This is a genomic window from Kribbella sp. NPDC050820 (assembly GCF_040653975.1).
GTDB lineage: Bacteria > Actinomycetota > Actinomycetes > Propionibacteriales > Kribbellaceae > Kribbella.
In genome coordinates this window covers 1-57210 of record NZ_JBFAHB010000046.1, presented here as the reverse complement: position 1 = coordinate 57210, position 57210 = coordinate 1, and the positions used below count along the sequence as shown (strand labels likewise).

Here is a 57210-nt window from a genome sequence, read left to right as displayed (position 1 = left end):
TAGACGAAGTACACGCCGGAGATGAACTGCAGCAGCAGGACGACCGGCGTCACGACCGCCGACGCGGCCTTGCCCGACTTCGGCACGACGGAGAACGCGATCCCGAGCACCGACCCGGACGCCGTACCGAGGACGAAGATCCAGAGGAAGTGCAGCCACTTCACCGGCTCGGTCGGAATGTCGACACCGAGCAGCAGGCCGGCGATCACGAGCAGCAGGCCGAACTGCAGGATCGAGGTGACCAGGACCAGCCCGATCTTGCCGATGAAGTACGACTGCGGCGACATCGGTGTGCCGCGAAGGCGCTTCAGCAGGTCCTCGTCGCGCTCCATCGCGATCGTGATGGACAGCGACTGGAAGCTGGTCAGGAAGATGCCGGAGGCAATCATCCCGGGCGTGAAGTAGGTGGCGGCGTCGACCCCGCCGGAGAAGTCGGTGCCGCTGAACACGGCGGAGAAGATGCCGAGGAAGATGATCGGGAAGAAGAAGGTGAAGATCAGCTGCTCGCGTTCGCGGAAGAACTGCTTCACCTCCAGCCCGGTCCGGGACAGCCCGACCTTCATCGGCGACGGCAACGGCCTGCTCACCGTGCGACTCCGTTCGACGACGCTCACTGCACTGCTCCTTCCAGCACCGGAGCGGCCGCGACCGCTCCGATCAGGTCCAGGTAGATGTCTTCAAGGCTCGGCCGCCGTACCTCCAGCTCGGGCACCTCGCCGCCGTACTCCGCCAGCAGCCGGGCGACCTCGGCGGTCGGCTGGTCGGTGCGGACCTCGCGCATCCCGTCCGCGGACAGCCAGGAGACCCGCGCGGTCCGGGCGCCGCGCCCGCCGAGGGTCTCCGGCGTCGCGACCTCGACCATCCGGCCGTCGGCGATCACGCCGACCCGGTCGGCCAGGTGCTCGGCCTCGTCCAGGTAGTGGGTGGTCAGCAGGATCGTGGTGCCCGCGGTCCGCAGGTTCTCGATCAGGGTCCAGAACTGCCGGCGTGCTTCGGGATCGAAACCGGTAGTCGGCTCGTCCAGGAACAGCAGCTCGGGGTTGCCGATCACGCCGAGTGCGACGTCGAGGCGGCGGCGCTGGCCGCCGGACAGCTTCCGGGTCCGCGTACGGCGCTTCTCCTCGAGACCGACCGCGGCAATCACCTCGTCGGGGTCCCGGGGGTCCGGGTAGTAGCCGGCGTAGTGGTTCACGAGCTCGGCGACGGACAGTTCGGCCTCGTCGCGAGACGTCTGGGTGACGATCCCGAGCCGCGCCCGCCAGTCCCGGTCAGCGCGCGCCGGGTCGGCGCCGAGCACGCTGACCTCGCCGGCGTCGGCGTGGCGATACCCCTCCAGGATCTCCACGGTCGTCGTCTTGCCGGCGCCGTTCGGGCCGAGCAGCGCGAACACCTCACCGCGGTGGATGTCCAGGTCCACCCCGTCCACCGCCACCTTGTCCGGGTACCGCTTCACCAGCCCCCGCACCCTCACAGCCGTATCTGTCTCCATGCCTCCAACCCTCCCGTGCAGGGGGCCGCCCGCGGGAGCACCACCCGGATGACGCTCTGTCCCCCGACCGGTGGACAAGCTGCGCCACGCCCGGGAGGGCTGACGGGGTGGGGTGGTTGCGGCTAGCGTCGGGGCCATGGCTCAGACGGTGCGTGGTGTGGTGGCGGCGGGTAAGGGTCAACCGGTCTCGATCGAGGAGATCACGATCCCGGATCCCGGACCGGGCGAGGCCGTGGTGAAGGTGCAGGCGTGCGGCGTGTGCCATACCGACCTGCACTACCGCGAGGGCGGCATCAACGACGACTTCCCGTTCCTGCTCGGCCACGAGGCGGCAGGCATCGTGGAGTCGGTCGGCGCCGGCGTGACCGACGTGCAGCCGGGCGACTTCGTCGTACTGAACTGGCGGGCGGTCTGCGGCAACTGCCGCGCCTGCCTGCGCGGCCGCCCGTGGTACTGCTTCAGCACGTACAACGCCGAGCAGAAGATGACCCTTGCCGACGGCACCGAACTCTCACCGGCGCTCGGCATCGGCGCGTTCGCCGAGAAGACCCTGGTCGCGGCCGGCCAGTGCACCAAGGTCGACCCGGCCGCCAAGCCGGAGGTGGCCGGCCTGCTCGGCTGCGGCGTGATGGCCGGCCTCGGCGCCGCCATCAACACCGGCAACGTCGGCCGCGGTGACTCGGTCGCCGTGATCGGCTGTGGCGGCGTCGGTACGGCGGCCGTCGTCGGCGCCCGCCTGGCCGGCGCGGCGAAGGTCATCGCGGTCGACATCGACGAGCGCAAGCTCAAGGTCGCCCAGGAGCTCGGCGCCACCCACACCGTCAACTCCAAGGACCTGGACCACGACGGCGTGGTCACGCAGGTCCAGGAGCTGACCGGTGGCTTCGGCGCGGACGTGGTGATCGACGCGGTCGGCCGCCCGGAGACGTGGAAGCAGGCCTTCTACGCCCGGGACCTGGCCGGCACCGTCGTCCTGGTCGGCGTGCCGACGCCCGAGATGACCCTGGAGATGCCGCTGCTCGACTTCTTCGGCCGGGGCGGTTCGCTCAAGTCCAGCTGGTACGGCGACTGCCTGCCGACCCGCGACTTCCCGCTGCTGATCGACCTGCACCTGCAGGGCCGGCTGCCGCTGGACCGTTTCGTCTCGGAGACGATCGCGCTGGACGAGGTCGAGGCCGCGTTCACCAAGATGCACCACGGCGACGTCCTGCGCTCGGTGGTCCTGTTCTAGAAGGAGATCCACACGTCCGGCGGCGTGCTCGGATCACCCGGGACCGGCCGCTTCTCCTCCGACCACGCCTCCCCGGACACCGCCGCCGCGACCCGTCGCCAGAAGTGCACCGCCGTCGCGTTGCTCTCCTGGAACGCCACCTCCCACGGCCCGGGATGGTGTGCGACGACTTCCTGTACGGCGCGCAGCCCAACCCCATGCCGTCGCATCGGCCGCACGATGAAGAACGCGTTGAGCACCCGCACCGGCTGCGTCAACGCCCGGACGAAGGCGAACCCCACCGGATTCTCGCCCGCGTGGAACAGGTACCCGGCCCAGTTCGGATCGCCGTCCAGCACCGACTCGAGCCACTCACTCCGGTAGCTCCCATCGGGGCGCGGCAGCTGCCCCTGGAACTCGGACAGGTCGTGCCGGAACATCAGCCACAACCGCTCCAGCGCAACCTGATCGCCGTAGCCGGCGCGCCGTACGACAAGGTCAGACATCGGACTCCTCACACTCAACCTGCATCAGAACGCACGAAAGCCTCCCGCGGGAAGCGGGAGGCCTTGATGCGAAGCAGTTTATCAGCCGAGCGGTGCGGTGCTCCGGTCGACCCAGGTCATGTCCGGGTACCGCGTGCCCACCGGCGTCAGCTTGGACAGCGACGCCAGATCGTCGCCGGACAACGTGAGCTCCAATGCTCGCGCGTTCTCCTCCAGGTACTTGCGCCGCTTCGTCCCCGGGATCGGCGCCACGTCGTTGCCCTGCGCAAGCACCCAGGCGAGCGCGACCTGGCCGGGCGTTGCGTCGTACCGCGCGGCGACCGTCTTGATCTCCTCCACCAGGGCCGCGTTCGCCTCGAAGTTCTCGTCGGAGAACCGCGGTAGCGTCCGCCGGTAGTCGTCGGCCGCGAGGTCGGCCTTCCGCGGCAGTGTGCCGGTCAGCATGCCGCGGCCGAGCGGCGAGTACGGCACGATCCCGATGCCGAGTTCACGGCAGGTCGGCAGCACCGACTCCTCGATGTCCCGGCTGAACAGCGACCACTCGGTCTGCACCGCGGTGATCGGGTGGACGGCGTGCGCCCGGCGGATCGTCTCCGCCGACGCCTCGGACAGCCCGAGGTACCGGACCTTGCCCGCCTCGACCAGCGACGCCATGACCGCGACTGTCTCCTCGATCGGTACGGCGGGATCGGCGCGGTGCTGGTAGTACAGGTCGACGTGGTCGACACCCAGCCGCCCGAGCGACGCGTCGATCGCGGACCGGACGTACGACGGTGACCCGTCGGCGCCCTGCTGTCCAGGGATCGTCGGATTGCCGACAATCCCGAACTTGGTCGCCAGGAACACCTCGTCCCGGCGCTCCTTGATGGCCCGGCCGACCAGTTCCTCGTTCTTGCCGAAGCCGTAGATGTCGGCCGTGTCCAGGAACGTGATGCCCAGGTCGAGCGCGCGGTGCAGGGTCGCGACCGACTCGGTGTCGTCGGTCGCGCCGTACGCGTAGCTCATTCCCATGCAGCCCAGTCCCAGCCGGCTGACCTCGGCTCCGGTGCTTCCCAGTCTCATCGTCGATCTCCTCGAAGAAGGGATAGCTCCGCCAGGCAGACCGTCAGGCCCGCCAAGGCACGGAGAGATTCGGTCAGGGTTCGGCGTGACCGCCGTACGTGGTGATCTTGTAGTCGGTCACCGCCAGCGCCGCCTGCAGCTCACGCAGCCGCCGCTGAATCGTCGCCCGGTGCTCCTCCATCAGGGCGAGCCGCTGCGGTGCGGTCTCCTCGCCCTGCGCGACCAGCTCCAGGTAGTGGCTGATCGTGCTGATCGGCATGTCCGACAGCCGCAGCCGGGTGATGAACACGATCCGCGCCAGCGCCAGCCGGTCGTAGCTCCGGTAGCGGGCGCCGTCGCGGCCGACGCGGATCAGCCCGATCCGCTCGTAGTACCGCAGCGTGTGGGCGGTGAGTCCGGTGACCTCGGCCGCCTCCGCGATGCTCAGCTGCTCCGGGAGGCCGTCCGGGAGGTCCAGGAGCTTGAGCAGCTCGGGGTCGAGCGGGGACGGCGGCGGCACCTCGTAGCGGTCGACGAAGGCCTGTCGCCGTTCGGGAGTGGTGAGGACACCGGTCGTGTTCATGGCTTCGACCGTACGCCTTCGAGTGCGCTCAAAGGCAAAGGTGACCTAGGCCACAAACTCGGCCACAGTCAGGACTTCTGGCAGTCCTGGCAGGTGCCGAAGATCTCCAGGGTGTGGCTGATGTCGGCGTACCCGTGCTCGGCCGCGACCTTGTCCGCCCAGCGCTCCACGGCCGGGCCCTCGACCTCGACCGTGCGGCCGCAGTTGCGGCAGACCAGGTGGTGATGATGTCCCTTGGAGCAACGCCGGTACGCCGTCTCGCCGTCGGCGGTGCGCAGTACGTCGACCTCGCGCGAGTCGGCGAGCGCCTGCAGGGTCCGGTAGACGGTGGTGAGGCCGACGGCTTCACCGGCGGACCGGAGCTCCTGGTGGATCTCCTGGGCGGTCCGGAAGTCGTCGAGATTGTCGAGCGCGGACGCGACCGCAGCGCGCTGACGGGTCGAGCGTGTTCCGATGGCCACCGTTCCTCCTGTCACTCCGTCACCGTGATTTCCCCGGTAACCCCGCCAATTCTCTCAGAAGTCAACAAGTGCTAATGCTCATCCCAGTGATCGCCATGCGCTGCGTGCAGGTGTCCGTCGTGCACGTAGTCGACGTGATCGCCGTGGTCGACCTTCCTGTGACCGCACTGCGCATCGTGCGTGTGCGGGTGCCCTGCGCTCACCACATGCGGCTCGGGCTCGGGTACGCCGATCTCCGGCTCCTCGTCGACGAGCGGTGCGACCCGCCCCTGCCGCCGCCGGATCAGAGTCCCAACTGTGGCCGCCACCACGAACCCAGCCAGCGCCAGTACGACGATCGTCGCGCCAGGAGCCACGTCCGCGTTGTACGACGTGACGATGCCGGCCAGGCACGCGAGCACACCGATCACACAGGCGGTGACGAACGTACTGCGGAACGACCGGGTGATCTGCTGCGCAGTTGCCACCGGCACCACCATCAGCGCACTGACCAGGAGCAACCCGACTGTCCGCATGGCCACCGTCACCGTGACAGCGGCCATCACAGCGATCAGCAGGTTCAGCAACTGCACGCGAAGTCCGGTGACCCGAGCAAACTCCTCGTCCTGGCACACGGCGAACAGCTGCGGCCCAAGACCGATCGCGATGACCAGTACGGCGACAGCCAGCCCGACGACGACGTACAGGTCACTGGGGGAGACCGTGGTCAGTGAGCCGAACAGATAGGTGTTCAGCGTGGCTGCACCCTGTCCCGCCAGGCCTACGAGCAGCACGCCGCCCGCAATACCGCCGTAGAAGAGAAGTGCGAGTGCGACATCGCCGCTGGCCTTGCCGCGAGCGCGGACGAGCTCGATCGCAGTGGCGCCCGCGATGGAGACGATGATGGCCGTGAGGACCGGTGCACTACCGGTGAGCAGGCCCAGAGCGACACCGGTGATCGCGATGTGGCCGATGCCGTCGCCCATCAGCGACAGCCGGCGCTGGACCAGATAGGTCCCGATCGCAGGAGCGGAGAGCCCGGTCAGCAGCCCGGCAATCAGCGCCCGCTGCATGAACTCGAGCTGGAACAGGGTCATCACGACAGCCACCCGGGTTCGTCGCCACCGTGTGAGTGGTGGACGTGTGCATGCGTCTGCGAGGCGTGGGGCGGTCCGTCGTACACGATCCGGCCGCGGCGCATGACGACGGAGCGGTCGATCAGCGCGTCCATCGGGCCGAGGTCGTGGCTGACCATCACCACTGTCGTGCCGCGGGCGACCCGCTCCCGGATCGCGTCCGCGAAAATCTGCTGGCTGGCCAGGTCGACACCGGCCGTCGGCTCGTCGAGGATCAACAGCTCCGGATCGGACACCAGCGCCCGTGCGATCAGTACCCGCTGCTGCTGCCCACCGGACAGCTCGGCGACCGCGTCCTTGCGCCGGTCGCCCATGTCCACGACCTGCAACGCCTCGTCGATCGCCTGCTTCTGCGCCGCGCGCAGCGGAGTGAACAGCCGCCGCTTCGACAGCAGCCCGGACGACACCACCTCGTACACAGTCGCCGGTACGCCGCCGGCCGCGGTGATGCGCTGCGGGACGTAACCGACCCGTCGCCAGTCGCGGAAGCGCGGAACCGGCGTACCGAAGAGGCGGACGTCACCGCGGGCCGCGGGCAGCAGGCCGACCACGGTCCGGATCAGGGTGGACTTGCCGGAGCCGTTGGTGCCGAGGACGGCGACCACCTCGCCCTGGCGGATCTGGAGATCGACGCCCCGCAACACCAGGCGACCGCCCAGGTCGACCGAGAGATCGGCGACCTGGACGGCCTTGGCAGCGTCTTGTTGAGGTGTCACGCGCAGCTGTTCGCCTTCCGGAGCTCTTGCAGGTTCTCCCGCATCAGCGTCAGGTAGGTCTCCTGGGAGTTGGCGTCCGACAGGCCCTCGATCGGGCTCAGTACGGCGGTCTTGACGCCGACGTCCCGGGCGATCGTCTCGGCCACCTTCGGGCTGACCAGCTCCTCGTAGAAGATCGTGGTCACGTGCTGGGCCTTCACGATGTCCTGGACCTCCTTGATCCGGGCCGGGGTCGGCTCCGCGTCCGGGGTGACCCCGGCGATGCCGACCATCGTCAGACCGTACCGCTTCGCGAGGTAGGCGAAGGCCTCATGACTCGTCACGAAGGTTTTGAGTTTGCAGTTGGCCAGGCCCGTCTTGAAGTCGGAATCGAGCTTTCCGACCTCGTCGAGCAGGGTCTTGGCCCGGGCCTTGTAGCCGTCGGCGTTGGCGCTGTCGGTCGCGACCAGCTTGTCGGTGACCGCCTGGACGACGTCGGCGTAGCGGACCGGGTCCAGCCAGAAGTGCGGGTCCAGGGGCTCGTCGAAGTGCGCGGCCGGCGTGGCGGTGCTGCCGCTCTCCTCCGGGTGCGACTCGCCTTCCTCGTGCTCCTCGAAGTCGGCGCCGGTGTTCTCCAGCTTGGCGGCCGCTGCGACGTCGAAACCGGCGTCCTTCGCGTTCTGCGCGACAGCCTCGTCCACGGCGGGCTGCAGGCCCTTCTCGTAGACGACCAGCTTCGCCTCGGTGATCTCGCCGACCTGCTTGGGAGTGAGCTCGAGGTCGTGCGGCTCGACGCCGGGTGCGGTCAGGGTCGTAACGTTCACTGCGTCGCCCCCCACTGTCCGGGCGATGAACTCGAGCGGGTAGAACGAAGCGACGACATCGAGCTTGCCGCCACCGGAGCCGGCGGGCGAGTCGCCGCCGCATCCGGCCAGGGTGAGGGCGGCGGCCAAGGCGGTGGCGCCGGCGACGACAGCACGAAGACTAGATCTCATGACAATCATTTTCATTTAATTGGAACTGGTTGTCAAAACAGGGAGTTGACCCATGGCCAGCCGCAACGTCGGGCGCAGACGAGCCGACCACAAGGCCAACCGCAGCCGCAGACTCGACATTCCCGCAGGTCACGGGCATGGTCACGGCCACGGGCACGGCGATCACGTGGTCGACACCTCGGTCGTGAACTCGGACGCGGTGGTCGCCCGTCGCGTCCGGATAGTGGTCGCCGCGGTCCTCGTCCCGCTGATCGCCGCCGCCGTGATCGCGATGATCGTGATGTGGCCCGGCGCCGGCGTGAAGGTTGCGTCGTACCAGACCGAGACGGCTCGTGGCGAGGTCGTGTCGATCAAGGCGTGCGCCGCGGAGAAGGACCAGTGCGACGAGGCGACGGTCAAGCTGACCAGCGGTGCGGACAAGGGGCAGATGGTGCCGGTCCAGATACCGAAGGCGGGTCAGGCCGCGCTTTCGATCGAGGTCGGCCAGTCGGTCATGCTCGGCATCCAGTCCGACGCCAAGACGATCGCCGGCCGCTACGTGTACGTCGACCACGACCGGACCAAACCGCTGCTCCTGCTGGCCGCGCTCTTCGCGGTCGCGGTGGTGGCGCTGTCGCGCTGGCGTGGGTTCGCGGCGCTGATCGCGCTGGCGGTCACCGCGGTGATGCTGACCCAGTTCATCCTGCCTGCGATTCTCCGGGGCTCGAACCCGTTGCTGGTCGCGGTGGTCGGGGGAGCGGTCATCATGACGATCGCGGTGTACCTGACCCACGGCATCAATGCGGAGAGTTCGATAGCCCTGTCCGGCACGATCGCGGCGCTGGGGATGACCGTCGGGCTGGGCTGGTTCTTCACCAAGTTCTGTCAGCTCAGCGGGCTGGCCTCCGAAGGGGCGTCGGCAGCTCAGCAGTTGGCGCCGAACATCGATCTGACCGGCCTGCTGGTCGCAGGCATGGTGATCGGTGCGTTGGGTGTGCTCGACGACGTGACGGTCACGCAGGCCGCTGCGGTGTGGGAGTTGTCCGCCGCGAACCCGTCGGCAAGCCGGCGCGAGTTGATCGGCGCCGGGCTCCGGATCGGCCGGACGCACGTCGCCTCGGTGGTCAACACCCTTGTCCTTGCGTACGCCGGTGCCGCGTTGCCGGTGCTGCTCGTCTTCGCCATCCAGGACCTGCCGAGCCGGAGCATCATCTCGACCGAGATGGTGGCGATGGAAGTGGTCCGTGGTCTGGTGGGGAGCCTCGGCATCATTGCCGCCGTACCGCTGACGACCGCCCTGGCCGCGATGGCGGTGGCCGACCGCTCGCGCGACCTGGTGACCACAGAGCCGGAGCACATCGGCGCTTAAAGCCCTTGTCACAAACGGGAACCAGGCCTTCACACTCAGTCGTTGTACTTCTACAGTGCGTATCAGGGTCACGGAACGTCCAACTGCGCTCACATTCCGTGGCTTGACGGGGTGAGGAGGTCGGATGAGGTTCCGGCATCGGGACGGGTCGACCGTCCACCTGGGCTACAGCTCGACCGTGCACCCGGCCGAGGACCTCGACGGGGTGATCGCCGAGCTGGACGGGTGTGCGTCGCTGGTGCGCCAGGAGCTCGACGTACCGCTGCTGGGTGTCGGGCTGTGGTTCGCGAGTCCGCTGGCCGATCGGCTGGCCAACTCGCCGGCCGCGATCAACAAGCTGCGCCGCGCGCTCAAGCGGAACCGGCTGGAAGTGGTGACGCTCAACGGCATCGCGCACTCGGCGTCCAAGGACAAGGTCGTTGGCGCCAAGCTCTACTGCCCGGATTGGACCGAGCCTGAGCGACTCCGGTACACCCTCGACCTGGTCGACGTACTGGCCGTCCTGATGCCGCGGGACGCGTCGTACGGATCGATCTCGACGATCCCGCTGGCGTGGCGGGTGCCGTGGTCGAAGTCGCGGGACGCGGCCGCGCAGAAGGCGTTCGAGCGGCTCGACTGGCACCTGGAGCGCACCGAGCAGCGCACCGGCCGCAAGATCCGGATCGCGGTCGAGCCCGAGCCGGGCTGCGTGCTGGAGATGATCCCGCAGGCAGCCGGCTGGCTGAGCCGCTACGCGAGCCCGTACGGCGGTGCGACGCGAATCGGACTCGGGTTCGACACGTGTCATCTGGCCGTGCAGTTCGAGGAACCGGTCGATGCGTTCGAGACGTTGTGGCGGGCCGGAGTGGATGTGGTGAAGGCACAGTTGGCGTCGGCTCCGCAGCTCGTTGATCCGTCTGACATGGCCGGCCGTCGGCGGTTGGCTGACCTCGGCGACCCGAAGTACCTGCGTCAGGTCCGGGAGTGGTGCGGGCCTGGGGTGGACGATGTGGATCTGGCGTACCAGTTGTCGGGGCACGCGGCCTGGCGGATGCACGCTCATCTGCCGGCGCACTGTTCGCTGCCGGATCCGCTGAGCACGACGAACGCCGTACTGGAGGACTGTTTGACCCGGCTGGTCGGATGTGGGCAGCCGCTCACGCATCACCTCGAGTCCGAGACGTACGCGTGGCCGCGCACGCCCCGAACGCCTGAAACCTTGGCGAAGAAGATCGCCCGGGAGCTGTCGTGGTTGCGCGATCGTCTTGTGGGGCTCGGGCTCGATCAGATCTAGGCCGAGGGCAACAATCGGCCGCTGCCCAGCAGGGGGTGTCCCAGTACGCCGTCAGCCGCTCGTTGGCTCGGCGCGTTGGGCCGACGTGTCAGGCTCCGGCGATGCGGGAGACCGCGAACAGGAGGATGACCAGGATCGAGAAGATCCGCAGGAAGCGGGCCCCGTTGCCGACGACCGGCCAGGACAGGAAGCCGAGCCAGGACAGCAGCAGGGCCAGCAGGATCAGGGCGGGAACCGCGACCGGAACCGGAGCGAAGACTCCGACCAACGCCAGCACCAGGGTGATCGCGGGCAGCGTGAGCTTGGGCATCCCGTGCAGCTTCGCCACGTACGGGTAACTGATCTTGGTGATCCGCTGCCGCAGCGGACTCACCGGCTGACTGCTCGACGAACTCATCCTCCTATTGTTCCAGCCCGCTGGACCTGTGGATAACTCCGGACCCACTCGCCCGGAAACCAATATCTTCAAGGGCATGAACGGTTTGCCCTCCGTAGACGACATCCGCGCCGACCTGCCCGCCGTACTGGCTCGCTTCCGCGCGGGGCGCACGCGCGCCTTCAGCTTCGGCGCCGGCGTCCCCGAGGCCGTCCTCCTGACGTACGACGAGTTCGAAGACCTAGGCGGCGAGTCCAAGTTCACGCTCGCCTCAGAGGTCCTCGAACCGACCCAGCTCGCCCAACGCCTGCCCGCCGTGGTCGAGGCCGCCCGCGCCGGCTCCGGCGCCCCGGTCATCTGGGGCGAGGCAGGCGAACCGGAAGCCGTCGTCCTGTCGACGTCGCAGTACCGCCATCTCCGCGGCGACGACGAACCCCCACCCGGCGTAGCCGACGACCCCACAGCCCGGACCTATGCCACGGAACCCCTACCCGGCAGTCGCCCCCTCGACCTGGACGAGTTGGCGGCTGCGGATCCGTTCACCCGAGAACTCCTGGAGGAGATTCGCGCGGAGGAAAGGCCGCCAACCGATGACCGATGACAGCAAGTACCTGATCATCGGAGTCGACAAGTACCACCAGGATCTCCATATCCTGCGCCAGCAGGCCAAGGCGAACCCTGTCGCTTACCGTGCGCTCTATCGCAATGTGCTGCGTGAGATCGAGCGGCTGAGGACGGGCGCCACCAACGGGCACCACGCGTTGGGTTACGAGCCTGGCAAAGGCGATCTGCGGGACTGCGTCGTCGGTTACGTGCAGTCCGATCCCGAGCGGAAGGCCGACTACCGCCTGGTGTTTCGGGAGATCGGGGCGGCGCGTCCGGGCGACCTGCCGCGGCGCGAGCTGCTCGCCGTCAAACCTCGGCACGGCGCGAACAACATCTACGCCCATGTCTGCGCCCGCCTGAGCCGCCACCCCGCCGACCGCCAACCCGGCCTCAACCGCTTCGGCAACCGCCCCGCCGATTCCGGCCGCAGTCAAGCCACCCGCCAAGCCGAGCTCGACACCAAACGCGCCATCGCCCACGCCTGGACCGGCCAGCAACCCCTCGCCTCCTCCCGCCCCATGACACTCATCAACGCGCCACCGCACTCCTCCACTCACCCATCCGCTCGCCATCCCACCCGCCCCACCTTCCACACCCCACCCGGCCCGCGCCCTCCACGAACCCGCCCCACGCCCACCGGCTGGCCCACCCGCGCCACCGACCGGTTGGAGCGGGGCTGGATCGGGTGACTAGGGTGTGGGGGTGTTCGTGGTGATCAGGTTTCGGGTGGCCGAGGGGGAGCAGGCGGAGTTCGCGGTCCGGTTGGAGGCGGCGGTCGACGTACTGCGGAAGCAGAAAGGGTTCGTGGCGGCTCAGACCGGGCGGAACGTCGACGACCCGGAGTTGATCGCGCTCAACCTGGAGTGGGACTCGATCGGGAACTACCGTCGCGCGCTGTCGCCGTACGAGGTCAAGGTGACCGCGGTGCCGCTCCTCTCGCAGGCCATCGACGAGCCCACCGCGTACGAGGACCTCGCCGAGGTGCTTCCGTAGCACGGATGCGACGAGGGCCCGGGTGGACCGATAGCCTGGACCCTTCCGTACTGCCAACTGTGTTCGTCACTGGAGTCGAAAAGTGCCCGTGGAAACCGTCGATGCCGTCGTCAGCCTCAGCAAGCGGAGAGGCTTCGTCTACCCGTGCGGCGAGATCTACGGCGGTACCAAGTCGGCCTGGGACTACGGACCGCTCGGTGTCGAGCTGAAGAACAACGTCCGGACCCAGTGGTGGCGGGCGATGGTGACCAGCCGTGACGACATCGTCGGCCTGGACTCCTCGGTGATCCTGCCGACCAAGGTCTGGGAGGCGTCCGGCCACCTGTCCGAGTTCGTCGACCCGCTGACCGAGTGCCAGTCCTGTCACAAGCGGTTCCGCGACGACCACCTGCGCGAGGACTACGCCCGGCGGAAGAACAAGGACCCCGAGGACGTCAAGCTCGCCGAGATCGCCTGCCCGAACTGCGGCAACAAGGGCACGTTCACCGAGCCGCGGATGTTCAACGGCCTGCTGAAGACCTACCTCGGCCCGGTCGAGTCCGAGGAAGGGCTGCACTACCTGCGCCCGGAGACCGCGCAGGGCATCTTCGTGAACTTCGCGAACGTGATGGGCACCGCCCGGAAGAAGCCGCCGTTCGGCATCGCCCAGGTCGGCAAGAGCTTCCGCAACGAGATCACCCCGGGCAACTTCATCTTCCGGACCCGCGAGTTCGAGCAGATGGAGATGGAGTTCTTCGTCGCCCCGGGCTCGGACGAGGAGTGGCACGAGTACTGGCTGAAGACCCGCTGGGACTGGTACCTCGACCTCGGCCTGAACCCCGAGAACATGCGGTACTACGAGCACCCGCAGGAGAAGCTCAGCCACTACTCGAAGCGCACCGTCGACATCGAGTACCGGTTCAACTTCGGCGGCAAGGAGTTCGACGAGCTCGAGGGCATCGCGAACCGCACCGACTTCGACCTGTCCACGCACTCCAAGCACTCCGGCGCCGACCTGTCCTACTTCGACCAGGAGAAGGGCGAGCGCTGGACGCCGTACGTGATCGAGCCCGCGGCCGGCCTGACCCGCAACGTGCTCGCGTTCCTGCTCGACGCGTACACCGAGGACGAGGCGCCGAACGCCAAGGGCGGCGTGGACAAGCGCACGGTGCTGCGGTTCGACCCGCGGCTCGCCCCGGTCAAGGCGGCCGTGCTGCCGCTGTCCCGCAACGCCGACCTGTCGCCGAAGGCCAAGGAACTCGCGCAGGAGCTGCGGAAGAACTGGAACGTCGACTTCGACGACGCCGGCGCAATCGGCCGCCGCTACCGCCGCCAGGACGAGATCGGCACGCCGTACTGCATCACCGTCGACTTCGACACCCTCGACGACCAGGCCGTGACGATTCGCGAACGCGACTCGATGAAGCAGGAGCGGGTCGCCCTCACCGAGGTCACCGGCTACCTCGCCCAGCACCTGGTCGGTTGCTGACGATGCGGTTCCTGTCGGGTCACAACGTGCGCTTCGGCGTGGCCGTGTTCGGCCTGTCCGCGGTCGCGGTGTTCGGCGTCACCGCCTGCTCGGACGAGGAACCGGCGGCTGGCAACACTCCGGCGCCGTCCGCGCCGGCAAGCTCGAACGCACCGATCCCGACCCCCTCGACACCGTCGCTGACGCCGCTGCCGACCCCGTCGAAGCCGTGGCCGACGCCGAAGGTCACCGGGGCTCCCGAGAACGACGCCCCGCTGGCCGAGCGGATCGAGTTCGCGATCGCCAAGCAGGCACAGATCGCGGCCGGCAAGGCCGCCGCCACGACGGTGAGGTGCCCGGGTATCACGGACGCCGAGAAGCCCGGCAAGCACGAGCTGACCTGCACGGTCACGTACGCCGGGAAGCCGTACAGCGGCACGCTGGTCGTCGACGCGAAGACGTACTCCGCGTCGTACAAGTTCACCTCCGAGTCGGTCGCGATCGTCAAGCCGAAGGTCGTCGACGCAGTGCTGCGGAGTGCGCCCGGCGCAGCCAAGGTGACCTGCACGATGGATGATGTTGCCGTGGTCAAGCATTCCGGCGAGCCGATCGCGTGCGACGTCACCACGACGGCGAACGCGGTCGAGCCGTACAAGGCCCAGGTCTCCGGCAACGGACAGGTCCTGGTGGCGAAAGCCTGACCATGCTGAAGCTGGGCAACCTCACGATCGACACGCCCGTGGTGCTGGCACCGATGGCCGGCATCACGAACGCGGCGTACCGGCGACTCTGTGCAGAGCAGGGCGCCGGGCTGTACGTGTGCGAGATGATCACATCCCGCGGCATCGTCGAGGGTGACCAGAAGTCGCTGGACATGCTGACCTTCGACGATCGCGAGACAGTCCGGTCGGTGCAGTTGTACGGCGTCGACCCGGTCTACATCGGCCGCGCAGTACAGATCCTGTGCGACCAGTACGGCGTCGCGCACATCGACCTGAACTTCGGCTGCCCGGTCCCGAAGGTGACGCGCAAGGGCGGGGGCGCGGCGCTGCCATGGAAGCGGAACCTGCTCGGTGCGATCCTGCGGTCGGCGGTGCACGCTGCGACGCCGTACGGCGTGCCGGTGACGATGAAGACGCGGATCGGGATCGATCATGCGCACCAGACGTACCTCGACGCCGGGCGGATCGCGGAGGACTCGGGGGCTGCGGCGATCGGGCTGCACGGCCGTACGGCGGCGCAGGCGTACTCGGGTCAGGCGAACTGGGACACGATCGCCGAGCTCGTGCGGCATGTGAGCATCCCGGTGCTTGGCAACGGGGACATCTGGGAGGCCGGTGACGCGCTGCGGATGGTCGCCGAGACCGGCTGCGCAGGTGTGATCGTCGGTCGCGGGTGTCTCGGCCGGCCGTGGTTGTTCCGCGATCTCGCGGTTGCCTTCGCTGGTGGCGAGGCGCTGAACCTGCCGACGCTCGGCGAGGTCGCGCGGGTGATGCGGCGGCATGGTGAGTTGCTGTCCGACCTGATGGGGGAGCAACGCGGGCTACGCGACTTCCGCAAACACGTTCCGTGGTACCTCAAGGGCTTCCCCGCCGGCGGCGAGCTCCGCGCCGCGCTGGGCATGGTCGAGTCCCTGACCCAACTCGACGAACTACTCGCCCAGTTGGACCCCACCGTCCCCTTCCCAGTCGCCGAACTAGGCGCCCCGCGCGGACGCCAAGGCAGCCCCCGCGACCACATCGTCCTACCCCAAGGCTGGCTAGACGACACCGACGGCCTAACCACCGACCTAACCGAAGCCGAACTAGGCATCTCCGGCGGCTAACCAACCACACCACTCCACTCCGCAGCGGCTGTTCTGTTGGCCGCCTCCGGCGGCGAGCGCGGAGTGGTGGCACGGAGCAGCGCGGTCGGCGAGGGGGCCGGAACGCGCTGGTGTTGGCGATGTTGCCGAATTGTCGATTTCGGTTGTCTGGCGGGCGGATCTGCGACAGAAATCGACAACTCGGCGGACTGACTTCCGGTGTACGGCGGCGTGGTGCGCGGCGCTGCGGATGGGGTGGTGGACGAACCCCGGGGGGCGGGTCCGGGCGGGATCTGCTGCGGGTTGGCAGGCGACCTGTGGCGAATCGCCGATAGCTAGCTGCAAGGACGCCGCGCAGGCTCGGCGCCCGACAATCGGCCGCGTCCACGTGGGCGGGTTCACCCGGGGCTGCACACCCTCGAGCGCCTCGAGTCCGGCAGCGTCGTCCACCGGTGCGGCCAGGAGAACAGCCGGGGAGTGGGGATCTCAAGTTGTTCGGGTCAGAATCTTGACAGAGTTAAGTAAAGGTTCCAATATCCTATCGGATCCGGTTTTCGGATCAGATGATCAAGAGAGGTCACCGCTCATGACCAGATCCGTACGGAACAGGGGACTGCGGCGTGTGCTCGTGGGGCTTGCCGTGGCCGGGTTGATTCCGGCCGGCTTGACTGCGACGTCGTCCGCCGTACCTTTGCCGCGCGAGACGACCGCCACGGTGAGCGCCACCGGTGGGCCGGCGGGGGACAAGGCGCTGAAGCCCTACATGGGGTGGAGCAGTTACAGCATGCAGGTGTACTCGGGGAACGGGCAGAGCTGGATCTCCGCGGACCGGCTGAAGGCCCAGTCCGACGCGATGCACGAGAAGCTCCAGCCGTACGGGTACGAGTACATCAACGTCGACGCCGGCTGGAACGGCGACGTCGACGGGTACGGGCGGCCGGTGCCGAGCACCACGCTGTACCCGGACGGCCTGCAGGCCGTCATCGACCACATCCACGGCAACGGCCAGAAGATCGGGCTGTACGGCATCCCGGGCATCAGCAAGTCGCTCATCGACGCGAACCTGCCCGTGTACGGCGCTCCGGAGTGCCGGACCGGGGACCTGCCGGTGCAGCCGCTGACGAAGGCGGACTACTGGGGGATCGGCTTCAAGATCGACTTCTCGAAGCCGTGCGCGCAGAAGTACATCGACTCGATCGCCGACCTCTACGGCGCCTGGGGTGTCGACTTCCTGAAGTTCGACAGCGTGACGCCGGGTTCGGGGATCAGCGACCTGTCGCTGGACGCCCGTGACGACGTGAAGGCGTGGTCGCAGGCGCTTGCCAAGCACGGCATCTGGCTCGAGCTGTCCTGGGCACTCGACATCAACTACGCCGACTACTGGAAGCAGTACGCCAACGGCTGGCGGATCGACTGGGACGTGGAGTGCTACTGCCCGGGCCAGGCGCTGACGACCTGGCAGAACGTCGCGCGGCTGTTCCCGAAGCTGGCCGACTGGTGGCGTCACGGCGGACCGGGCGGCTGGAACGACCTCGACTCGCTGAACGTCGGGAACGGCCAGATGGACGGTCTGACGCGCGACGAACGTCGTACGGCGGCGACGCTGTGGGCCGTGTCGGCCGCGCCGATGTTCGTTGGGAACGACATGACCAACCTCGACTCGTACGGCCTCGAGCTGCTGACGAACCGTGAGGTGATCGCGGTCAACCAGGCCGGGCGTCCGGCGCAACCGCTGTCGACGAAGACGAACCGGCAGGTCTGGTTCTCGCTCAACGAGGACAACTCCTACACCGTTGCCTTGTTCAACCTTGGGCAGACCGACGCGGACATGACGGTGAACTGGGCGGATCTCGGCCTGGACGGCGCCGCGAAGGTGCGCGACCTGTGGGCGCACAAGGACCTCGGGCAGTTCGAGTCCGGCTTCACCGCGCAGGACGTTCCGATTCACGGCGTACGGCTGCTGAAGGTGACGCCGCAGAAGGACTCCGCGATCCGGGTCAACGACGACGACCTGCGGGTGACGTACGACGGTGCCTGGCAGCGCAACGCCAACCACGAGGTGCCGGCGGTGTCCGAGCCGTTGACCGTCGCGGTGACCGACTCGTCGGCGAAGTCGTCCGCGACGACCAGTGACATCGGGACCCGGACGATCGAGGTGAACAACGACAACTCGCAGATTGTCTACACGGGTTCGTGGAGCCGGAGCACCGGTCGCGGGCTCGGCGACTACCAGGACGACGTGCAGTACACGGAGACCAACGGCGACGCGTTCTCGTACAGCTTCGTCGGGACCGGCGTCGACTACGTGACCGAGAAGCACAACTCGCAGGGTGACGTCGAGATCTACATCGACGGTCAGCTCAAGGAGACCGTGAGCACCTACCAGGCGGACGGGCGCGGCGCGCAGCAGGTCGTGTACAGCATCTCGGACCTGCCGAACGGGACGCACACGATCCGCGGCGTGAAGAAGTCCGGCCAGTTCATGCTGCTGGACAAGCTGAACATCCGGCAGCAGAGCCTGCTGAACCCGGACACCGCGACCTTCGACAAGAACGCTCCGGCCGATGTCAGTGTTCAGATCGGCCGCGATCCGGACGAGCTGGTCGGGATCTCGAAGGCGGGTCAGGATCTCGTCAAGGGAACCGACTACACGGTCGACGGGAACGTCGTCACGATCAAGGCGGCGTACCTTGCGACCCAGGCGACCGGCAGTACGGCACTGGACTTCAGGTTCCGTGGTGACTACCGCGACGACGTGCACTTCGCGACGGCGAACGGCGCCGCGGTCGAGTTCACCTTCCAGGGAACCGGGGTCGAGTGGATCACAGCGCTCGGACCGGATCAGGGTGAGGCCGACGTCTACCTGGACGGCAAGCTCGTTCGGCGGGTGAACCTGCACAACGATGCGCGGGTGACGGTGCGGCAGGCCTTCACCACCTCGGTGAAGAACGGGTCGCACACGCTGCGGATCGTCAAGGTGTCGGGCGACGTACTGCGCAACGACAAGATTCGCTACACGACCACCAACTAGAACTGGAACAGCGTGCCCGCTGCCGACACTCTCTCGGCGGCGGGCACGCTGGTTTCGGGGTCACGGCCAGGTTGCCTCGGTGACCTGGCCGCCGTGAATGTTCACGGTGAGCTGGACGGGACCGTCCGGGCGGACGTACAGCTCGTAGGTGCCGGTCGGGACGGCGTCGAAGACGGCCGAGTACATCAGCGTTCCGTCCGCCACCGGCCGGGGCACGACCGCGACGTGCGGCAGGTGGTGGCTGTGGCCGTGGCCATGACCGTGGCCGTGCCCATGACCGTGGCCGTGCCCATGTCCATGTCCGTGCCCGTGTTCATGTCCGTGCTCGTGGTGCGTCGTACCTCCGGAGGGGCGGAGCTCGATCTCCTCGTCCTCGAGGTCGGCCGGCAGGTCGATGACGAGGGCGCCGACGTCCCCGCCGATGTCCAGCAGCACCGAGGAACCCTTGCCCGCATGGGGATTCTCCACCGCGTTGTTGCCGGTCATGACGCGGCCGGCGTGCCGGGCGTGGACTGGAAGCCGCCCGCGGGCGTGCCGAGGTACGGGAACCGGTCCAGCAGCGGTGGGTTCGTGTTCGACGTACCGTCCTCGATCGCCGAGGCCGCGCCGTCGGGTTTGTACGACTTGTCGACCAGCGGGATCGTGAGTCCGGCGACCGCGCGCAGCTCGACCGTGACGACATCGTCGATCAGCCTGCGCCCGTTGGGGAATCCGGCCGCGTCGCCCGCGACCAGACCGAGCGGGTTCGGCGACGAGGTCGGCGGCACGGCCACGTTCAGCCGCAGCAGGTCGGCCTGGACCGGGCCGGTGAAGTTCTGGAAGCCGGGCACGACGCCCTTCGGGATGCCGGTCAGCAGGATCGCGGCGAGGTCGGCGCGGTCCTTCTTGTACGCCGCCAGGTTCGGGAAGACACCGGGGTAGAGCACCGGCAGCAATCCGGCGAGCTCGGGTTTGGCGACGTACTTGGCGAATCTCTTGTCCTCCGACGGCGGCCGGCTGTTCCACCGGTCCTTGTCGGCCATCGGCACGATCACCTCGTTGAACAGCGGGTTGCCCAGGCGCGACACCTGCTTGTAGGGGCCGTGCCACATCCGCGTGCCGCGTTCGCCGTCGATCAGCGCGGACTGCCGGCGGCTCGCGCTGGCGTAGATCCCGATAACGGCCTTCGGATCGAGTACGTCGGCCGGCCGGCGACCGTCCCGGGTCAGGTCGGTGATCGGAACCTGCAGCGCGATGGTGTGCACGTTCGAGCCCTGCAGCCCGTTGACACCGACTGCGGCCGCGGACGGGATCAGGTGCGCCATCTGGAACGGGCGGAGCGTGCCCAGGTCGAAGATGCTGCCCAGGTCGGCGTAGAACGCGTCGGCGCGCTGACCGGCGAACACCTTGCGGTTGCGGCCGATCGTGTGGACTGCCTTGGCGGCCAGCCGGGCGTAGTTCGGCGTACTGCGGACTCCGACGTTGACCGGGGGAGCGGCCAGGTCGCGGGCGAGGATCCGGGACTTGCCGTTCTCGACCCGGGTGACCGAGTAGAACTGCGGCCGGTTCCAGTTCGAGTCCCGCAGTGAGGTGATCGGGCCGGTGTTGTACAGGAACGTCTTCTTGTTGCGGATCCGGGCCTGGAAGCGGAACTGGTAACTGATGTCGGCCTTGCCGGTCCCGCGGTTGGAGATGTGCAGCTGGTACAGCACGTCGTCGCCGAACTCGTAGAAGTTCGGTCCGCCGTACGGGAGCTGGAACGGGATGAAGTTCGCGATGATCGTCACGGTGTCCGGCTGGTCCGGGCTGACGAACGCGTACACGTCGGTGTTGTCGGCGACCGGGTCCTTCGAGATCTCCGGTGCCTCGCGGTGCGAAGACATGTCAGCTCCTCCCGATCACTTCGTCGTCACGCCGGCCAGCCGGCCGGCGAGTTCGCGATCGGTCACCAGCACTTCGCGCTCCCCGACCATGATCGCCATCCGCCCCGACCGGACATCCTTCACATGTACGACGAACGACTCGGCCCCAGCCAAGTCCGCCGCAGTCAACTGCTCCACGCCACCTTCCGCGCTGTCCCCACGCAGCGCCTTCGCTCCCGCCACAGCCCCCACCGCAGCCGCCGCAGTCCCCGCACCCGCGAAAACCAAGAATCCCCGCCGGGTCGCGTCACTCATGCTCGTCCTCCCATCAACTGAACTGACACACCCCCTTCGGAGCCAGCTCCCAACCAGATAGGTGCAAACGGGGCACCACCCGAAGAACACCGCCCAAAGGACACCGCTGCGCGGCGGCGGCAGTCCTGTCGGCCGCCTTCGGCGGTGCGCGTACCGCGATCCGGCCGACCGCGATCGGCGGCTGAGATGTAGAAGCCGAGGGGACGTGGTTCTTGGACGGCATCAGGTAGAAGACACCCGCGAAGGACGCCGCTGCGCGGCGGCAGTCCCGCCGGCCGCCTTCGGCGGTGCGCACACCCCGGTCCGGCCGATCGTGATCGGCGGCTGAGATGTGGGTGGCGACAGGCAGTTTTCGGTGTGGGACCTTGGTGGGCAAGGGCGAGCACCGCACGTCGCATGCACGTGTCTGTGGCTGAGGCGGCGTCGAGGTGGACGCGGGGGACCCGGGATGGACCAGGGGGTTTGACGGGCGCGACTGGTGGGGGATGGGAGGAGGCTCGTGGGGTCATCAGATCTGTGGCCCTAGGAGGCGTTGTGAGTACTACTGTCGATACGGCGGCCGGGGTTCGGTCGTTTGAGGTTATGGTTCCCGAGGAGCAGCTCGAGGACATGCGGCGGCGGGTGTTGGCGACGCGCTGGCCCAGTAAGGAACTGGTTACGGACCGGTCGCAGGGGGTGCAGCAGGCGACGCTTCAGGAGCTTGCGCGGTACTGGACCAGGGAGTACGACTGGCGTCGGTGCGAGGCGAGACTGAATGCGCTGCCGCAGTTCACGACCGAGATCGACGGGGTGGAGATCCACTTCATCCACGTCCGGTCGCCGCACGAGAACGCGATGCCGTTGATCATGACGCACGGCTGGCCGGGATCGGTGATCGAGCTGCTCGACACCATCGGTCCGCTCACCGATCCGACCGCGCACGGCGGCAGCGCGGAAGACGCGTTCCACGTGGTGTTGCCGTCCTTGCCCGGCTACGGGTTCTCGAGTGAGCCGAGCGAGCTCGGCTGGGAGAACGGGCCGATCGCTCAGGCGTGGGCCAAGCTGATGGATCGCCTCGGCTACACCCGGTATGTGGCCCAGGGCGGCGACGTGGGCGCCGCGGTCACGGACGCGATGGGTCGCCAAGGCGCTGCCGGACTGATCGGGATCCACGTCAACCTGCTCGCGACGGCGTTGGGCATCGTCGACCTGCTGCCGGCGGAGACCGAGCAGGAACGGGCGGCGCACGCCGCACTGAAGACGTTCACGACGGACGGCTTCGGCTACTTCCTGGAGCAGTCCACCAGGCCGCAGACGATCGGCTACTCGCTGCTCGACTCACCTGTCGGGCTGGCGGCCTGGATGCTCGACCACGACACGGACAGCTACTACAAGATCTCTCGCGCGTTCGTCGATCGCCAGCCGGTCGGCAACCTCACCCGGGAGAACATCGTCGACAACATCACGCTGTACTGGCTGACCGGCACCGGCGCATCGGCGGCACGCTGGTACTGGGAGTTCGGGCAGTTCCTGCACGCCGCGGCCGGGCACACCCCGCCGCCGGTACAGGTTCCCGTCGGCTTCTCGACGTTCCCCGGCGAGATCTGGGCCGCCCCGCGCAGCTGGGCCGAGACGGTCTACCCCGGCCTCGCCTACTTCAACGAGGTCGACAAGGGTGGGCACTTCGCGGCCTGGGAGGAGCCGGACCTCTTCACCGCCGAGGTGCGTGCCGCCTTCCGCTCCCTGCGCTGACGGCAAACCTGCGCTGACCGCAACCTGCAGACGCCCGACGGACACACCGTCGGGCGTCTTCACGTACGACGGAGCCACCGAGCGGTGTCGCGGACGGTGCCGGCGAGGATCGCGAGGATGGAGAGGGTGGAGATCCCGAGCGCGGTCCACGCGACCGCCCGCCAACCGGCGAAGTCGGTCCCCGCCGCCCACCGGATCGCCATGTTGCCCAGCACGGCGAGCGGGAAGGTGAACACCCAGTGCTGTGAGCTGAACGGAAGACGCAAGTAGTCGGGCAGGAAGAACAGCTGGATCAGCAGCGTGAACAAGGTGATCGCGCCGATGGCTCCCTGGAGCTGGTCGATGTGCCCGCCGGTGATCGCGAACCAGGCAAGGCTTGCGGTGCCTGGTGGCGACAGCAGGATCGACAACACCGGCCGGAACGGCTGGGGAAGCGGCGAGCCGAAGAACAGCCGCCCGGTGATCACTGCGCCGAGCAGCAACCAGAAGTAGACGCCGACGCCGAAGACCGCTATCGCCGGCTCCCGGTCGCCGACGTTCGCCAGCCCGATGCTTGCGATGAACGGACCGGCGACGACCGGAAGGAAGTACCCGGGATGAAGGGCGTCCTGATCCAGCGGCGCACTGAGCCAATGTGCCACCAGTGCGGCAGCGTTGACCGCCAGCGCCGCCACTGCGGCGTAGCAAAGCCACCGGGCGGCAGCGCCGAGGCCGGCTGCGTAGTACGCGATCAGCAGGAGGGCGATCACGGGGACGTAAGCCGTGAGTGGACCGAAGAGGGGATGACGAAGATCCACCCCGAGCCGCCCCGGCCGCTGCCGGATCGCGCCGACGACATAGGTGATCGTGAACGCCGCCCACACGAGCGTCGCCGCCGCATAGGCGACAGCAGCCGGTACGGCGGAAGCCCCGAGCAACTGCCTCGCCGCGTTCCATTCGCCACCGAGTCCGGCCAGGCCGAGCGGAATCGAGAACAGCGCGATCGGCACCGCGCTCGAGGACGCCCGAGGAGCCGGTGCCGACTCCGCGGCACCGGCCTGCGTCACGGTCATGGTCAGGGGTTCTTGATCGCGGAGACCTCGATCTCCAGCGCGACCTTCTCGGAGACGAGGACACCGCCGCCCTCGAGGACCGCGTTCCAGGCGATGCCGAAGTCCCTGCGGTCGATCACCGCGGTCCCTTCGAGGCCGACCCGGCGGTTGCCGTACGGGTCGACCGCCGTACCGGTGTAGGTGAAGTCGACCGGGACCGGTTTGGTCACCCCGCCGACGGTCAGGTTGCCGGTCATCCGGTAGGTGCTGTCGCCGGTCACCTCGACGGACAGCGAGTAGAACGTGATCTCCGGGTGGCTGTCCATGTCCAGGAAGTCGTTGCTCCGCAGGTGTTCGTCGCGGCGGCTGTTGCGGGTGTCGATGCTCTTGGCCTGGATCGTCACCCGGGCCCAGGACTTCTCCGGGTGCTCGCCGTCGATGTGCGCAGTGCCCTGCCACTCGTCGAACGCGCCGCGCACCTTGGTGACCATCGCGTGCCGGGCGACGAACCCGACCCGGCTGTGCGCGGTGTCGATCGTGTACTCGCCGGTCAGCTCGGCTGTCGCAGTCGTCATGGTAATCCGCCTCCGGGGGTCGAGGATGTACGGCGTTCAGCGTGTCTCGACCCACGTGTCGTTCGCACCGGCGACAACCCCTGGTCCACCCACGGGCTCATCCGTACGCGCTCGTCGAAGCGGGGCTTCGCGCCCAGTCCCTGCGTTCGTCAGGTGGCTCGACTACCGGGGGCCGACTGGCGGAGCTGGCGACGGGTGGTGACGCCGAGCTTGGTGAACACCTTGCGCAGGTGCCACTCGACCGTCCGCGGGCTGAGGAAGAGAACGGCGCCGATCTCGTTGTTCGTCAGGCCGTCCGCCACCAGTCTGGCGATGTGGGCTTCCTGGGTGCTCAGGTCCCCGGGGGTCTCCGTGCTGCGACGGCTGACGGTCTCTCCGGTCGCCCGGAGTTCCTTGCGGGCGCGTTCGGCGAAGCCTTCGACCCCCATCGCCGCCAGGTTCTCGTACGCCGTCCGGAGTTGTGCTCGTGCGTCGGTACGGCGATCCTCGCGCCGCAGCCACTCGCCGTACCGGAGCTGCGCTCGGGCGTGTTCGACGCGCAGCGTGGTGTGTCCGAGTCGCTCGATCTCCTCGCGGTAGCAGTCTTCTGCCGCGCTCCCGCTCCGCAGCAGGGCGTTGCGCCCGGCGAGTACGCCGAGCGCAGCCTCGGTCCCGCTCGCTGTCGCGAAGGTCGAGAGCTGTTCGAGCGCGTCCGCGGCTTCGGAGGTGTTGCCACTGCGCACTCCGGCCTCGACGAGCTCGGCCAGCGCCCACTTCGGCGGTCCGAGCTCGAGCGGCGAGGCGGCGCCGGTCCGGGCTGCCTCGAGTGCTTCGTCGTACCGGCCGAGGCCGTTGCACATGATCGCCTGGAACCAGCTGATCATGTTCAGGCCGACACCCTCGCCGCGCACGGTGATGTCGTCGTGGATCCGCTTGAACTGGGGCTCGGCGACCGCGGCCCGGCCCCGGATCGCGTTCAGGCTCACCTCGCCGTACGGGATCATCGCGTTCTGGCCGCCGGTGATGTCGGCGACCCATTCGGCCTCCGCGACGAGTGCCTCGGCCTCGCCAAGGTCGCCGCTGTACAGGTCGTAGATGATCCGGCTGTTGATGGCCACCGGCAGCACACCGAGGGCGCCGATGGTCCGGATCGCGTCGAGGTGCCGCTGGGTGAGGATGCCCCAGTTGAGGTCGTCCAGCAGGTCGGTTGCGACGCACGCGGCCAGCCAGGCAAAGCGCACCGCCTCGTCCATCGTCAGCTCGTCGCGCCCGAACGCCTGCACGGTGTCGAGCAACCCGGGAGCAGCTGCCGGGTACCCGTCGGTGTAGAGGACGGCGATGCCTTGCAGCAGCAGGTCGGACTTGCTCGGCGCCGACGGCACCTGCAGCTCACGCATTGCCTCCGCTACCTGCTGCATCCCGATGTCGGAACCGGAGACGAGCCGGCCGGCGAACATCGCCGCGGCGAGCGCGTCCAGGTATGTCTCCCGGGCGAGCCTCGGGTTCGTCGACTCCAGCCGGCGGGCGGCGGCGAGAAGTAGCGGCAGGCCCTTGTTGCCATGCTCGGAGTAGTGCGCGATTTGGGCGCGTTGGAGCTGCACCAACGCTCCCTCCGCCTCGGACAGCGGCCCGGCCTGGGCGGACGCGAGCAGGCTCAACGCATCCTGGAAGGAGCCCGCGGTCGCCTTCGCTTGCGCGGCGGTCAGGGAGCGTTGCGCCCGGCGGGCTGGGTCGGGTGTGAGGGACGCGGCGGCTTGCAGGAACGCGGCGGCGGCCGCGACTCCGCCGCGACCGAGGGCACGGACGGCCGATTGATCGAGCTCGGCGGCGACGGTCTCGTCGGGTCCGGCCGCGGCCCGCGCGCGGTGCCACGCGCGGAGATCCGGGGCCTCGTCCGGATCGGTCGCCGCTGCGAGCGCTTCGTGCGCGGTACGGCGTTCGTCCGTCGTCGACATCCGGTAGGCGGTCGACCGGATGAGTGGGTGCCGGAACTCGACCCGGTGGCGCAGCTCGAGCAGGCCGGCCGTGTCGACGCTCTCCATGGTCTCGATACCCAGGCGGTGAGCTGCCCGCCGGAGCAGGTCGATGTCTCCGGCCGGTTCGGCGGCAGCCAGCAGGAACAGCTGGCGGGACTCCGGGGGAAGCGCCTGCAGTTGGCGCTGGAAACCTTCCTCCAGGCGGCTGACGATCGTCTCCTCGCCGGCCGGTTCGTCGACGGACCCGAACGCGAGCTCGGTGGCGGACAGCTGCCGGGGGAGCTCGAGCAGGGCGAGTGGGTTGCCGTGGGCCTCGGCCAGGATCCGGTCGCGCACCTGCGGGTCGAGCGCGGCGGACATCGCCGACTCGAGCAACGCGGCGGCTTCGATGCCGGCGAGACCACGCAATGGCAGGTCCGGGAGTCCGGAAAGCTTCGGCACGTCGTCCGTCGTACGGACCGCGAAGACCATCGCGATCCGCTCGGCCCGGAGCCGACGGGCAACGAACTCGAGCGTCTGCGCGGACGCATGGTCGAGCCACTGGGCATCGTCGACGACACAGAGGAGCGGCTGCTCGTCGGCCACTGCGCTCAGGAGGGTCAGCACGCCCAGACCGACTACGAACTGATCCGGCTGGCTGCCCGTTCGCATCCCGAACGTGGCGGCCAGCGCGTCCCGCTGCGGAGCCGGCAGGCCTTCCAGCCGATCGAGGAAGGGAGCGCACAGCTGATGCAGGCCGGCGAACGGGAGCTCCATCTCCGACTGCACGCCGGCCGCCCGGATCACCCGGCAGTCCGTGACGTCGTCGAGCAGGAACTGGAGCAGCGCGGTCTTGCCGATCCCCGCCTCACCGCGCAGGACGAGCACCTGGCTCCGGCCGTCCCGAGCACTCGCGACGAGCCGGCGGAGCGTTTCGCACTCGCTGACGCGCCCGCGCAAGCCTGGCCAACTTGCCATCGAAAACCGTCCCCGACTGTGGCGGTCCCGGTGAGGGGAGGAAGGGGCGGTCCCGCCCCACCTTTCCACCGCCACGCCGCCCCGGCAATGGGCAACCCGCGGCGGGGATCTTTCCGCCAAGCGCGCATCCCGGTGACTCGTTGCCCCCGGCCCTACCGGTAGGACGTCCTTTGCCGTTGCTCGGCTGATCTCGTAGTGGGACCGTGGGGTGGAATCGCTGGGAGGCCATGTGGCGCCGGGACCGAGCAGTCCGTGGCCGGGTCTGCGCGGTCGGCGCACAGAGTGCGAAACGCTGGCCGGCCTGGTGCAAGCGGCCCGGTCGGGCCGCAGCGCGGTTGTGGTCGTCCTTGGCGAGCCCGGGATCGGGAAGACCGCGATCCTGGACTTCGTCGCGGAGTCTGCACCGGGCGCGCAGACGCTGCGTGTCTCCGGCGTCGAGTCACAGATGGAGCTCGCGTTCGCCGGTCTGCACCAGTTGTGCGGACCGTTGCTCGACGGGCTGGAGCGTCTGCCGCTGCCGCAGGCGAACGCGCTGAGCATCGCTTTCGGGTTGCGGTCCGGAAACCCTCCGGACCGATTTCTGATCGGGCTCGCCGCGTTGACGCTGCTGTCGGAGGCTGCCGGTGACGGGACCCTGGTCTGCCTCGTCGACGACGCGCAGTGGCTGGACCAGGCCTCCGCCGAGGCGCTGACGTTCGTTGCGCGCCGGCTGGTGGCCGAGGCGGTCGTGCTGGTCTTCGCCGTCCGAACCGGCCAGGATCCGCAGAAGTGGGCTGGCCTCCCGTACCTGACGCTCCGCGGCCTGCCGGAGGAGGACGCCGAGGCGCTGCTCGACTCGGCCTTGACCGGTCCCGTGGACGACCGGGTTCGCCGGCGGATCCTGGCGGAGGCGCATGGCAACCCGCTCGCGCTGCTCGAGCTGCCGCGCTGGTGGACGACGGCCGAACTGACCTTCGGGCCGCAGCCGGCCCAGCCGGGGACGTTGACGAGGCGGATGGAGGAGGGCTTCCGCCGGGAGTTGGAGACGCTGCCGGGGCAGTCACGCCGGCTGCTGCTCACCGCGGCCGCCGAGCCGCTCGGTGACGTCGGCTTGCTGTGGCGGGCAGCGGCCCGGATCGGGCTCGGCGTCGATGACGCCGTACCGGCACAGAAGGCCGGCCTGATCGAGCTGCAGGACACTGTTCGGTTCCGGCATCCGCTGGTCCGGTCGGTGGCCTACGGATTCGCGGCCACTCCGGAGCGGCAGGCGGTGCACCGGGCACTCGCGGACGCGACGGATCCCGACCTGGATCCGGACCGGCGCGCCTGGCATCTCGCACACGCCGCGACGGGTCCCGACGAAGCCGTCGCCGCCGAGCTCGAGCACTGCGCCGGCCGCGCGCTGGCGCAGGGCGGGCTCGCTGCTGCAGCGGCGTTCCTCGAACATGCGGCGCTGTTGACGCCGGAAGCGGCCGACCGGACCGAGCGCCAGCTCAGCGCCGTCGAGTTGATGCTGCACGCGGGCACTTTCGAAGCCGCGTTGAACCTGCTCGCGGTGGCCGAGCACGGGCCGCTCGGTGACCTGCAGCGCGCTCGGATCGACGTACTCCGGGCGCAGATCGGATTCGCGTCCCGCCGCGGCAACGAGGCGCTGCCAAGACTCCTGGCCGCCGCCCAGCGGCTGGAGCCGTTGGCTGCCGAGCGCGCTCTCGACAGCTACCTGGACGCACTCACCGCGGCGCTGTTCGCCGGGCGCCTGGCGTCCGGGCCGGGGCCGGCGGAGGTGGCGCAGGCAGCGCGCAACGCGCCGTCCTCGACCGCGCGGCTGCGCCGTGGAGATCTGCTCCTGCACGGAGTGGCGGTCCTGTTCGCCGAGAACTACCCGGCCGCGGCGCCCTTGCTCAGGCGAGCGACCGAGGTCTTCGACAGTGACCACCTCTCGCTGGAAGAGGGCGTCCGGTTCATGTGGCTGGCCGCAGTCGTGGCTTCCGACCTCTGGGACGAACGTGCCTGGGATCGGTTGACGCGCCGGCACCTGAGGATCGTCCGCGAGGCTGGCGCGCTCAGCGCGCTGCCGCTCGCGTTGAACACCCGCGTGTACGTCGACCTGTTCGCCGGCGAGCTGTCCGCGGCCGGGGGACTGGTCGAGGAGATCCGTGCGGTCACCGAGGCCGCCGAGACCAGTCTTTCGCCGTACGCCGCGATCGGGCTGGCGGCCTTCCGCGGCCGGGAGGATCCGGCCGCCGCGTTGATTGCGGCCTCGCTGCGCGACGTGACCGCTCGGGGTGAGGGCATCGGCGTCTCGCTGACGAACTGGGCTCGGGCAATGCTGTGCAACGGCCTCGGGCGCTATCCGGAGGCGATGGCCGCCGGGCGCGAGGCGGCCGCGTTCCCGGCGGAGCTGGGGGTGTCGAACTGGGGACTGGTCGAGCTGATCGAGGCTGCGGTGCGCGCCGGTGATCGCACGACGGCGGCTACGGCCTTCGAGCAGCTGTCCGAGATGACGCAGGCGAGCGGCACCGACTGGGCGCTGGGCGTCGCGGCCCGCTCCGAAGCTCAGCTGTACGACGGGACGCCAGCCGAAGACCGCTACCGCGAAGCGATCGACCGGCTCGAACGTACCGCCGTACGCACCGAAGTGGCTCGCGCACGACTGCTCTACGGTGAGTGGCTGCGACGCGACAACCGTCGAGTCGAGTCGCGGCTGCAGTTGCGTGTCGCCCACGACGCGTTCACGGCGATGGGTATGGCTGGCTTTGCCGAGCGCGCCCGGCATGAGCTGGCGGCAACGGGCGAGACGCCGCGGAAGCGGACTGCCGCCACGCAACTCGACCTCACCGCTCAGGAACTGCACATCGCCCGCCTGGCGGCCCAAGGGCTTTCCAATCCGGAGATCGGCGCCGAGCTCTTCATCAGCCCTCGCACGGTGGAGTGGCACCTGCGCAAGGTGTTCGCCAAGCTCGGCATCAACGCACGCAGGCACCTGCGCGACGCGCTCAAGACGACCGAGCCCGTCTGAACCGGCCGTGCCCAGGGTGCCGGCCAGGGCTACGCACGGGCGCGACCAGGGACCCGCACCGGTCACTCTGAAGAGCGGATCAACGGCCTCGCCAGCCGGATTGGAGCCCCACGTCATGACCACCTTCTCGGCCGGGTTCAGCGGCCGGCCCGAGCGAAGCACCCGGTACGGCGACCTGCCACCGGGCCAGTACGTCACCCGCGATTTCCCGGTGCTGTCCGCCGGACCGACTCCGCGCGTCCCGCTCGACCAGTGGCGGCTGGAGATCAGCGGTGCCGACGGAGTGGTGCGGAGCTGGAGCTGGGACGAGTTCCAGACGCTCGATGCCGAGCAGATCACGGTCAACATCCACTGCGTGACCAGGTGGAGCAAGCTCGACACGAGCTGGACCGGTGTCCCGATCGACACGCTGCTGTCCGACGTCGACCTCCCGGGTGACTTCGTGGTCGCGTCGTCGTACGGCGGTTACACCACCAACGTGCCGCTCCGGGACCTGCTCGGCGGCAAGGCCTGGGTGGCGTTCGAGTTCGAGGGACGGCCGCTCGCCCTCGAGCACGGCGGCCCGGCCCGGCTGCTCATCCCACACCTCTACTTCTGGAAGAGCGCCAAGTGGCTGCGCGGTCTGCGGGTGCAGGAGCGGGACGAACTGGGGTTCTGGGAACAGCTCGGCTACCACAAGTACGGCGACCCGTGGCAAGAGCAGCGGCACTGGAACGACTGACTCGCACGACGGCAGAGGAGAGGACGATGCGCGTTTTCGTGGCAGGGGGCACGGGGGTTGTAGGCCGGCCGGTGGTTGAAGCCCTGGCCGCCAGGGGGCACGAGGTCGTGGCCAGCACGCAGCGGGCCGCCAACCTCGCGATCGTGGAGGGACTGGGAGCGTCGGCGGTCCTCATGGACGGGCTCGACGAGGCCTCCGTGCGGCGGGCGCTCCTCGACGTCGCTCCGGAAGTGGTCGTCAACCTGATGACCGCGCTGTCGGCGCCGTCGGACGACTACGGCAAGTGGCTGGCGATCACCAACCGGCTGCGGAGCGAGGGCACGAAGGTGTTGATGAGCGCGGCGCGTGACGCTGGCGCGCACCGAGTGGTCGCGCAGAGCGCGAGCTTCATGACCCAACCCGGATCGGGACCGACGGACGAGACCGCACCGCCGTACCTGGACGCTCCGGGACCGATCGGAGTCCACGTGCAGGCGAATATCGCCGCCGAGGAGATGGTGCTCGATACCCCGGGAATCGACGGCGTCGTGCTTCGCTACGGCTTCCTGTACGGCGACCACACCGCGATCGGCCCTGGTGGGGACATCGCGAAGGCGGTCGAGGCCGGCACGATGCCGATCGTCGGCACCGGCGCCGGCCACTACCCGTTCGTCCACGTCGACGACGCGGTGTGGGCCACCGTGCGGGCTGTCGGGACCGGAGCACCCGGCGTCTACAACATCCTCGACGACGAGCCCGCCCCGCAGGCGGACTGGCTGCCGTTCCTGGCCGGGATCCTCGGCGGCCCGGCGCCGGCCCGGATATCCGAGGAGGAGGCCGCCGAGCGGTTCGGCGTCCAGAGCGTCTACTACGGCAACCAGTTGCCTGCAGCAAGCAACATGAAGGCGAAGGCCGAGCTGGGCCTGATCTTCGCGCACCCGTCGTGGCGGCAGGGATTCCGCGCGGTCTTCGGTGCGCGGGAGGGGTCATGAACGCCCTGCAGTTCGTCGACGGACGACTGGTGGGCTCGGCGCACGAGACCAAGTCGATCGCCCCGGCGGACGGCGCCGTACTCGGAACCTACGCCGATGCGGATGCCGAGCAGGCCGCGGAAGCGATCGCGGCGGCGCGACGTGCCTTCGAGGAGACCGACTGGGCCAGGGATCGCCGCCTGCGGCACCGCGTGCTGACCGAGCTCGCCGACGGTGTCGATCGGCACGCGGACGAGCTGATCACGATGGTCGCGCGGGAGAACGGCAAGATCCTGAAGGATGCCGCGTTCGAGGTGAACCTCTCGGCGCCGAAGTTCCGGTACTACGCCGGCCTGGCGATCAGTCACGACGGGCGCGCCTCCGAGGTGGCGCCCGGACTCCACCTGACCTCCGCGCCCGAGCCGATCGGGGTGGCCGGGATCATCACGCCGTGGAACTCGCCGGTGGCTCTGCTGGTGCGATCACTCGCGCCGGCGCTGGCGGCCGGCTGCACCGCCGTACTCAAGCTCGCCGGACAGACCGGAATGGTGAACGGGCTCTTCCACCAGATCCTCAGCGAGGCCCCGTCGCTGCCCGCCGGGGTCGTGTCGTCGCTGACCGAGTCCGGTGACGAGGTGGCGCGGCTGCTGATCTCGTCGCCCGAGGTCGACGTCGTCAGCTATACCGGCAGCACCCGGGTCGGACGGGTGATCATGGCGAACGCGGCTCCGCAGCTCAAGCGCCTGTCGCTCGAGCTGGGCGGGAAGACGCCGATGATCGTCTTCGACGACGCCGAACTCGACGCGGCGGTGCCGGTTCTCACGGCAGCGGTGACCACGTTCACCGGCCAGTTCTGCATGACGGGCAGCCGCATCCTCGTGCAGCGAGGGATCGCAGACCGGCTGCGCGACCGCCTGGTCGAGTCGTTGTCCGCCGTCCGCGTCGGGCCTGGTGATGACCCTGACAGTGAGATGGGGCCGATGATCGACGCGGCTAACGCTCGTCGGGTCGACGCGATCGTCGAGGAAGCGAGCAAGTACGGCGTTGCGCTCGTGCGAGGCGGGGATCCGGCAGGCCGACAGCGCGTACTACCACCCGTCGCTGGTGGCGGTCGACGATCCGCAGGCGGACATCGTGCAGCACGAGGTCTTCGGCCCGGTCGCCACCTTCGAGACGTTCGATTCCGAGGACGACGCGGTCCGGGTGGCCAACGCGACCGAGTACGGCCTGGCCGCGTCCGTCTGGACCCGCGACGTCGATCGGCCGCGCAGAGTCGGGCGCCGGCTACGGGTCGGCACGGTCTGGACCAACACCTGGGCCATGGTCACCGACGAGTTCGAGGAGGGCGGCTTCAAGCAGAGCGGGATCGGCCGGCTCAACGGTCCGCGCGGATTGGAGGAGTTCCAGGAGCACAAGACGTACGCGCACTTCACCGGCTGATCCCGGCGACCAGGGATTTCGACGGGCGCGAGCGTGCCTTCCTCGTCGGAGGGTAGGCATTGTGAGCAGCGAGGCAGTGGTCGCGAAACCTCGGACGCAGTTCGTCGTCGACGAGGTCTCACCGTCGTACTGGAAAGTGACGTTCTGCAACGGGCCGGTCAACCTGCTGGACGCGGACTCCGTCGAGCAACTCTCCGACCTTGTCACCCGGATCGAGGAGGCACCCGCGCTGACCGTGGTCGTCTTCGGCAGTGCGAATCCCGACTACTTCATGGCGCACTGGGACCTGCGCGCGGATCGTGGTCGGGTGGCGGCGATGCCGCCCGGCCCGACCGGGCTGGACCCCTACCTCGACGGCCTGATCAGGCTGAGCAAGGTGCCGGCGGTGACGATCTGCGCGATCCGCGGACGCGTCCGCGGCGCCGGCAGCGAGTTCGCGCTGGCGACCGACCTGCGGTTCGCGGGGGACAAGGCGATCCTCGGACACTTCGAGGTCGGCCTGGGCACCGTCCCGGGCGGCGGGTCGATGGCCCGGCTCGCCCGGCTCGTCGGCCGGGGACGCGCGGCGGAGATCCTGCTCGGAGCCGACGACATCCCGGCCGAGCTGGCCGAGCGCTACGGCTACGTCAACCGCGTCCTGCCCGACGCCGACCTGGACGGTTTCGTCGACGGCTTCGCCCGGCGCATCGGCACCTTCGACAAGACCGCAGTCACCGACACCAAAGCCTTGCTGGACTTGGCGTCACTGCCACCCGACGACGAGTTCGCCCCCGGCCTCGCGGCCTTCCTCCGCACCGCACGCCGCCCCGAGAACGCGGCCCGGGTCCGCTACCTCTTCGACCACGGCCTCCAGACCCCCCACGGAGTCGAGCAGAACCTGGGCCAGGTGGTCGGCGACCTCCCCAACGCGATCCGCGACTGGCTCAGCGACTGACGCGCCTCGCTACGACGAGGAGACCGGTCAGGGATGTAGCGGCGCCGGCGATCATCAAGGTGGCCATGGGGACGGCGGTGTGGTCGCCGCCCAGGCCGGCGATCGGAGCGATGACGCCGGCGGCGACCCATTGGACGAAGCCCTGGACGGCGGATCCCGTGCCGGGATGGTCCGGTACGGCGGCCGACGCGAGCGCGCCGCCGTTCGGGATGATCAGGCCTTGCGCGGTCATCAGGACGAAGAAGCAGATCATCGCCAGGACCAGTGGGGTGTCGAACCACAGGGCGCCGATCAGCATTCCGAGGCCCGCCGCGAGCGCGGCGAATTGGCCGGTCAGGATGAGCTTGCGGGTGGCGACGTGGCCGGCGAGGCGGGCGGCGACGAGGGCGGCCACGGTCATGCCCCCGGCGTTGGCGGCGAAGTCGACCGAGTAGGCGACCGGCGACAGGCCGTTCATGGACTGCAGGACGAAGGCCGATGTGGCGACGTAGGCGAAGAGCGCGCCCATCGAGGATCCGGCGACGATGACGTAGCCGACGTACTCGCGGTTGCCGAGCACGACTCGAGCAGCCGTGCCGAAGGTCCGCAGACCACCGCCGTTACGGCGCTCCGGTGGCAATGACTCCGGTACGGCGACCAGGACTGCCACGATCATCGCGACGCCGAGAGCGGCCACGGCCCAGAACGAGACCCGCCAATGCGACAACTGGAGGATGGCGGCGCCGAGGAGTGGGCCGACGATCGGGGCGATGCCGCCGACACCGGCGATGACGTTGAGGACGCGGACGAGCTGGGCGCCGCGAGCTAGGTCGACGATCACCGCGCGGCCGATCACCATCGCCCAGCCGCCGGCGAACCCCTGCACGAACCGCGCCGCGGTCATCACGCCGATCGAGGGCGTGAGGGCGCACACGATCGAGGCAGCGGTCATCGCGAGGATCGCGGCGAGCAGGGGCCGGCGGCGGCCGCGTTGGTCCGAGACCGGTCCGCCGACCAACTGCCCGAGTGCCATCCCGACGAAGAACGTCGTGAGCGTGAGCTGGACCTGGGTAGCAGTCGTGCTCAGCTCACCGGCGACCTGCGGGAAGGCCGGCACGTACATGTCCGTGGCGAGTGGCGCGATCGCGGTCAGGAACACCACGGTCGCCACCAGCCCGACTGTCAGCCGAGCCTCCCGCCGTACCTCGGGTGGAAGCGCCAGCGAAGTGGTCACGGGCGGAGGAGAACCTTGATGGCTTTGCGGGTGTGCATCGCCTCGTAGCCGGCGGCGGCCTCGTCGAGGGGGAGCTCGAGGTCGAAGACGCGTCCGGGGCGGATGGTGCGGTTCGCGATGCGGTCCATGAGGTCGGGCAGGTACTGCCGGACCGGGGCCGGTCCACCGTGCAGGTGGACGTGGGAGAAGAACAGCTCGTCGCCGTTCAACGTGACGTCGTGGGTGACTCCGACGTACCCGATGTGACCGCCGGCCCGGGTGGAGCGAATCGCTTGCAGCATGGACTCCTGGGTGCCGACGGCCTCGATCACCGAGTGCGCACCCAGCCCGTTCGTGAGGGCCTTGATCTGCTCGACTCCGTCGTCACCGCGTTCGGTGACGATGTCGGTGGCCCCGAACTCGAGCGCGAGCTTCTGCCGGTCCGAGTGCCGGCTCATCGCGATGACCCGCTCGGCCCCCAACTGCTGAGCAGCCATCACCCCGAGCAGTCCGACCGCGCCGTCACCGACGACCGCAACCGTCTTCCCCGGACCGGCCTGAGCGGCGACCGCCGCAAACCATCCAGTGCCCAGTACGTCGGAAGCCGCCAGGAAGTCCGGCACCAAGTCGGCGTCCGGGACCTCGGGCGTCGCGACCAGGGTCCCGTCGGCCAGCGGCACGCGCATCCGTTGCGACTGTGCGGCGCCTGAGGTGCCGAGGATCTCCCGGTTGACGCAGGACGTCTGGTACCCGGCCCGGCAGATCTCGCAGGTGTTGTCCGAGGCGAAGAACGACCCGACCACGAACTGGCCCGGTGTGACCGTGGTCACCGCGGAGCCGATCTCCTCGACGATCCCGGCGTACTCGTGACCCATCGGCAGCGGCTCGTCGATCTTGTCGGCGCCTCGGTACGGCCACAGGTCGGACCCGCAGATACAGGTCGCCGACAGCCGGACGATCGCGTCCGTCGGCTTCAGGATGGCCGGCTCGGGCCGGTCCTCGACCCGGACCTCGCCCGGGGCGTACATCACGACACCACGCATCGGTGGAACTCTCCTTGGTTCGAGTGGATTGCCGAGTCCAGGGAACCCGAGCCCGCTGCGCCGAGGGAGTCTCTTTCGTGAGGTGTACTGACAGTGCATCCCAGGCAGCCGGAGGACGTCGTACCGTCGTTGCCATGGACAATCGTGCCGAGGTCCGCGAGTTCCTGGTCTCGCGACGAGCCAAGGTGACCCCGCAGCAGGCGGGGCTGCCGGACGTGGGCTCGCGCCGGGTGCCCGGACTGCGCCGGGTCGAGGTGGCGGCGCTCGCGGGCGTGAGCGTCGAGTACTACTCCAAGCTCGAACGCGGCGCGCTCGGCGGTGTCTCCGCCTCCGTCCTGGACGCGATCGCCCGCGCGCTGCAACTCGACGACGCCGAACGGACGCACCTGTTCCACCTGGCCCACGCGGCCGACGGCACCAGCGCCGGGATGCGTCCGCGCCGCCGTGCCGGCAAGCGGTGGACACCGCGGCCCAGCCTGCAGTGGGTGCTCGACAAGTTCACCGCGCCGGCGATCGTCCGCAACGGACGGATGGATCTCCTGGCCTGCAACCACCTCGGCCGGGCGATGCACGAAGCGGTGTACCGGTCCGCGGCCGGCGCGCAGCCGAACTTCGCCAGGTTCACGTTCCTGGACCTGGACGCCGCCCGCGACTTCTACCCCGACTGGGACACCGCCGCCGACACCTGCGTCGCCATCCTGCGCACCGAAGCCGGCCGCGACCCGCACGACAAGGAGCTGCACGACCTGGTCGGCGAATTGTCCACCCGCAGCGAAGATTTCCGCCGCCTCTGGAGTGCCCACAACGTGCGCCAGCACGGCGCGGGCACCAAGCACTTCCACCATCACGACGTCGGCGATCTGGAGCTCGCCTACGAGAGCGTCGACATGATCTCCGACCCCGGACTGACGCTCACTCTGTACGCCGCCGAGCCCGGCTCACCCACGGCGCAAGCCCTCGACCTTCTTGCCTCCTGGGTCGCCCCGACGACACCAGCCGCGTTCACTGATTAGCGGCCAGCACTGCCGCGAGGCCTTCCTGCAGATCTTCGACGAAGTACTCGGGAACCTCCAGCGAAGGGAAATGTCCTCCGCTTTCGGGCGAATTCCATCGCACGATCTGCCGGTACCGCTCCTGTGCCCAGGGGCGCGGGTATTTCTCGATGTCGCGGGGATACATGGTGATGGCGGTCGGGACATCGACCCGAAGTTCGGGGTCCAGCGAGTTGTGGCTTTCGTAGTAAATGCGGGCCGACGACGCGCCGGACCGCGTCAGCCAGTACAGGGTGACGTCGTCGAGAATGCGGTCCCGGGAAATCGTCTCGAACGGGCTGTCTTCGGTGTCCGACCATTCGGCGAACTTGTCGAGGATCCAGGCAAGAAGCCCGACCGGTGAGTCGACGAGCGAGTAGCCGATGGTCTGCGGCCGGGTCGCCTGCTGCTTCGCGTACGCCGCACGCCGGCGCCAGAAATCATGGGTTTCCTCGGTCCACTGGCGCTCGATCGCCGTCAGTCCGTCCGTGGTCAACCCGGGTGGTGCCTCTGCGAACGTGGTGTGGATGCCGAGCACGTGGTCCGGGAACCTGCCGCCGAGGACCGTGGTGATATTTCCTCCCCAGTCGCCGCCGTGGGCCGCGAACTTGCGGTAGCCGAGCCGTCCCATCAGTTCCACCCAGGCGGCCGCGATCTTCTCGGTTCCCCACCCGGTGCTGGCCGGTTTGTCGCTGTAACCAAAGCCGGGGAGCGAGGGAACGACGACGTGGAACGCCGGCGCGTCTGCGTTCTTCGGATCTGCCAGTTCGTCGACCACATCGACGAACTCCGCAATGCTGCCTGGCCAGCCGTGCGTCAAGATCAGCGGCGCGGCATCTGCGCGAGCGGATCGGCGGTGCAGGAAATGGATTCCCAGCTCGTCGATCGTCGTGCGGAATTGGCCGATCCGGTGCAGGCGATCTTCGAACGACCGCCAGTCGTACCCGGTACGCCAGTAGTTCACGACATCGACGAGGTCGGCGAGCGGAACGCCCTGATCCCATCGGCGGGGACCGGGCGCGGCGCCATAGACCGTCTCGGGCTCCGGCAGTCGCGCCGCGGCCAATCGCGCGCGCAACTCGTCGAGGTCGGCGTCGGTTGCGTGGGCTTCGAATGCTTGCAAGTCGCTGGTCGGACGGGGCATGAGACCTCCTGGTCATCGAGAACCGTCTAAGACGGTTCTAACATGACGCCCTGCGGCCTGCAACCGGCTAAGGTGGTTCGGTGCGTACTGGATTCCCTGACTTCCGCCTCGGTGCCGTGCTGGCGACCAGCTTCACGGGGACTCTTACGGAGCGGCGTGGCAACGCTGTGGAGCGCATTCCCACGCCGCAGCGACTCATCGACTGGCTGGCGGTGAACGGACTCGCCGTGGACTCCTGCACCCCTGCCCAGCTCGACCTCGCCCGGGAACTGCGGGAGTCGATCCACGCCGCCGCGACAGCGGCCGCGATCCAGGACGCTCTTCCTGCAGCCGCTGTCCAAGTCATCAACGACCGCAGCGCTCAGGGCCGGGCCGCGGCGATCCTGACACCCGAGGGTCAGCGGCGTTGGCAGCTCAGCTCGGCTTCCTGCGTGGAAGACGCCCTCAGCGTGATCGCCGCCGACGCGATCAGCATCATCGCCGGCGAACGCGACGGAAAGCTGGCCTTGTGTGCCTCGCCGACCTGCCGAGCCGCCTTCTTCGACACCAGCCAAAGTCGCACTCGCAAGTGGTGTGACATGAACACCTGCGGGAATCGCCAGAAGAAGGCGCGCTTCATCGCGAACCACCCCAAGAACTCGGCCTGAGGTCTTGACCTGACCCCCCGACGCACGTCACCTTGGTGCGCATCGGATTTACGAGTCACTTCCGAACCTGGTTCGTAAAGGAGTGTCGTGGCGATTGTGATCGGGGTCGTGACCCACTCGACCCACCGGGTGCTGTTCCGGGAAGCAGCCAGCACGCTCGGTGGCGTCGACCTGGAATGGGTCAGCTACGACCACGAGGAGGAGATCCGCGACAAGGTCTCCGAGTTCGTCGCGAACACGCGCCTGGACGGCTTCCTGGCCGGACCGGTTCCGTACACGGCCAGCCGCGAGCTGCTGCCACCCGGCCTACCGGTCGGCGTGATCAGGTCGTCCGCGCTGGACCTGACCCTGGCCCTCTACCGCGCCCAGGAACGCGGCTGGGGCCGGACCCCGGTCAGCATCGACACGTTCCCGAAGGAGGCGGTCGAGGCGGTCGCCACCGCGCTCGAGCTCGACCAGGACGCGATCGACTGCTTGCCCTACGCACCGACCCAGAGTGTCGAGGACATCGTCGACTTCCACCGGGCCGCGTTCCACCGGTTCGGCGATCGCAGCTACGTGATCAGCGTCCGGGCCGCTGTCCGGGAACAACTCCGGGACGAGATCCCGATCATGAGCGGGATGCCGGTGCCTGCCACGATCCGGACCGAGCTGCACGAGCTCGCGCTGCGGATCGAGTCCGATCGGGCCAGCGCGCAGCGGTTCGCGGCCGGGGTGTTCCTGATCTCCCGGTCGGCCGACGAGGAACGCGCCCGGGTCGGCCTGATGAACCTGCTGCTCAACACCCCCGAGTTCGCCGGCGCCTGGATCGAGGACCGGGGACCGCGCGGTGTCGTCGTGTTCGCCCACAAGGCGTTGTTCGAACGCGTGACCCGCAACTGGGTCGCCGTACCGGCTCTGGCCGAGGCGGCGACCGCGCTCGGCGTCCAGGTGTCGGCCGGCTTCGGCGTCGGCGTGTCCGCCCGCAACTGCGTGCTGCTCGCGGAGCAGGCCGCCAGGCGGGCGGAGGTCGAGGACGAGCCGTGCGCGTACCTGATCGAGGACAGCGGCGTGATCATCGGCCCGATGGGGCCGGTGCGGGAGGCGCCGCTCAGCTACTCCTACCGCGAGCACGGGGACGAGGTGGAACAGCTCGCGAAGAACGTCGGCCTCAGCGCCGCCACGGTCTCCCGGCTCGCGGCGCTGGACCACGAACTGCAGGGTCGCGCGATCTCGCCCGGTGAGCTCGCCGACCGGCTCGGCATCACGGATCAGAGCGGGCGCCGGCTGATCCGCACTCTCGACGCTGGGGGCCTGGTGAGCGTCGAAGGCACTGCTCAGCACCACCGGAAAGGACGCCCGACGCGTCTGTACCGGCTCCGCATCTCCCAAGCCCTCCTGCATCGACAGTCTTGAAGGGAATCCCATGGAGCTCAACCGCCGCCAGGTCCTGAAGCTCGCCGGCCTCGGCATCGCCCTCCCCAGCGCATCGACCCTGCTCTCCGCCTGCTCCAACGACGACTCCTCCGGCGGTGGCGCCGGCGACGGCACCGTGAAGTTCGAGGGCTGGGACTACGAGGCAGCCCTGGTCCAGAAGAACCTCGACCGGTTCAGCCAGCAGAACAGCATCAAGGTGGACTACACCCCGATCACCAGCGCGCAGTACGTCCAGAAGGTCGTCGCCGAGTTCACCGGTGGCGGCGGCCCCGACGCCCTCTACGTGTACGACGACTCGCTCGCCGCCTGGGTCGAGGGCGACTACCTGCAGCCGCTGGACGGGATGCCCGGCGTCGACGAGGTGTACGACGCGATCTACCCGGGTAACGCGACCGCGATGACCTACCAGGGCAAGCGCTACGGCCTGCCGTACTACACCGACGCGAACTCGCTGACGTACAACTCCGAGATCCTGGCCAAGGCCGGGATCACCAAGCCGCCGGCCAGTCTCGAGGAGCTGGAGGCGCAGGCGCTGAAGATCAAGAACGCCGGTCTGCTCGAGTACCCGATCGGCGTTCCCGCGCAGCTGTCCGACACCTGGTGGTCCTGGGTGTGGGCGCTGGTGTTCGCCAGCGGCGGCAACATGTTCGACGACCAGCAGAACGCGGTCATGAACACGTCCGACACCGTGGTGAAGGACGTCTTCGCCTGGTTGCAGCAGGCCGCGAACAAGTCGAAGGTGATCGACCCGGCCTGCCTGCAACTGCTGCCGGTCCCGATCGACAACGCGATGAAGGCCGCCCGGTACGCCTACACGATCGGCGCCCGGTACGCGAACCGCGACTACAACGACCCGGCCAAGTCGAAGGCGGCCGGCAAGATCAAGATGGCGCTCGTACCGAGCCTGGACGGCCAGGTGCACGGCACCGTCAGCAACACCCGGCTGTACGGGCTGGCGAAGGACACCGAGGTCAAGGACAACGCGTTCAAGCTGCTCACCTACCTCGGCGGGCTCGACGCGGACAAGAAGCCGTACACCGCGCGGTACTGGTTCCTCGAGCGCGGTCTCGGCTTCGCCTACAAGTCGATGGCGACCGACCCGGAGATCGTGGCGTCGCTGAAGAAGTTCGCCGACCCGGCCGTCTACGCCCAGCTGGCCGAGATCGCCAAGCCCCGCAACGTGCTCGGGGTGCCCTGGTACACCGAGTTCGAGACCGAGATGCACAAGGTCGTGCAGGGCGTGCTGAGCAACCAGACCCAGCCGTCCGCGGCGGTCGGCAGCCTGGCCCAGACGGTCGACACCCTGAAGAAGAAGTACAACTGAGGATGAGTGTCCTCGCCGAACGCCGGCCGCTGGGCGACAGCGCCAAGGCCTGGGCGCTGAACGCGCCGGCCATGATCGTGATCGCCCTGCTGGTCGCCTACCCGATCATCTACTCGTTCTGGGTCAGCCTGCAGCGCAACAACCTGAAACGCCCGCGGGCGAAGAAGTTCATCGGGCTCGACAACTACAAGGCGCTGCTGTCGGACCAGGCGTTCCTGTCCGCGCTGAAGGTGTCGGCGCTGTTCGTCCTGGTGGTGCTCGGGCTGACCGTCGTACTGGCGCTGATCCTGGCGCTGGTGCTGAACGAGCGGTTCCGTGGCCGCGGGCTGCTGCTCAGCCTGGCCTTGTTGCCCTGGGCAATGCCCGGCGTGGTGAACGGCCTGATGTGGCGGACGATCTTCGACGCGAAGACCGGCGCGCTGAACGGGTTGCTCACCCAGCTCGGGCTGATCGACAGCTACCACGCCTGGCTGACGTCCGGGACCGGCGCGTTCCTGTTTACTGCACTCGCCCAGGTGTGGAACACGCTGCCGTTCTCGGTCATCATTCTGCTCGCCGGATTGTCGACAATCCCCTCGGAGCTGTACGACGCCGCGACGGTCGACCGGGCCGGGGCACTGCAACGGTTCGCCCAGGTCACGGTGCCGTGGTTGCTGCACCCACTGCTGATCGTGCTGATCCTCGAGACGATGAACGCGTTCCGGGCCTTCGACACGATCTACGTGCTGACCGGTGGCGGTCCGGGCGACGCGACCACCACCATCGCCCTGCTCGACGTGCAGACCGTGCTCACCTTCACCGACTTCGGCCTCGGCTCCGCCTACGCCTGGGTGATCACCGCGATCACGCTGCTCATCTCGATCGGCTACATCGGCCTCCTCTACCGGAAGGGGAACTTCGAGGTATGAGAACCGTCGTGCGAGTTCCCCTGCGGTATCGAATTCCGTGGAAGAAGATCGTGCTGTATGTGCTGGCGATCGCGTTCGCGCTCTACCTGGTGCTGCCGTTCTACTGGATCGTCGCGATGAGCTTCATGCACGAGGTGGACGCGATCTCGGTGCCGCCGCACTGGATCCCGACCAGCCCGACGCTGGAGAACTACCTCGGCTTCGTCAAGCCGACCGAGGCGCAGGCGCTGGTCGGCGGCCGGGCGATCGAGGAGACACCGTACTCGCTGCGGAACAGCCTGATCGTGGCGACCGCGACGGCGGTGCTGAACCTGGCGCTGGCGACGTTCGCGGCGTACTCGTTCAGCCGGCTGAAGTTCCGCGGCAGCCAGGTGCTGCTGGTGCTCTACCTGCTCACCCGGATGGTGCCGGGGATCGCGATCATCATCCCGTTCTACCTGCTGATGCGGTCGCTCGGGCTGCTCGACACCTACCTGGCCCTGATCCTCTCGTACACCACGTTCGCGCTGCCGATCACGATCTGGATCCTGAAGGACTTCTTCCGGTCGGTGCCGCGCGAGCTGGAGGAGGCGGCCCGGGTCGACCGGTGCGGCTGGTTCCGGACCATGTGGTCGGTGTTCCTGCCGGTGGCAGCGCCCGGGCTGGTCGCCGCCGCGGTGTTCGCGTTCATGACCGCGTGGAACGAGTTCATGTTCGCGCTGTTCCTGACCAGCACCAAGGCCGCGAAGACGATCCCGGTGGTGGCGGCGAACTTCGCCACCGACTTCAACACCCAGTTCACCGTGATGGCCGCAGCCGGTGTGCTCGCGGTCGTCCCACCCCTGGTACTGGCCCTGCTCTTCCAGCGCAAGCTGGTCCAGGGTATGGCCGCCGGATCCGTGAAGGGCTGACAGATGGCAGAGGTGCAACTCGAAGGCGTGACCAAGTCGTTCGGCGGCAAGGTCGCCGTGCACGACCTGAACCTGACCATCCAGGATCAGGAGTTCCTCACCCTGGTCGGACCGTCCGGCTGCGGGAAGTCCACCACGCTGCGGATGATCTGCGGCCTGGAGCGGGCCACCGAGGGCAACATCTACTTCGACGGCAAGCCGGTCAGCTGGCTGCCGGCGAACAAGCGGGACGTCGCGATGGTGTTCCAGAGCTACGCGCTCTACCCGCACAAGACGGTCCGGCAGAACATCGGCTTCGCGCTCAAGATGATGCGGGTGCCGAAGGCAACGATCGCCGAGCAGGTGCAGCAGGCGGCCCGGACGCTGGACATCGAGGACCTGCTGGACCGCAAGCCGCGGGAGCTGTCCGGCGGCCAGCGGCAACGGGTCGCGCTCGGCCGGGCGATCGTCCGGGACGCCGGCGCGTACCTGCTCGACGAGCCGCTGTCGAACCTGGACGCGCAGCTGCGGGTGCTGATGCGGGCCGAGATCAAGCGGCTGCACGTCGACGTCGCCCGGACCTTCATCTACGTCACCCACGACCAGGTCGAGGCGATGACGATGTCGGACCGGATCGCGGTGATGCGCGACGGCGTGGTCCAGCAGTGTGCGACCCCGGAGGAGATCTACGAGCGCCCGGCGAACCGGTTCGTCGCGTCGTTCATGGGCTCACCGCCGATGAATTTCGTCACCGGTGAGCTGGTCGATGCCGACGGCAAGCGGGCGTTCCGGAGTAGCGCGATCACCCAGGAGATCCAGTCGTACGGCGCGCTGCCGGACGACCCGGCCGTCGTCCTCGGGGTCCGCCCGGAGGATGTGTCGCTGTCGCCGGAGCCCTTGCCGGGGTACCGACCCGGGAAGGTCTTCGTCTCCGAGCCGCTCGGGCCCGACGTGCTGGTCACGGTCCGGATCGACGGCGAGCTGATCAAGGCCCGCGTCCCGGTGCCGTTCCGGCTCGGTCACGACAGCACGGTGTACGTCGGCTTCAACCCGGACCGACTGCACTTGTTCACCGCCTCCGACGGCGCCGCCGTGCACGCACCCCTGGCCGTGTAGGCACCCCCGAGTCGAGAGGAATGCTCTTGAGAGACCCCGAGAACGCGACCGTCGAGGTCGAGCGGCCGGCCGACTTCGACGACTTCTGGGCGGCCGGCCTGGCGGACTGCGCGTCGTACCCGCTTGATCCTTCGTTGACCGAGATGCCGGGCTTGTCGACGGAGAAGGTGATTGTCTACGACCTGCGCTACACCAGCTACGGCGGTCTTCGGGTGGCCGGCTGGTACACGGTGCCGCGGGGTGGGGCGGCGCCGTACCCGGCGCTGGTCACGATCCCTGGGTACATCTCCGAGCCGACGATCCCGAAGGAGTGGTCCGAGCTCGGGTACGCCGCGCTGGCGGTGGCGCCGCGGGGGAAGCTCCGGTCGAACAGCGTGTTCAACCCGGGCTATCCGGGGCTGCTGACGCACAACATCGTCGACCACAACACGTACGGGTACCGCGGGTTCTACCTCGACGTGGTGCGTGCGGTCGACGTGCTGCTCGGTCGTCCGGAAGTCGACAATGAACGGATCGGCCTGCAGGGATCGAGCCAGGGCGGTGGGCTCGGGATTTCCACGGCTGCTCTGCGACCCGAAGCGATCGCGTGCGTCGCGGCCGGGGCGCCGTACCTGTGCGGGATCATGACTGCGCCGACGCTGACCCGGTCGTATCCGTACGAGGAGATCAACGAGTACCTGCGGGTGCATCCGAAGGATGTCGACCGGGTGCGGGAGACAGTCGCGTACTACGACGGGCTGAACTTCGCGCCGAAGGTGACTGCGCCGACGCTGCTGTACCTCGGGCTGGAGGACGATGTGTGCCCGCCCGAGACCGGGTTCGCGTTGGAGCGGGTGCTGACCTGCGAGACGACGCTGCACACGTTCCCGCACTGCGCGCACCACGCCGGGCTGCCGGGTGTGATGCGGATCGTGGAGGACTTCCTTGCCGACCACCTGAAGCCGGGACGGTGACACTCATGGACTTCGAGGCCTACTGGACCGCCGTTGACGCCGAGCTGGCCGCGATTCCGTCCCGGCCGGTGCTCGGCCTGGTGCCGGCGCGGACGACCGACGAAGCGACGAGCTACACCGTGCGGCTCACCAGCACCGGGCCGTACCGCGTGTTCGGCCACCTCAGCATCCCGACCGGTGACGGGCCGTTCCCTGCGCTGCTGTCGACTCCGCGCTACGGCAGCGTCAACCACGTCCCGCATCCGAACGACCGGAGCCGGTATGTCGTCTTCGGCCTGATGCACCGTGGTCAGCGGCTGGCCGACGAGGGATTCTCGGCGGCGTACCCAGGATTGTTGACGATGGGCATCGACGACCCGGCGTCGTACATCTACCGCGGGATCGCGGCGGACTGCCTGCGGGCCGCCGAGTTCTTGCTCGGGCTGGCGGAGGTGGATCCGGCGCGGGTCGCAGTGAGCGGGGACGATCTGGCAGTGTTGACGGCTGCGCGGCGGCCCGGGTTCACCGCCGTACGGGTGTCGGAGTTGCTGTTCTACCGGGCGCTCGAGGCGCGCTTGCGATCGTCGCTGTACCCGCTGGAGGAGTTGAACGATCACCTGCGTGCCGGCGCGTCGCCGGCCAGTCTTGAGCGGACGTTGTCGTACTTCGACCCGGTCCGGCATGCGCCCGCGGTCCGGGGACGCACATTGTTGGCTGTCGACAATCCGACGTGGTCGGCGCCGCTGGCCGAGACCTTCCCGGCGGCGAGCGTCTACGAGTTGACGCATCAGGACGGGACGGACAACGACTTCCTCGATGCGTGGCTGGCGGAGTTGTCCGGTGTGCCGCCGATGTCTCGGTTCGTCGCGCATGGGTAATCCGCTCGGGGTGCGGCCGGTGATCAACGCGTCGGCGACGCTGACCGCGTTGGGCGGTTCGTTGATGCCGCCGGCCGCGATCAAGGCGATGGCCGAAGCGGCGGCGCACTTCGTCGATCTTCACGAGTTGCACACGCGAGTCGGCGAGCGGTTGGCGGCGCTGACCCGCAACGAGGCTGCTTATGTGACGTCGGGTGCCGCGGCCGGGATCACGCTGACGGTCGCGGCTTGTGTCGGCGAGCCTGGGCAGGCGTTTCCGGTGGACTCCAAGGTGGTGATGTTCGCGAGCCAGCGCAACGGCTACGACTACTCGGCTCGTCTGACCGGCGCGCGGATCGTCGAGATCGGTCCGTCCGTCGACGAGCTGCGTGACGCGCTGTCCCGTCGGCCTGCCTGTGTCCTGTGGTTTGCCGGTGCTCACTACGCGAGCGGCGCGCTTGCGGTCGAGCCGGTTGTCGAGGCTGCGGCGTCGTACGGCGTGCCGGTGATCGTGGATGCGGCCGCGCAGGTGCCGCCGGTGGCTTCGCTGTGGCGGTTCACTTCGGAGATCGGCGCTGATGCGGTGATCTTCAGTGGGGGCAAGGGATTGCGGGGACCACAGTCGAGTGGGTTGGTGCTGGGGCGGCGGTGGATCGTCGAGCGGTGTCGGGCGCATGCCTCGCCGTATCAGGAGATCGGGCGCGGGATGAAGGTGGGCAAGGAGGAGTTGCTGGGCCTGCTCGCGGCGGTCGAGTGGACGTTGGAGCAGGACGAGGACGCGCTGCTCGAGGGGTACGAGCAGATGGTCACGCGGTGGGTCGAAGGGTTGCGTGGATTGCCTGGGGTGGAGGTTGGACGGGGCTATCCGAGCGAGGCGGGGCAGCCGCATTCGCGTGCCGTTGTCCGATTGTCGACAACCTCCGGATGGACGCGGGACGAGTTGGTGGCGGCGCTGTGGGACGGGGAGCCGCGAATCGCCGTGGGCACGATCGGCGTGCGGGAGGACGAGCTCGCGCTGAATCCGCAGACGATCGAGCCGGAGGAGGATGAGGTGGTTCTCGATGCACTCGTTCGGCTTCTCGGCACCGGTCGCGAGGGCCCGTCGTGAGGCCTCGTCGCGAGTAGGCTCTGGGGATGGCGAGGAAGCCGGACGAGACGCGTGACGGGGTTGAGCTGACCAACCTGGATCAGCCGTTGTTCGACGGTGCGGACGCGACCAAGCGGGATCTGGTCGACTACCTGGACGCCGTACACCAGCGGATCCTGCTGGAGTTGCGGGAGCGGCCGCTGTCGGTGATCCGGATCCGGCCGGGACAGCCGGCCTTCATGCAGAAGAACGTGCCGAAGTACACCCCCGAGTGGGTGAAGACGGTGTCGGTCTGGGCGGAGGCGTCCAAGCGGGAGGTGTCGTACGCGTTGTGCGACGACCGGCGGACGCTGCTGTGGTTCGCCAACCAGCGGGCGGTCGAGTACCACCCGACGCTGATGCGGGCCGAGCGCTGGGACCGGGTGACGCATCTCGTGCTGGACCTGGATCCGCCGGAGGGGGAGACGTTCGCGATGGCGGTCCAGGCGGCGTTCCTGGTCCGGCAGGCGCTGACCGACTCCGGGCTGGCCGGGGCGGTCAAGACGAGCGGGGCCAAGGGGGTGCACGTCTTCGTGCCGATCGACGAGTCGGTGTCGATCGAGGACGCGGCGGCCGCGACCCGGGCGATCGCGGCGCGGGCCGAACGAGTCGATCCGGAGGTCGCGACGACGGCGTACATCAAGGAGGACCGGCACGGGAAGGTGTTCGTCGACTCGACCCGGTCGGGCGGGGCGACGGTGGTCGCCGCTTACAGCCCGCGGGTCCGGCCTGGTACGCCGGTGTCGTTCCCGCTCGGCTGGGACGACCTCGACCGGGTCACGCCGCGGGACTTCACCGTCCGCACTGCGCCAGACCTGCTGGGTGAAGCCGACCGCTGGGCTGATCAACTGCCCGCGCCCCAAACACTCCCCGAAGACTTGCTGGAGGAGGGCCGCGCCATCCCGGTCGCCCGAGTAGCCGCCATGCACGAAGGCAAACGCCGCAAACGCGCCAAAGAAGCCGCCGAAAAGCAGTCGAGCGAGGGCTAACCGTCGAACCCGGTGGGGGCGGGGTGCCGCCGGGTGTGGCGAGGGGCCGGGCTGGGCGGGGGCCGGCGGGTGGGGTTAGTTCTCTGGGGCGGTTGTCAGGTCCAGGGCCTGGTGGCGGATGGCTGGGTGGGGGTGGTTGCGGAGGGCAATCAAGAGGGTGCGCCACTCGGTGGGCCAGCCGGTGCGGGGGCCGGCGGCGCGGAGGAGGGCGTGGGCCAGGAGACCGGAGGTCGCGTCGGGGGACGTCACCAGAGACTCGGCTGTGGGGAGGAGCTCCTGCGGGGACCAGGTTGCTTCGGTGGCGGACAGCCGCTGGTAGAGAAGGTCGGATGCGGACAATGCTGCGATCGGATTGTCGACAATCGTCCGGTGCAACGCAGCGAGTTCTTGGGGGAGTCGATCGGACTGCAGGGAGGCGACCTGCAGTCGCAGGTGGAGGTGGAGGAAGTCTGAGTCGGTCAGCTCCGCGGCGACCTGCTTGAGGTGTTGGCGGACAAGAGTTGAGCGACCGCCGAAGTGGGCAGTCAGTTGATTGACCAGACGAGCCAGGCGCTGCCGGGCGGGGTGGTCGCGGTCCGGGGTCGCGTTGGGGAGATCGGGGGCGGCTTCCAGACGAACCAGGAGCCGGACCGCGTCGAGCAGTTCATCAAGACCGTCCGACGGATTCGTCGCGACGATGGAGACGAGTGACGTGAGCGCGTCACTCCAGACCCGGCTCCGGATGGACAAGTCGCTGATGAAGTCAGCACACACCCGAGCGGCCGCGCGGTTGTAGCGCGCCCACTGCCGCAACGCCAGCAGCGCCGGCCCGACGACCTCCGGCTCGCTCCTGGTCGTCACCGCGATCAACAGATCCGCATACCGCGCCCGATACAACAGCGGTACGTCGTACGCCCGCCGCTCGGTCAGCACGACAGCAGTAGCCGCAGAGTCGTGCACTGCCTGCTCCAGCACCGCCCAGGCAGCCGGGTCATGAAGCAGGTACTGCGCCATCGTGCTGGCGATCGCCGCCCGCACATCCCGATGGGCGGGAGCCCAAGCCTCAGTCAGTACGGCGCCCGCGCCAGGTGCACGCAGTTCGCCCAGCATCCGCACCGCTGCCTTGCGCGAGGTGATCTTCGCGCCAGAACCCGCCAGCGCGGGCTGCAGCAGACCAGGCAACAGACTCGGCCGCGCGTACCGTGCAGCACGCCCCGCCGCGTACATAGCGACCCGTGCGCGGTCGTCACTCGCATGCGAGAGCAGCACCGGCAGCGCAAGGTCAGGCCGAGCGGACCACGCCAGCCCCGCCAGTGCAGCCTCCTGCAACAACACGTCGTCACTGCCGAGGAACTCGTCCAGCGCAGCCCCCGGCACGTGACCGAGCGACCGCACCGCCAGCGCCCGGCACCACTCGTGCAGCCGATCGTCCCGCGCCGCCGCGACGAGCAGTTCGCCGTACCGGGACTGCTGGCGCGGCAGCCATGTGCGCAGTGCATAGTCCGGGACTTGCCACGACGTGCTGTTGCGGTCGAAGCGCTGGATGCGGTCCGCAGCAGCGAGCACCGGGTCGAGCAGGTCGGTGTAGATCTCGGTGACGAGCCACCACACCGGGTGGAAGCGAGCCATCGTGACGTCGCGGTCGATGATCTGCCGGACCCGCTCGGACCGGGTCGGCAGCGGATCGAGCCAGTAGCGGCAGGCCTGGTCGGCGGTGGACTCGTTGTCCGACCAGGCCGCCTGCTCCAGGATCCCGTGCAGATGGTCCAGCGACCAACCGCGCCGACCCAACGCTGAGGCCACCGTGAACGCAAGCATGTACTCGTCCCGCTTCGCAGCGGCCTCGATCGCCGGCCGCAAGGCGTCGTACACGGCGGTCTCCCGGCCGCGCGGAAGATTGTCGACCAGCCGGTCCAGATCGATCCGCCCGCGGTTGTCGGTCAGCCGGGCATGAGCCTGCAAACCCCAGTCCAGCAAGGCGGCCCGGTTGCCGAGGGCACCTTGTACGACGGCGTGCTCGGCCAGACTGGTCAGCGCCCGCCGGGGCGCCCACGACGTGTCCCGTGCGTTCAGCGCGTCAGTTAGCAGGGACTCCAACGGCTGCGGATCCGTGAAGAGCGTCGGTGAGATCCCAGCAGCGGCCTGGAGGAGACTGCACCGCACCGGATCCTTGTCGTTCCGGACACGGTCCGCGGCCCAGTTCAACGCCCGCACGACGAGCTCAGGATCCCGTGAGTAGCCAGCCGACCGGACGATCGACCGGTAGACCGCCGACCGCACCCCGGCATCCGGAGCACGGACCTCGGACTCGAGGAGGGCGAACGCTTCCTCGTAGGGCAGATAGCTACTGATGCCGCGTCGCACCGAGTCGTCCTCGCGGACGCTCGGCAGTTCCAGCATCCGACGCGCCTGCTCGACCCGCACTCGATGCGGCAGCACCTGCAGCAGCTCGTCGGCGAGCACGGTCTGCCCGAGCTCGACGTCCTTCGTGACCGCTTCGAAGATCGTCGTACGGCGAGACGGCGCCAGGTCGGCCAGCAGCCCAGCAAGGTCCGGCCAGACGAGTCGGCCGAGCGCAATCAGGTCGTCGTCCGAGTACCGGTGTAACCGGCGACGGAACCCGCGAGTGAGCGCCTTCCAGACCACGGCTTCCCGGTCCGGCGAAAGCAGGAGCGCGAGCACCCCGGCCGGATCATGATCGGCAAGGCGCCCAAGGATGTCGAGTACGGCGACCGGCAGCTCATGCGCCGGGATCGCCTGCTTGATCAGCGCCAGCACCGCATCCGGGTCGTGCTTCAGCGCCGCGGTGACACCGTGTCCGACGCCCTCCCACCACTCGTCCCCGTCCTCACCGGTGGGCAGCGTGCGCGCCGCGAAAGCGAGCACCTCGTCGGGATGCCGTCTGGCCAGACCACGCCAGCCCGCCGGCGTCACGCAGTACGCCAGCTCTGGCAGCAAGCGGGCCACGGTCGCCCGGGAGGTGGCTTCCAGCAGGCCGACCGCGGCCACGTCACCCCAGCGCGCCCGGTGGTCGTCGATCAGCCGATTGGCGAGGTGCTCTCGACTCGTGCGCCGTACCAGGGCCACCAGCTTCGACCGCAGTGTCGCGGGTGCGTCGTCGTACAGGATCCGGAGGTCGTCGTCCGACACCGGCACGCCACGCCAGACCGCAGCCAGCGCGCGCGACTGAACGGCCGGCTCCGGGTCGCGGAGCAGCCTGGAGACGTACGACGTGTCCCGGACGACCTCGGCTATCTGGATGCCGACGATCCGCTCGAACGCGTCGCCCCGGCCCAGCTCGTCGAGCAGCCCGGTCAGCTCCTGGGCGCGGTCGGCGACGTACCGCACCCGTTGCCCGTACGAGAGCCCGTCGATCGATCGCAGTAGGTCACTCGCACGCATGCGCCCAATCCTGCCGAGCGCGGGTGTCAGTCAGCGCGGCAGGGTGGCGTCGAGCAGCAGTACGGCGGCCTCGCGGGCGCGGACCGCGGGGTCGGGGGAGCCGGAGATCGCGGAGCGGGTGATGGCGCCCTCGCTGAGCAGGATGAGGTGGTCGGCGAGGCGCTCCGGGTCGGGGGCGTCGGCGGCCTTCGACAACTGGGTCAGGGCCTGGCGGAAGCCCTCCTTGTGCTCCAGCGCGAGCTCGGCGACCCGGGGTGAGACGGTGCCGAGCTCTCCGAAGGAGTTGATGAACGCGCAGCCGCGATAGTCCCGCTGCCGGAACCAGTCGTCCAGGAAGTCGAACACGGCCAGGATCCGGTCCCGCGGATCCGTCGCCGCGTCGACGTGCTCGGCGAGCATCGACTTCCACAGCGCGTCGCGGCGGTCCAGGTACGCCTCGATCAGGGCGTCCTTGGACGGGAAGAGCTGGTAGAGCCGCTTCAGCGAGACACCGGACGCGGTCCGGATCGCGTCCATCCCGACCGCCTGGACGCCGCGCTCGTAGAACAGCTCGTCCGCCGCGTCCAGCACCTGCCGCTGCGCGGTCGCCGTGTCGATCGCCATCTCACCCATCCTCCGAGGCCACGTGATCCGCGCCACCTTGCGCGGAGAACCATCGTTCTCCTAGAGTACAGGACATCGCGGAGAACGCCCGTTCTCCACTGCTGAGGGAGTCCAAAGATGACCGTGCTAGAGCCCGCTGCCCAGGCCTTCGCCGACGCGACCGCCAAGCCCCCGTTCCTGTTCCAGTTGGCCCCCGAAGAAGGCCGCAAGCTGGTCGACGAGGTGCAGACCACCGACTACCCGAAGCTCGACGTCGACGAGGAGTGGGTGACCGCGGCCGACGGAACGAAGGCCCGCATCGTCAAGCCGGCCGGCGCGACCGGCGTGCTGCCCGTCATCCTCTACATCCACGGCGCCGGCTGGGTGTTCGGCAACGCCCACACCCACGACCGCCTGGTCCGCGAGCTCGCGGTCGGCGCCGGAGCGGCCGTGGTCTTCCCGGAGTACGACCTGTCGCCCGAGGTCCGCTACCCGCACGCGCTCGAGCAGAACTACGCGGTCGCGCGCTGGATCGTCGCCGCCGGCAAGGAGCACGGCCTGGACCCGAACCGGCTGGCGATCGCAGGCGACTCGGTCGGCGGCAACATGACCGCCGCGCTGACGCTGCTCGCCAAGGAGCGCGGTGACGTGAAGTTCGTCCAGCAGGTGCTGTTCTACCCGGTCACCGACGCGGCGTTCGACACCGACTCCTACAAGCAGTTCGCCGAGGGCTACTTCCTGATGCGTGAGGGCATGAAGTGGTTCTGGGACCAGTACACGACCGACGAGCAGGAGCGGGACCAGATCACCGCGTCTCCGCTGCGCGCCACCACCGAGCAGCTGACCGGCCTGCCGCCGGCGCTGGTGATCACCGGTGAGGCGGATGTGCTGCGCGACGAGGGTGAGGCGTACGCCGCCAAGCTGCTCGAGGCCGGTGTCCCGACGACCGCCGTACGGTTCGCCGCGATCATCCACGACTTCGTCATGCTGGACGCGCTCCGCGACACCTACGCCGCCAACGCCGCCATCAACCTGGCGATCTCGACCCTGCGTACGGCGCTCAACTGACCCGCTCGAGCTCCGCGAAGGCAGCCGCCAGCTTCGGCAGCGTGTAGTGAGCATTCAGGCCGCTCGGGTTCGGCAGGATCCAGACTCGGGTGTCGCCGATCAGGCGGTCCTGCTTGCCGATCTGCGCCGTACGCTCACCGAAGGCGTCCCGGTAGGCCGTGACCCCGACGACGGCGAGCCACTCCGGCTGGTAAGTGAGGACCTTGGCGACCAGGTTCTCCCCACCGGCGACGTACTCCGCGCGGGTCAGCTCATCGGCCCGCGCGGACGGACGATCCACGACGTTCGTGATCCCGAGCCGGTAGCCCAGCATCTCACCCTGCTCGGCCGGCGCAAGCTGCCGCGGCGTGAACCCGCTCAAGTGCAACGCCGGCCAGAACCGATTCCCCGGCCGCGCAAAGTGATGCCCGGTCGCCGCGGACATCAACCCCGGGTTGATCCCGCAGAACAACACCCGCAACCCGTCATCGATCACATCCGGTAGCGCCTGCACAGACGTCACCCTAACCGGCTGACGTAGGTTGGCCCCATGGCTGACTGGGTGGTGCGGTTGCGGGAGTTGGCGGAGGTGGCGAAGGTTCCCGGGGCGGTGCTGGGGATCTGGCACGACGGGGAGACGACGATCGCGCCGTACGGCGTGCTGAATGCGGCGACCGGGGTCGAGACGACCGCGGACTCGGTGTTCCAGATCGGGTCGGTCAGCAAGCCGTGGACGGCGACGATGATCGTTCAGTTGGCCGCCGAGGACCGGCTGCGGCTGGACGACCCGGTGGTGAAGCTGTTGCCCGAGGCACCGATCGATCCGCGGGTCACGGTCCGCCAGCTGCTGACCCACACCAGCGGCATCGACGGCGACGTGTTCACCGACACCGGACGCGGTGACGACTGCCTCGCGAAGTACGTCGACCTGCTCCGCGACGTGGACAGCCTGTTCGAGCCCGGTACGGCGTACTCCTACTGCAACGCCGGATTCGTGCTGCTCGGCCGGATCATCGAGGTCCTCGACGGCCGGACCTGGGACGAGTCGCTCAAGGCACGGCTGGTCGAGCCGCTCGGCCTGACGCATACGGTGACGTTGCCGGAAGAGGCGATCCTGCACCGGGCGGCCCGCGGCCACCTGCTGACCGACGGCTCCCCGGCCAAGACGTGGCAGCTTCCGCGCAGCATCGGCCCGGCCGGTCTGATCACGCAGAGTGCGGGCGACCTGCTCGAGTTCGCCCGGATGCACCTGACCGACGAGCGGTACGCCGCGATGCAGGAGCCGCAGGTCCCGTACGCCGGCGGGATCGGCGGGTTCAGCAACCTCGGCCTGGCCTGGCGGATCTACGACTGGGGCGGCCGGACCTTGCTCGGCCACGACGGTACGACGATCTCGCAGCTGGCGTTCCTGCGGATCGACCCCGAGGCGCGGCTGGTGATGTGCCTGCTGACCAACTCCGGCAACGGCACGAGCCTGTTCGAGCCGCTCGCGTCCGAGGTCTTCACGCACTACGTCGGGGTCGCGCACCCGAAGCCGCCGCAGCCGATCGACGTACCGATCGACGATCGCCACGTCGGCCGGTTCGAACGCGCCAGCGTCCGGCTGGACGTCGTACGGCGTGATGATCGGCTGGTGATGAACTACCAGGCCACGGGGGAGCGGCTGGCGTTCTCCGAGGAGCCGGTGCACGAGTACGAACTGCGGCCGACGGCGCCCGCGGACGGCGACCACTTCGTCACCCGGGAGTCGGCGACGCACCCCTGGGTGCCTGTCACCTTCACACCCACCCACGTGTTCACCTCGGGCCGGGTTACCCCCAGACGCTGAGATAACCAGGTGCGATTTGGGGTGACCGAGCTAACGTCATCAGGGTGACTAGTGCACCTGCTGAACTTCCCCGTCAGGCCGGTGACCTCCGGGCCGCCGGGTATCTCCCACGGTCGATCAAGACCGAACTCCGTGACAACCTGCTGAAGGAACTGCGGGCCGGGCGTGACCCGTGGCCCGGGATCGTCGGATTCACCCGGACGGTGATTCCGCAACTCGAACGCGCCCTGCTCGCGGGGCATGACGTCGTACTGCTGGGTGAGCGTGGCCAGGGCAAGACCCGGCTGCTGCGCACCCTGGTTGGCCTGCTGGACGAGTGGACTCCGGTGATCGAGGGGGCCGAGCTGCCCGAGCACCCGCTCGACCCGATCACCCCCGAGTCCAAGCGCAGGGCCGCCGAGCTCGGTGCCGACCTGCCGGTCGCGTGGCTGCATCGCGACCTGCGGTACGCCGAGAAGCTGGCCACGCCGGACACGTCGGTCGGCGACCTGATCGGCGACGTGGACCCGGTGAAGGTGGCCGAGGGCCGCAGCCTCGGTGATCCGGAGACCATCCACTACGGCCTGGTCCCGCGGTCGCACCGCGGGATCGTCGCGATCAACGAGCTGCCGGACCTGGCCGAGCGGATCCAGGTCGCGCTGCTGAACGTGATGGAGGAGCGCGACATCCAGGTCCGCGGGTACACGCTGCGGCTGCCGCTCGACGTGTTGCTGGTGGCAACGGCCAACCCGGAGGACTACACCAACCGCGGCCGGATCATCACGCCGCTGAAGGACCGGTTCGGCGCCGAGGTCCGGACCCACTACCCGCTCGACATCGACGCCGAGGTGGACGTGATCCGGCAGGAGGCCGAGTTCACCGCCGAGGTCGGCGAGCCGCTGCTGGAGGTGCTGGCCCGGTTCGTCCGGCACCTGCGGGAGTCGAACGCGATCGACCAGCGCTCGGGGGTGTCGGCCCGGTTCGCGGTCGCCGCGGCCGAGACGATCGCCGCGGCCGCGCTGCGTCGCAGTGCGATCACCGGTGAGGAGCCGGCGGTCGCGCGTCCGGTCGACCTGGAGGCGGTGCCCGCCGTACTGCGGGGCAAGCTCGAGTTCGAGCCCGGTGAGGAAGGACGCGAGATCGAGCTGCTCGAGTACCTGCTGCGGCGCTCGGTGGCCGACACCGCGCGGGAGCGGTTCGCCGGTCTCGACCTGAGTCCGCTCGCCCACGCTGTTGCCGACGGCCACTTGGTGACCACAGGTGAGCGGGTGCCGGGCCGCGACGTGCTCGCGGCCTGGTCGACTGCTTCAGCCCGTCGACTACCTTGCCGCTGCTGTCCTTGGGGAGGTAGAGCTGCCTGATGTGTTGTGGATCGGCG

The 57210-nt window shown here is 68.8% G+C and carries 51 protein-coding genes and 1 pseudogene (1 of these 52 only partly in view); 30 read left to right on the top strand and 22 right to left on the bottom strand.

Translation table 11 applies throughout. The features are described 5' to 3' along the window. Together AB0H36_RS31270 and AB0H36_RS31265 are read right to left on the bottom strand one after the other, a co-directional pair. Positions 1–614, bottom strand: the 5' portion of a protein-coding gene (locus tag AB0H36_RS31270; protein WP_360531582.1) for an ABC transporter permease. 223 nt of this gene lie to the left of the window's left edge; only the first 614 of its 837 coding nucleotides appear in the window; its start codon is at positions 612–614; the stop codon falls past the left edge of the window. Next, positions 611–1489, bottom strand: coding sequence for an ABC transporter ATP-binding protein (locus AB0H36_RS31265; protein ID WP_360531579.1), 879 nt, complete (start codon positions 1487–1489; stop codon positions 611–613). The genes AB0H36_RS31270 and AB0H36_RS31265 overlap by 4 nt, the downstream gene beginning before the upstream one ends. A 136-nt stretch (positions 1490–1625) precedes the next feature. Here AB0H36_RS31265 and AB0H36_RS31260 point away from each other — a divergent pair, with 136 nt between their 5' ends. Continuing rightward, the gene (locus AB0H36_RS31260) at positions 1626–2720 is read left to right on the top strand and encodes an S-(hydroxymethyl)mycothiol dehydrogenase (protein ID WP_360531576.1); all 1095 of its coding nucleotides are present in this window, start codon (positions 1626–1628) and stop codon (positions 2718–2720) included. Here the strand turns inward: AB0H36_RS31260 and AB0H36_RS31255 are convergent. From AB0H36_RS31255 to AB0H36_RS31225, 7 genes are all read right to left on the bottom strand, one after another. Next, complete coding sequence (locus AB0H36_RS31255) at positions 2717–3205, bottom strand: GNAT family N-acetyltransferase (RefSeq protein ID WP_360531573.1); 489 nt, start codon at positions 3203–3205, stop codon at positions 2717–2719. The two genes, AB0H36_RS31260 and AB0H36_RS31255, sit on opposite strands and share 4 nt — an antisense overlap. Before the next feature lie 81 nt (positions 3206–3286). Next, entirely contained in the window at positions 3287–4267 is a 981-nt protein-coding gene (locus tag AB0H36_RS31250) for an aldo/keto reductase (protein ID WP_360531570.1), read from the bottom strand. Positions 4268–4340: 73 nt separating this feature from the next. Continuing rightward, positions 4341–4829, bottom strand: a complete 489-nt coding sequence (locus AB0H36_RS31245) for a MerR family transcriptional regulator (protein WP_360531567.1) — start codon at positions 4827–4829, stop codon at positions 4341–4343. 68 nt (positions 4830–4897) lie between these two features. Continuing rightward, positions 4898–5290: a Fur family transcriptional regulator gene (locus AB0H36_RS31240; protein WP_360531564.1), complete on the bottom strand. Its 393-nt coding sequence runs from the start codon at positions 5288–5290 to the stop codon at positions 4898–4900. A gap of 71 nt (positions 5291–5361) precedes the next feature. Further along, entirely contained in the window at positions 5362–6366 is a 1005-nt protein-coding gene (locus AB0H36_RS31235; protein WP_360531660.1) for a metal ABC transporter permease, read from the bottom strand. Then, positions 6366–7121, bottom strand: a complete 756-nt coding sequence (locus AB0H36_RS31230; protein ID WP_360531561.1) for a metal ABC transporter ATP-binding protein — start codon at positions 7119–7121, stop codon at positions 6366–6368. The genes AB0H36_RS31235 and AB0H36_RS31230 overlap by 1 nt, the downstream gene beginning before the upstream one ends. After that, positions 7118–8095, bottom strand: coding sequence for a metal ABC transporter substrate-binding protein (locus AB0H36_RS31225; RefSeq protein WP_360531558.1), 978 nt, complete (start codon positions 8093–8095; stop codon positions 7118–7120). Before AB0H36_RS31225 ends, AB0H36_RS31230 begins: the two co-directional genes overlap by 4 nt. A gap of 52 nt (positions 8096–8147) precedes the next feature. Between AB0H36_RS31225 and AB0H36_RS31220 the strand changes: the two genes are divergently transcribed. Next, the gene (locus tag AB0H36_RS31220) at positions 8148–9443 is read left to right on the top strand and encodes a YibE/F family protein (protein WP_360531555.1); all 1296 of its coding nucleotides are present in this window, start codon (positions 8148–8150) and stop codon (positions 9441–9443) included. Positions 9444–9567: 124 nt separating this feature from the next. Beyond that, positions 9568–10716: a metabolite traffic protein EboE gene (gene eboE, locus AB0H36_RS31215; RefSeq protein ID WP_360531552.1), complete on the top strand. Its 1149-nt coding sequence runs from the start codon at positions 9568–9570 to the stop codon at positions 10714–10716. An 88-nt stretch (positions 10717–10804) separates the two neighbouring features. Here the strand turns inward: eboE and AB0H36_RS31210 are convergent, their stop codons facing one another. Next, the gene (locus AB0H36_RS31210; protein WP_360531549.1) at positions 10805–11113 is read right to left on the bottom strand and encodes a DUF6703 family protein; all 309 of its coding nucleotides are present in this window, start codon (positions 11111–11113) and stop codon (positions 10805–10807) included. Positions 11114–11189: 76 nt separating this feature from the next. On the opposite strand from AB0H36_RS31210, the gene AB0H36_RS31205 reads away from it, so the two are divergent. The 7 genes from AB0H36_RS31205 to AB0H36_RS31175 all read left to right on the top strand — a co-directional run bounded on the left by AB0H36_RS31205 (position 11190) and on the right by AB0H36_RS31175 (position 18973). Continuing rightward, on the top strand, positions 11190–11693 hold the full coding sequence (locus tag AB0H36_RS31205) for a hypothetical protein (RefSeq protein ID WP_360531546.1): 504 nt from the start codon (positions 11190–11192) through the stop codon (positions 11691–11693). Next, positions 11683–12387 carry a hypothetical protein gene (locus tag AB0H36_RS31200; RefSeq protein WP_360531544.1) on the top strand — a complete coding sequence of 235 codons (705 nt, stop codon included), beginning with the start codon at positions 11683–11685 and terminating at the stop codon, positions 12385–12387. Before AB0H36_RS31205 ends, AB0H36_RS31200 begins: the two co-directional genes overlap by 11 nt. Positions 12388–12409: 22 nt before the next feature. Continuing rightward, complete coding sequence (locus AB0H36_RS31195; RefSeq protein ID WP_360531541.1) at positions 12410–12691, top strand: antibiotic biosynthesis monooxygenase; 282 nt, start codon at positions 12410–12412, stop codon at positions 12689–12691. 82 nt (positions 12692–12773) lie between these two features. Beyond that, a complete protein-coding gene (locus tag AB0H36_RS31190) occupies positions 12774–14159 on the top strand; it encodes a glycine--tRNA ligase (RefSeq protein ID WP_360531538.1) in 1386 nt (461 codons plus the stop codon). 2 nt (positions 14160–14161) lie between these two features. Beyond that, a complete protein-coding gene (locus tag AB0H36_RS31185; protein ID WP_360531535.1) occupies positions 14162–14839 on the top strand; it encodes a hypothetical protein in 678 nt (225 codons plus the stop codon). A 2-nt stretch (positions 14840–14841) separates the two neighbouring features. Then, positions 14842–15963 (top strand): tRNA dihydrouridine synthase DusB, encoded by a 1122-nt coding sequence (gene dusB, locus AB0H36_RS31180; protein ID WP_360531532.1) that lies wholly within the window; start codon positions 14842–14844, stop codon positions 15961–15963. Positions 15964–16528: 565 nt separating this feature from the next. Then, positions 16529–18973 (top strand): X2-like carbohydrate binding domain-containing protein, encoded by a 2445-nt coding sequence (locus AB0H36_RS31175; protein WP_360531529.1) that lies wholly within the window; start codon positions 16529–16531, stop codon positions 18971–18973. Between the two features lie 60 nt (positions 18974–19033). Here the strand turns inward: AB0H36_RS31175 and AB0H36_RS31170 are convergent, their stop codons facing one another. The 3 genes from AB0H36_RS31170 to AB0H36_RS31160 are packed head-to-tail and all read right to left on the bottom strand — an operon-like array spanning position 19034 to position 21129. Continuing rightward, the gene (locus AB0H36_RS31170; protein WP_360531526.1) at positions 19034–19459 is read right to left on the bottom strand and encodes a hypothetical protein; all 426 of its coding nucleotides are present in this window, start codon (positions 19457–19459) and stop codon (positions 19034–19036) included. Continuing rightward, on the bottom strand, positions 19456–20835 hold the full coding sequence (locus tag AB0H36_RS31165) for a DUF4331 domain-containing protein (protein ID WP_360531523.1): 1380 nt from the start codon (positions 20833–20835) through the stop codon (positions 19456–19458). The genes AB0H36_RS31170 and AB0H36_RS31165 overlap by 4 nt, the downstream gene beginning before the upstream one ends. A 15-nt stretch (positions 20836–20850) precedes the next feature. Beyond that, positions 20851–21129, bottom strand: coding sequence for a twin-arginine translocation signal domain-containing protein (locus tag AB0H36_RS31160; RefSeq protein ID WP_360531520.1), 279 nt, complete (start codon positions 21127–21129; stop codon positions 20851–20853). Between the two features lie 516 nt (positions 21130–21645). On the opposite strand from AB0H36_RS31160, the gene AB0H36_RS31155 reads away from it, so the two are divergent. Continuing rightward, positions 21646–22860, top strand: a complete 1215-nt coding sequence (locus tag AB0H36_RS31155; protein ID WP_360531517.1) for an epoxide hydrolase family protein — start codon at positions 21646–21648, stop codon at positions 22858–22860. 59 nt (positions 22861–22919) lie between these two features. Here AB0H36_RS31155 and AB0H36_RS31150 read toward each other — a convergent pair whose 3' ends face one another. From AB0H36_RS31150 to AB0H36_RS31140, 3 genes are all read right to left on the bottom strand, one after another. Continuing rightward, on the bottom strand, positions 22920–23912 hold the full coding sequence (locus AB0H36_RS31150; protein WP_360531514.1) for a hypothetical protein: 993 nt from the start codon (positions 23910–23912) through the stop codon (positions 22920–22922). A 2-nt stretch (positions 23913–23914) separates the two neighbouring features. Further along, on the bottom strand, positions 23915–24466 hold the full coding sequence (locus AB0H36_RS31145; protein ID WP_360531511.1) for a YceI family protein: 552 nt from the start codon (positions 24464–24466) through the stop codon (positions 23915–23917). 149 nt (positions 24467–24615) lie between these two features. Next, the gene (locus tag AB0H36_RS31140) at positions 24616–27378 is read right to left on the bottom strand and encodes an AAA family ATPase (RefSeq protein ID WP_360531508.1); all 2763 of its coding nucleotides are present in this window, start codon (positions 27376–27378) and stop codon (positions 24616–24618) included. A 208-nt stretch (positions 27379–27586) separates the two neighbouring features. On the opposite strand from AB0H36_RS31140, the gene AB0H36_RS31135 reads away from it, so the two are divergent. From AB0H36_RS31135 to AB0H36_RS31115, 5 genes and pseudogenes are all read left to right on the top strand, one after another. Next, entirely contained in the window at positions 27587–30376 is a 2790-nt protein-coding gene (locus AB0H36_RS31135; protein ID WP_360531505.1) for an AAA family ATPase, read from the top strand. 115 nt (positions 30377–30491) lie between these two features. Next, positions 30492–31097: a molybdopterin-dependent oxidoreductase gene (locus tag AB0H36_RS31130; protein ID WP_360531502.1), complete on the top strand. Its 606-nt coding sequence runs from the start codon at positions 30492–30494 to the stop codon at positions 31095–31097. Positions 31098–31123: 26 nt separating this feature from the next. After that, positions 31124–32068: an NAD(P)-dependent oxidoreductase gene (locus tag AB0H36_RS31125; RefSeq protein WP_360531499.1), complete on the top strand. Its 945-nt coding sequence runs from the start codon at positions 31124–31126 to the stop codon at positions 32066–32068. Next, a pseudogene (locus AB0H36_RS31120) lies at positions 32065–33487 on the top strand (aldehyde dehydrogenase family protein). The gene AB0H36_RS31125 and the pseudogene AB0H36_RS31120 overlap by 4 nt, the downstream one beginning before the upstream one ends. A 61-nt stretch (positions 33488–33548) precedes the next feature. Beyond that, on the top strand, positions 33549–34421 hold the full coding sequence (locus tag AB0H36_RS31115; RefSeq protein WP_360531496.1) for an enoyl-CoA hydratase/isomerase family protein: 873 nt from the start codon (positions 33549–33551) through the stop codon (positions 34419–34421). On the opposite strand, the gene AB0H36_RS31110 is transcribed toward AB0H36_RS31115, so the two are convergent. Together AB0H36_RS31110 and AB0H36_RS31105 are read right to left on the bottom strand one after the other, a co-directional pair. After that, positions 34411–35634 (bottom strand): multidrug effflux MFS transporter, encoded by a 1224-nt coding sequence (locus AB0H36_RS31110; RefSeq protein WP_360531493.1) that lies wholly within the window; start codon positions 35632–35634, stop codon positions 34411–34413. The two genes, AB0H36_RS31115 and AB0H36_RS31110, sit on opposite strands and share 11 nt — an antisense overlap. Further along, a complete protein-coding gene (locus AB0H36_RS31105) occupies positions 35631–36656 on the bottom strand; it encodes a zinc-dependent alcohol dehydrogenase family protein (protein ID WP_360531490.1) in 1026 nt (341 codons plus the stop codon). Before AB0H36_RS31105 ends, AB0H36_RS31110 begins: the two co-directional genes overlap by 4 nt. Before the next feature lie 134 nt (positions 36657–36790). Here AB0H36_RS31105 and AB0H36_RS31100 point away from each other — a divergent pair, with 134 nt between their 5' ends. Next, positions 36791–37669, top strand: a complete 879-nt coding sequence (locus AB0H36_RS31100) for a helix-turn-helix transcriptional regulator (protein WP_360531487.1) — start codon at positions 36791–36793, stop codon at positions 37667–37669. On the opposite strand, the gene AB0H36_RS31095 is transcribed toward AB0H36_RS31100, so the two are convergent. Next, positions 37659–38831, bottom strand: coding sequence for an epoxide hydrolase (locus AB0H36_RS31095; RefSeq protein WP_360531484.1), 1173 nt, complete (start codon positions 38829–38831; stop codon positions 37659–37661). The genes AB0H36_RS31100 and AB0H36_RS31095 overlap by 11 nt on opposite strands. Positions 38832–38911: 80 nt before the next feature. Between AB0H36_RS31095 and AB0H36_RS31090 the strand changes: the two genes are divergently transcribed. The 10 genes from AB0H36_RS31090 to ligD all read left to right on the top strand — a co-directional run bounded on the left by AB0H36_RS31090 (position 38912) and on the right by ligD (position 49015). Beyond that, positions 38912–39478, top strand: a complete 567-nt coding sequence (locus AB0H36_RS31090; protein WP_360531481.1) for a CGNR zinc finger domain-containing protein — start codon at positions 38912–38914, stop codon at positions 39476–39478. An 87-nt stretch (positions 39479–39565) separates the two neighbouring features. Continuing rightward, on the top strand, positions 39566–40873 hold the full coding sequence (locus AB0H36_RS31085) for a hypothetical protein (RefSeq protein ID WP_360531478.1): 1308 nt from the start codon (positions 39566–39568) through the stop codon (positions 40871–40873). Positions 40874–40883: 10 nt separating this feature from the next. Next, complete coding sequence (locus AB0H36_RS31080) at positions 40884–42218, top strand: extracellular solute-binding protein (protein WP_360531475.1); 1335 nt, start codon at positions 40884–40886, stop codon at positions 42216–42218. A gap of 2 nt (positions 42219–42220) precedes the next feature. Then, the gene (locus AB0H36_RS31075; RefSeq protein ID WP_360531472.1) at positions 42221–43126 is read left to right on the top strand and encodes a sugar ABC transporter permease; all 906 of its coding nucleotides are present in this window, start codon (positions 42221–42223) and stop codon (positions 43124–43126) included. After that, positions 43123–44016 (top strand): carbohydrate ABC transporter permease, encoded by an 894-nt coding sequence (locus tag AB0H36_RS31070; RefSeq protein ID WP_360531469.1) that lies wholly within the window; start codon positions 43123–43125, stop codon positions 44014–44016. The genes AB0H36_RS31075 and AB0H36_RS31070 overlap by 4 nt, the downstream gene beginning before the upstream one ends. Before the next feature lie 3 nt (positions 44017–44019). Beyond that, positions 44020–45111 carry an ABC transporter ATP-binding protein gene (locus tag AB0H36_RS31065; RefSeq protein ID WP_360531466.1) on the top strand — a complete coding sequence of 364 codons (1092 nt, stop codon included), beginning with the start codon at positions 44020–44022 and terminating at the stop codon, positions 45109–45111. 26 nt (positions 45112–45137) lie between these two features. Further along, positions 45138–46064 carry an acetylxylan esterase gene (locus AB0H36_RS31060; protein ID WP_360531463.1) on the top strand — a complete coding sequence of 309 codons (927 nt, stop codon included), beginning with the start codon at positions 45138–45140 and terminating at the stop codon, positions 46062–46064. 5 nt (positions 46065–46069) lie between these two features. Further along, on the top strand, positions 46070–46921 hold the full coding sequence (locus tag AB0H36_RS31055) for an acetylxylan esterase (RefSeq protein WP_360531460.1): 852 nt from the start codon (positions 46070–46072) through the stop codon (positions 46919–46921). Beyond that, positions 46914–48008 (top strand): hypothetical protein, encoded by a 1095-nt coding sequence (locus AB0H36_RS31050; protein WP_360531457.1) that lies wholly within the window; start codon positions 46914–46916, stop codon positions 48006–48008. Before AB0H36_RS31055 ends, AB0H36_RS31050 begins: the two co-directional genes overlap by 8 nt. 26 nt (positions 48009–48034) lie before the next feature. Then, entirely contained in the window at positions 48035–49015 is a 981-nt protein-coding gene (gene ligD, locus AB0H36_RS31045) for a non-homologous end-joining DNA ligase (protein WP_360531454.1), read from the top strand. 75 nt (positions 49016–49090) lie between these two features. Here the strand turns inward: ligD and AB0H36_RS31040 are convergent, their stop codons facing one another. Both AB0H36_RS31040 and AB0H36_RS31035 read right to left on the bottom strand, forming a co-directional pair. Then, positions 49091–52396, bottom strand: coding sequence for a hypothetical protein (locus AB0H36_RS31040; RefSeq protein ID WP_360531451.1), 3306 nt, complete (start codon positions 52394–52396; stop codon positions 49091–49093). A 30-nt stretch (positions 52397–52426) separates the two neighbouring features. Next, entirely contained in the window at positions 52427–52999 is a 573-nt protein-coding gene (locus AB0H36_RS31035; protein ID WP_360531447.1) for a TetR/AcrR family transcriptional regulator, read from the bottom strand. Between the two features lie 117 nt (positions 53000–53116). On the opposite strand from AB0H36_RS31035, the gene AB0H36_RS31030 reads away from it, so the two are divergent. Further along, positions 53117–54046 (top strand): alpha/beta hydrolase, encoded by a 930-nt coding sequence (locus AB0H36_RS31030; RefSeq protein WP_360531444.1) that lies wholly within the window; start codon positions 53117–53119, stop codon positions 54044–54046. Here AB0H36_RS31030 and mug read toward each other — a convergent pair. Continuing rightward, positions 54039–54539, bottom strand: a complete 501-nt coding sequence (gene mug / locus AB0H36_RS31025; protein WP_360531441.1) for a G/U mismatch-specific DNA glycosylase — start codon at positions 54537–54539, stop codon at positions 54039–54041. The two genes, AB0H36_RS31030 and mug, sit on opposite strands and share 8 nt — an antisense overlap. Before the next feature lie 36 nt (positions 54540–54575). On the opposite strand from mug, the gene AB0H36_RS31020 reads away from it, so the two are divergent. Both AB0H36_RS31020 and AB0H36_RS31015 read left to right on the top strand, forming a co-directional pair. Further along, positions 54576–55853: a serine hydrolase domain-containing protein gene (locus tag AB0H36_RS31020; protein WP_360531438.1), complete on the top strand. Its 1278-nt coding sequence runs from the start codon at positions 54576–54578 to the stop codon at positions 55851–55853. Between the two features lie 44 nt (positions 55854–55897). Then, positions 55898–57193, top strand: coding sequence for a sigma 54-interacting transcriptional regulator (locus AB0H36_RS31015; RefSeq protein WP_360531435.1), 1296 nt, complete (start codon positions 55898–55900; stop codon positions 57191–57193). Positions 57194–57210 lie beyond the last annotated feature (17 nt).

What these genes read in the sequence shown, in the direction of transcription:
- AB0H36_RS31145 (WP_360531511.1), bottom strand. Translation starts at nt 24,466, where the DNA reads ATGACGACTGCGACAGCCGAGCTGACCGGCGAGTACACGATCGACACC.
- AB0H36_RS31165 (WP_360531523.1), bottom strand. Translation starts at nt 20,835, where the DNA reads ATGTCTTCGCACCGCGAGGCACCGGAGATCTCGAAGGACCCGGTCGCC.
- AB0H36_RS31175 (WP_360531529.1), top strand. Translation starts at nt 16,529, where the DNA reads ATGACCAGATCCGTACGGAACAGGGGACTGCGGCGTGTGCTCGTGGGG.
- AB0H36_RS31225 (WP_360531558.1), bottom strand. Translation starts at nt 8,095, where the DNA reads ATGAGATCTAGTCTTCGTGCTGTCGTCGCCGGCGCCACCGCCTTGGCC.
- AB0H36_RS31020 (WP_360531438.1), top strand. Translation starts at nt 54,576, where the DNA reads ATGGCTGACTGGGTGGTGCGGTTGCGGGAGTTGGCGGAGGTGGCGAAG.
- AB0H36_RS31185 (WP_360531535.1), top strand. Translation starts at nt 14,162, where the DNA reads ATGCGGTTCCTGTCGGGTCACAACGTGCGCTTCGGCGTGGCCGTGTTC.
- AB0H36_RS31265 (WP_360531579.1), bottom strand. Translation starts at nt 1,489, where the DNA reads ATGGAGACAGATACGGCTGTGAGGGTGCGGGGGCTGGTGAAGCGGTAC.
- AB0H36_RS31125 (WP_360531499.1), top strand. Translation starts at nt 31,124, where the DNA reads ATGCGCGTTTTCGTGGCAGGGGGCACGGGGGTTGTAGGCCGGCCGGTG.
- AB0H36_RS31100 (WP_360531487.1), top strand. Translation starts at nt 36,791, where the DNA reads ATGGACAATCGTGCCGAGGTCCGCGAGTTCCTGGTCTCGCGACGAGCC.
- AB0H36_RS31250 (WP_360531570.1), bottom strand. Translation starts at nt 4,267, where the DNA reads ATGAGACTGGGAAGCACCGGAGCCGAGGTCAGCCGGCTGGGACTGGGC.
- AB0H36_RS31080 (WP_360531475.1), top strand. Translation starts at nt 40,884, where the DNA reads ATGGAGCTCAACCGCCGCCAGGTCCTGAAGCTCGCCGGCCTCGGCATC.
- AB0H36_RS31130 (WP_360531502.1), top strand. Translation starts at nt 30,492, where the DNA reads ATGACCACCTTCTCGGCCGGGTTCAGCGGCCGGCCCGAGCGAAGCACC.
- AB0H36_RS31150 (WP_360531514.1), bottom strand. Translation starts at nt 23,912, where the DNA reads ATGACCGTGACGCAGGCCGGTGCCGCGGAGTCGGCACCGGCTCCTCGG.
- AB0H36_RS31070 (WP_360531469.1), top strand. Translation starts at nt 43,123, where the DNA reads ATGAGAACCGTCGTGCGAGTTCCCCTGCGGTATCGAATTCCGTGGAAG.
- AB0H36_RS31200 (WP_360531544.1), top strand. Translation starts at nt 11,683, where the DNA reads ATGACCGATGACAGCAAGTACCTGATCATCGGAGTCGACAAGTACCAC.
- AB0H36_RS31160 (WP_360531520.1), bottom strand. Translation starts at nt 21,129, where the DNA reads ATGAGTGACGCGACCCGGCGGGGATTCTTGGTTTTCGCGGGTGCGGGG.
- AB0H36_RS31050 (WP_360531457.1), top strand. Translation starts at nt 46,914, where the DNA reads ATGGGTAATCCGCTCGGGGTGCGGCCGGTGATCAACGCGTCGGCGACG.
- AB0H36_RS31205 (WP_360531546.1), top strand. Translation starts at nt 11,190, where the DNA reads ATGAACGGTTTGCCCTCCGTAGACGACATCCGCGCCGACCTGCCCGCC.
- AB0H36_RS31040 (WP_360531451.1), bottom strand. Translation starts at nt 52,396, where the DNA reads ATGCGTGCGAGTGACCTACTGCGATCGATCGACGGGCTCTCGTACGGG.
- AB0H36_RS31055 (WP_360531460.1), top strand. Translation starts at nt 46,070, where the DNA reads ATGGACTTCGAGGCCTACTGGACCGCCGTTGACGCCGAGCTGGCCGCG.
- AB0H36_RS31260 (WP_360531576.1), top strand. Translation starts at nt 1,626, where the DNA reads ATGGCTCAGACGGTGCGTGGTGTGGTGGCGGCGGGTAAGGGTCAACCG.
- AB0H36_RS31170 (WP_360531526.1), bottom strand. Translation starts at nt 19,459, where the DNA reads ATGACCGGCAACAACGCGGTGGAGAATCCCCATGCGGGCAAGGGTTCC.
- AB0H36_RS31095 (WP_360531484.1), bottom strand. Translation starts at nt 38,831, where the DNA reads ATGCCCCGTCCGACCAGCGACTTGCAAGCATTCGAAGCCCACGCAACC.
- AB0H36_RS31105 (WP_360531490.1), bottom strand. Translation starts at nt 36,656, where the DNA reads ATGCGTGGTGTCGTGATGTACGCCCCGGGCGAGGTCCGGGTCGAGGAC.
- AB0H36_RS31035 (WP_360531447.1), bottom strand. Translation starts at nt 52,999, where the DNA reads ATGGCGATCGACACGGCGACCGCGCAGCGGCAGGTGCTGGACGCGGCG.
- AB0H36_RS31220 (WP_360531555.1), top strand. Translation starts at nt 8,148, where the DNA reads ATGGCCAGCCGCAACGTCGGGCGCAGACGAGCCGACCACAAGGCCAAC.
- AB0H36_RS31210 (WP_360531549.1), bottom strand. Translation starts at nt 11,113, where the DNA reads ATGAGTTCGTCGAGCAGTCAGCCGGTGAGTCCGCTGCGGCAGCGGATC.
- AB0H36_RS31140 (WP_360531508.1), bottom strand. Translation starts at nt 27,378, where the DNA reads ATGGCAAGTTGGCCAGGCTTGCGCGGGCGCGTCAGCGAGTGCGAAACG.
- eboE (WP_360531552.1), top strand. Translation starts at nt 9,568, where the DNA reads ATGAGGTTCCGGCATCGGGACGGGTCGACCGTCCACCTGGGCTACAGC.
- AB0H36_RS31075 (WP_360531472.1), top strand. Translation starts at nt 42,221, where the DNA reads ATGAGTGTCCTCGCCGAACGCCGGCCGCTGGGCGACAGCGCCAAGGCC.
- AB0H36_RS31065 (WP_360531466.1), top strand. Translation starts at nt 44,020, where the DNA reads ATGGCAGAGGTGCAACTCGAAGGCGTGACCAAGTCGTTCGGCGGCAAG.
- AB0H36_RS31245 (WP_360531567.1), bottom strand. Translation starts at nt 4,829, where the DNA reads ATGAACACGACCGGTGTCCTCACCACTCCCGAACGGCGACAGGCCTTC.
- AB0H36_RS31255 (WP_360531573.1), bottom strand. Translation starts at nt 3,205, where the DNA reads ATGTCTGACCTTGTCGTACGGCGCGCCGGCTACGGCGATCAGGTTGCG.
- AB0H36_RS31235 (WP_360531660.1), bottom strand. Translation starts at nt 6,366, where the DNA reads ATGACCCTGTTCCAGCTCGAGTTCATGCAGCGGGCGCTGATTGCCGGG.
- AB0H36_RS31030 (WP_360531444.1), top strand. Translation starts at nt 53,117, where the DNA reads ATGACCGTGCTAGAGCCCGCTGCCCAGGCCTTCGCCGACGCGACCGCC.
- ligD (WP_360531454.1), top strand. Translation starts at nt 48,035, where the DNA reads ATGGCGAGGAAGCCGGACGAGACGCGTGACGGGGTTGAGCTGACCAAC.
- dusB (WP_360531532.1), top strand. Translation starts at nt 14,842, where the DNA reads ATGCTGAAGCTGGGCAACCTCACGATCGACACGCCCGTGGTGCTGGCA.